Origin of the sequence: Streptococcus mitis (genome assembly GCF_000722695.1) — a bacterium.
GTDB classification, from domain to species: Bacteria; Bacillota; Bacilli; order Lactobacillales; family Streptococcaceae; genus Streptococcus; species Streptococcus mitis_O.
On record NZ_JPFU01000009.1, the window covers coordinates 57,672 to 115,342 of the forward strand.

General features: G+C 40.5%; 42 protein-coding genes, 1 tRNA gene and 5 pseudogenes (2 of these 48 cut by a window edge). 39 read left to right on the forward strand and 9 right to left on the reverse strand.

Annotated elements, in window-relative coordinates; genetic code table 11:
* On the reverse strand, positions 1-50 hold the beginning of the coding sequence (gene thrS, locus SK629_RS03440) for a threonine--tRNA ligase (RefSeq protein WP_042900582.1). 1,894 nt of this gene lie to the left of the window's left edge; the window shows 50 of its 1,944 coding nt (coding positions 1-50); it begins with the start codon at positions 48-50; the stop codon falls past the left edge of the window.
* A gap of 40 nt (positions 51-90) precedes the next feature.
* Positions 91-299: pseudogene (locus SK629_RS12925) on the reverse strand (hypothetical protein).
* Between the two features lie 314 nt (positions 300-613).
* Here SK629_RS12925 and rpsO point away from each other — a divergent pair.
* The 6 genes from rpsO to SK629_RS03470 all read left to right on the forward strand — a co-directional run bounded on the left by rpsO (position 614) and on the right by SK629_RS03470 (position 5,837).
* Positions 614-883: a 30S ribosomal protein S15 gene (rpsO, locus tag SK629_RS03445; protein WP_001018251.1), complete on the forward strand. Its 270-nt coding sequence runs from the start codon at positions 614-616 to the stop codon at positions 881-883.
* A 568-nt stretch (positions 884-1,451) separates the two neighbouring features.
* A complete protein-coding gene (locus SK629_RS03450) occupies positions 1,452-2,072 on the forward strand; it encodes a CadD family cadmium resistance transporter (RefSeq protein ID WP_042900583.1) in 621 nt (206 codons plus the stop codon).
* Positions 2,073-2,330: 258 nt separating this feature from the next.
* On the forward strand, positions 2,331-3,377 hold the full coding sequence (locus SK629_RS03455; protein WP_042900584.1) for a FecCD family ABC transporter permease: 1,047 nt from the start codon (positions 2,331-2,333) through the stop codon (positions 3,375-3,377).
* Position 3,378: 1 nt separating this feature from the next.
* Entirely contained in the window at positions 3,379-4,134 is a 756-nt protein-coding gene (locus SK629_RS03460; protein WP_042900585.1) for an ABC transporter ATP-binding protein, read from the forward strand.
* Positions 4,135-4,153: 19 nt separating this feature from the next.
* Positions 4,154-5,164: an ABC transporter substrate-binding protein gene (locus SK629_RS03465; protein WP_042900586.1), complete on the forward strand. Its 1,011-nt coding sequence runs from the start codon at positions 4,154-4,156 to the stop codon at positions 5,162-5,164.
* Positions 5,145-5,837, forward strand: coding sequence for an alpha/beta hydrolase-fold protein (locus SK629_RS03470; protein ID WP_042900587.1), 693 nt, complete (start codon positions 5,145-5,147; stop codon positions 5,835-5,837). Before SK629_RS03465 ends, SK629_RS03470 begins: the two co-directional genes overlap by 20 nt.
* Positions 5,838-5,977: 140 nt before the next feature.
* On the opposite strand, the gene SK629_RS03475 is transcribed toward SK629_RS03470, so the two are convergent.
* Complete coding sequence (locus SK629_RS03475; protein ID WP_042900588.1) at positions 5,978-6,736, reverse strand: lysophospholipid acyltransferase family protein; 759 nt, start codon at positions 6,734-6,736, stop codon at positions 5,978-5,980.
* 133 nt (positions 6,737-6,869) lie between these two features.
* On the opposite strand from SK629_RS03475, the gene SK629_RS03480 reads away from it, so the two are divergent.
* The gene (locus SK629_RS03480) at positions 6,870-9,206 is read left to right on the forward strand and encodes a cation-translocating P-type ATPase (protein WP_042900589.1); all 2,337 of its coding nucleotides are present in this window, start codon (positions 6,870-6,872) and stop codon (positions 9,204-9,206) included.
* Positions 9,207-9,745: 539 nt separating this feature from the next.
* Here SK629_RS03480 and SK629_RS03485 read toward each other — a convergent pair.
* Positions 9,746-12,892, reverse strand: a complete 3,147-nt coding sequence (locus tag SK629_RS03485) for a DEAD/DEAH box helicase (RefSeq protein WP_050492343.1) — start codon at positions 12,890-12,892, stop codon at positions 9,746-9,748.
* A gap of 238 nt (positions 12,893-13,130) precedes the next feature.
* On the opposite strand from SK629_RS03485, the gene SK629_RS03490 reads away from it, so the two are divergent.
* From SK629_RS03490 to SK629_RS03515, 5 genes are all read left to right on the forward strand, one after another.
* Positions 13,131-13,808 (forward strand): tRNA (adenine(22)-N(1))-methyltransferase, encoded by a 678-nt coding sequence (locus tag SK629_RS03490; RefSeq protein ID WP_042900591.1) that lies wholly within the window; start codon positions 13,131-13,133, stop codon positions 13,806-13,808.
* Complete coding sequence (locus SK629_RS03495) at positions 13,795-14,592, forward strand: Nif3-like dinuclear metal center hexameric protein (RefSeq protein WP_042900593.1); 798 nt, start codon at positions 13,795-13,797, stop codon at positions 14,590-14,592. The genes SK629_RS03490 and SK629_RS03495 overlap by 14 nt, the downstream gene beginning before the upstream one ends.
* Positions 14,593-14,608: 16 nt before the next feature.
* A complete protein-coding gene (locus SK629_RS03500; protein ID WP_042900595.1) occupies positions 14,609-15,712 on the forward strand; it encodes an NAD(P)/FAD-dependent oxidoreductase in 1,104 nt (367 codons plus the stop codon).
* 343 nt (positions 15,713-16,055) lie between these two features.
* The gene (galE, locus tag SK629_RS03510; protein ID WP_042900598.1) at positions 16,056-17,075 is read left to right on the forward strand and encodes a UDP-glucose 4-epimerase GalE; all 1,020 of its coding nucleotides are present in this window, start codon (positions 16,056-16,058) and stop codon (positions 17,073-17,075) included.
* Positions 17,059-18,030: a glycosyltransferase family 2 protein gene (locus SK629_RS03515; protein WP_419991774.1), complete on the forward strand. Its 972-nt coding sequence runs from the start codon at positions 17,059-17,061 to the stop codon at positions 18,028-18,030. The genes galE and SK629_RS03515 overlap by 17 nt, the downstream gene beginning before the upstream one ends.
* Before the next feature lie 74 nt (positions 18,031-18,104).
* Here the strand turns inward: SK629_RS03515 and SK629_RS11300 are convergent, their stop codons facing one another.
* Positions 18,105-18,308, reverse strand: a complete 204-nt coding sequence (locus SK629_RS11300) for a ferredoxin (protein WP_194252059.1) — start codon at positions 18,306-18,308, stop codon at positions 18,105-18,107.
* 45 nt (positions 18,309-18,353) lie between these two features.
* On the opposite strand from SK629_RS11300, the gene SK629_RS03525 reads away from it, so the two are divergent.
* The 8 genes from SK629_RS03525 (at position 18,354) to SK629_RS03565 (ending at position 24,143) form a co-directional block, all read left to right on the forward strand.
* Complete coding sequence (locus SK629_RS03525) at positions 18,354-18,842, forward strand: SAG1386/EF1546 family surface-associated protein (protein ID WP_042900602.1); 489 nt, start codon at positions 18,354-18,356, stop codon at positions 18,840-18,842.
* An 8-nt stretch (positions 18,843-18,850) separates the two neighbouring features.
* Entirely contained in the window at positions 18,851-19,522 is a 672-nt protein-coding gene (cmk, locus tag SK629_RS03530) for a (d)CMP kinase (RefSeq protein ID WP_042900603.1), read from the forward strand.
* Positions 19,523-19,651: 129 nt separating this feature from the next.
* Entirely contained in the window at positions 19,652-19,990 is a 339-nt protein-coding gene (locus SK629_RS03535) for a zinc ribbon domain-containing protein YjdM (protein WP_042900604.1), read from the forward strand.
* A gap of 2 nt (positions 19,991-19,992) precedes the next feature.
* Positions 19,993-20,622, forward strand: coding sequence for a Pr6Pr family membrane protein (locus SK629_RS03540; RefSeq protein ID WP_042900605.1), 630 nt, complete (start codon positions 19,993-19,995; stop codon positions 20,620-20,622).
* A 319-nt stretch (positions 20,623-20,941) separates the two neighbouring features.
* Entirely contained in the window at positions 20,942-22,093 is a 1,152-nt protein-coding gene (locus SK629_RS03550) for an MFS transporter (protein ID WP_042900606.1), read from the forward strand.
* Positions 22,094-22,191: 98 nt separating this feature from the next.
* Positions 22,192-22,941 carry a tRNA pseudouridine(38-40) synthase TruA gene (gene truA / locus SK629_RS03555; RefSeq protein ID WP_042900607.1) on the forward strand — a complete coding sequence of 250 codons (750 nt, stop codon included), beginning with the start codon at positions 22,192-22,194 and terminating at the stop codon, positions 22,939-22,941.
* Positions 22,931-23,695 carry a bifunctional hydroxymethylpyrimidine kinase/phosphomethylpyrimidine kinase gene (locus SK629_RS03560; protein WP_042900608.1) on the forward strand — a complete coding sequence of 255 codons (765 nt, stop codon included), beginning with the start codon at positions 22,931-22,933 and terminating at the stop codon, positions 23,693-23,695. Before truA ends, SK629_RS03560 begins: the two co-directional genes overlap by 11 nt.
* Positions 23,682-24,143 (forward strand): ECF transporter S component, encoded by a 462-nt coding sequence (locus SK629_RS03565; RefSeq protein ID WP_042900609.1) that lies wholly within the window; start codon positions 23,682-23,684, stop codon positions 24,141-24,143. Before SK629_RS03560 ends, SK629_RS03565 begins: the two co-directional genes overlap by 14 nt.
* A 101-nt stretch (positions 24,144-24,244) precedes the next feature.
* On the opposite strand, the gene SK629_RS03570 is transcribed toward SK629_RS03565, so the two are convergent.
* From SK629_RS03570 to SK629_RS03585, 4 genes are all read right to left on the reverse strand, one after another.
* Positions 24,245-25,327, reverse strand: coding sequence for a M24 family metallopeptidase (locus tag SK629_RS03570; RefSeq protein WP_042900610.1), 1,083 nt, complete (start codon positions 25,325-25,327; stop codon positions 24,245-24,247).
* 127 nt (positions 25,328-25,454) lie between these two features.
* Positions 25,455-26,237 (reverse strand): lipid II isoglutaminyl synthase subunit GatD, encoded by a 783-nt coding sequence (gene gatD / locus SK629_RS03575; RefSeq protein WP_000263194.1) that lies wholly within the window; start codon positions 26,235-26,237, stop codon positions 25,455-25,457.
* Entirely contained in the window at positions 26,237-27,580 is a 1,344-nt protein-coding gene (murT, locus tag SK629_RS03580; protein WP_042900612.1) for a lipid II isoglutaminyl synthase subunit MurT, read from the reverse strand. Before murT ends, gatD begins: the two co-directional genes overlap by 1 nt.
* A gap of 98 nt (positions 27,581-27,678) precedes the next feature.
* Positions 27,679-28,995: an FAD-containing oxidoreductase gene (locus SK629_RS03585; RefSeq protein ID WP_033682109.1), complete on the reverse strand. Its 1,317-nt coding sequence runs from the start codon at positions 28,993-28,995 to the stop codon at positions 27,679-27,681.
* 328 nt (positions 28,996-29,323) lie between these two features.
* On the opposite strand from SK629_RS03585, the gene SK629_RS03590 reads away from it, so the two are divergent.
* The 19 genes and pseudogenes from SK629_RS03590 to SK629_RS03680 all read left to right on the forward strand — a co-directional run.
* Positions 29,324-30,898 carry a DEAD/DEAH box helicase gene (locus SK629_RS03590; protein WP_042900614.1) on the forward strand — a complete coding sequence of 525 codons (1,575 nt, stop codon included), beginning with the start codon at positions 29,324-29,326 and terminating at the stop codon, positions 30,896-30,898.
* 255 nt (positions 30,899-31,153) lie between these two features.
* Complete coding sequence (gene codY, locus SK629_RS03595; protein ID WP_042900615.1) at positions 31,154-31,942, forward strand: GTP-sensing pleiotropic transcriptional regulator CodY; 789 nt, start codon at positions 31,154-31,156, stop codon at positions 31,940-31,942.
* Positions 31,942-32,517: a cysteine hydrolase family protein gene (locus SK629_RS03600; protein WP_042900617.1), complete on the forward strand. Its 576-nt coding sequence runs from the start codon at positions 31,942-31,944 to the stop codon at positions 32,515-32,517. The genes codY and SK629_RS03600 overlap by 1 nt, the downstream gene beginning before the upstream one ends.
* Positions 32,518-32,598: 81 nt before the next feature.
* Positions 32,599-32,684 (forward strand) — tRNA-Leu (locus SK629_RS03605).
* Between the two features lie 207 nt (positions 32,685-32,891).
* Positions 32,892-33,806, forward strand: coding sequence for an Rpn family recombination-promoting nuclease/putative transposase (locus tag SK629_RS03610; RefSeq protein WP_042900618.1), 915 nt, complete (start codon positions 32,892-32,894; stop codon positions 33,804-33,806).
* A pseudogene (locus tag SK629_RS03615) lies at positions 33,807-34,196 on the forward strand (hypothetical protein); the annotation flags it as partial.
* A 10-nt stretch (positions 34,197-34,206) separates the two neighbouring features.
* Positions 34,207-34,614: pseudogene (locus SK629_RS12595) on the forward strand (hypothetical protein); the annotation flags it as partial.
* Positions 34,615-35,019 (forward strand): annotated as a pseudogene (locus tag SK629_RS12455) (hypothetical protein); the annotation flags it as partial. It abuts the pseudogene before it with no gap.
* Positions 35,020-35,085 (forward strand): annotated as a pseudogene (locus tag SK629_RS12600) (flagellar assembly protein H domain protein); the annotation flags it as partial.
* A gap of 367 nt (positions 35,086-35,452) precedes the next feature.
* The gene (locus SK629_RS03635) at positions 35,453-45,829 is read left to right on the forward strand and encodes a YSIRK signal domain/LPXTG anchor domain surface protein (RefSeq protein ID WP_042900624.1); all 10,377 of its coding nucleotides are present in this window, start codon (positions 35,453-35,455) and stop codon (positions 45,827-45,829) included.
* A 167-nt stretch (positions 45,830-45,996) separates the two neighbouring features.
* Positions 45,997-47,274, forward strand: a complete 1,278-nt coding sequence (locus SK629_RS03640) for an ABC transporter permease (RefSeq protein WP_042900625.1) — start codon at positions 45,997-45,999, stop codon at positions 47,272-47,274.
* Between the two features lie 12 nt (positions 47,275-47,286).
* Entirely contained in the window at positions 47,287-47,919 is a 633-nt protein-coding gene (vex2, locus tag SK629_RS03645) for an ABC transporter ATP-binding subunit Vex2 (RefSeq protein ID WP_042900626.1), read from the forward strand.
* Positions 47,920-48,253: 334 nt separating this feature from the next.
* Complete coding sequence (vex3, locus tag SK629_RS03650; protein ID WP_042900627.1) at positions 48,254-49,633, forward strand: ABC transporter permease subunit Vex3; 1,380 nt, start codon at positions 48,254-48,256, stop codon at positions 49,631-49,633.
* 348 nt (positions 49,634-49,981) lie between these two features.
* Positions 49,982-53,794, forward strand: a complete 3,813-nt coding sequence (locus tag SK629_RS03655) for a LysM peptidoglycan-binding domain-containing protein (RefSeq protein WP_050492344.1) — start codon at positions 49,982-49,984, stop codon at positions 53,792-53,794.
* A 163-nt stretch (positions 53,795-53,957) separates the two neighbouring features.
* Positions 53,958-54,614: a response regulator transcription factor VncR gene (gene vncR / locus SK629_RS03660; RefSeq protein ID WP_042900628.1), complete on the forward strand. Its 657-nt coding sequence runs from the start codon at positions 53,958-53,960 to the stop codon at positions 54,612-54,614.
* Positions 54,611-55,939, forward strand: coding sequence for a sensor histidine kinase VncS (vncS, locus tag SK629_RS03665; RefSeq protein WP_042900629.1), 1,329 nt, complete (start codon positions 54,611-54,613; stop codon positions 55,937-55,939). Before vncR ends, vncS begins: the two co-directional genes overlap by 4 nt.
* A gap of 140 nt (positions 55,940-56,079) precedes the next feature.
* The gene (locus tag SK629_RS03670; protein WP_001018999.1) at positions 56,080-56,961 is read left to right on the forward strand and encodes a class II fructose-bisphosphate aldolase; all 882 of its coding nucleotides are present in this window, start codon (positions 56,080-56,082) and stop codon (positions 56,959-56,961) included.
* A 240-nt stretch (positions 56,962-57,201) separates the two neighbouring features.
* Positions 57,202-57,507, forward strand: coding sequence for a type II toxin-antitoxin system RelB/DinJ family antitoxin (locus tag SK629_RS03675; RefSeq protein ID WP_042900630.1), 306 nt, complete (start codon positions 57,202-57,204; stop codon positions 57,505-57,507).
* Positions 57,504-57,671, forward strand: partial view of a type II toxin-antitoxin system RelE/ParE family toxin gene (locus SK629_RS03680; protein ID WP_042900631.1) — the 5' portion only. The gene runs 165 nt beyond the window's last position; the window shows 168 of its 333 coding nt (coding positions 1-168); its start codon is at positions 57,504-57,506; the stop codon falls past the right edge of the window. Before SK629_RS03675 ends, SK629_RS03680 begins: the two co-directional genes overlap by 4 nt.

Consider the following 57,671-nt stretch of genomic DNA (forward strand, 5'->3'; position numbering starts at 1 on the left):
CCAGATTCGAATTCACGAACAGCGCCATCTGGGAAAGTAATGTTAATCATGATGTTCTCCTTACTTATATTATTGACGAATGTGTTAACCCTATTCTGAAAACAGGGATAGAGGATTGTGAAAGCTAGAAAAACAAAAAGCGACATCCTCGAAAGGACGTCGCAACGTGGTTCCACCTTCATTTATGTTCCTCAAAAGAGAGGGACACCTCTGATTGGCTCTAACGTGGCCACCGTTTTATGTTTTCATAAAAAACTTAAGAGTAGTATCAGTTTAGGCTCTCTATGCGTTTCCAGCAACCACGCACTCTCTAGTAGAAAGGGACTAAGTGACTTGTCTCTATGGATTATTATAGCATGATTGTGAAAATTTTCAAGATATTTGTAGATTTTTTTGAATTTCCTTGTTTAGGGGGAGAATTAGGAATGGTAATCTTTAGAAGAAGTTGAGTATCTCCATTATGTTGGTGAAGTAAAGAGAAAGAAGTAAATCTGTTGACAAAGAAGGTAGTTATTGGTAGAATAGGGATTGTCGTAAAGACAAATAACTTCTTCTTGGTTACAGGCATGCCAACCTGTCACTCGGATGAAGCCAAATAAAAAGGAGAAACATCATGGCAATCTCAAAAGAGAAAAAAAATGAAATTATCGCACAATATGCACGTCACGAAGGTGATACAGGTTCAGTAGAGGTTCAAGTTGCTGTCCTTACTTGGGAAATCAACCACCTTAACGAACACATCAAACAACACAAAAAAGACCACGCTACTTACCGTGGATTGATGAAGAAAATCGGTCGCCGTCGTAACTTGCTTGCATACTTGCGTAAAAACGACGTTAACCGTTACCGTGAGTTAATTAACTCTCTAGGACTTCGTCGCTAATCTGCTTTATTTTCCACTTACATTGCGTTGTCACCTTACCTCGATATACTCAAGTATAATCTTCGGTTACGGTTCCTAACACTGTAAGGTAAAATAAACCAGATCTTCTCTCTTCGGGGAGATTTTTTTGTTCACTAAAATTTTTGTACAATCGTCGGCTTGTCGCCTAGTCTATAAACGTTTTAGCCCAAGCTCAAATCAGCTCTCTGACTTCAGAGGGCTTTTTTATTGAGGTTTTATCGGGCACAATTTTGGAGACTACAAAAACCTCAAATGGTATCAGCTAATTACACCATAAGGGTGCGTAGCTACTCGGCTTGAAAAGCCGAGTAGCTGTCTGCAAGCCCCTTCGGAGAGCCCACACTTTACGAAGTAAAGTATAGTATGTTATACTTTACATGGAAGTAGTCACCGAATGCCAGTTAGAAATTACTTTGTAACTACGTTTTGAGGAGGAGTAAAATGCTTTCCTATGTTCGAAATTACCCACTAGCGATAGCTAAATTAATGTGTCTGTGCTCTCCTAAAATCTGCTGATTTATTACTGACTAATACAGGAGGGTTTTTTATGGGACAGACAATCATATCTGCTATTGGTGTTTATATTTCCACCAGTATCGATTATTTAATTATTTTAATTATTTTATTTGCACAGCTATCACAGAATAAACAAAAATGGCATATTTATGCGGGGCAATATCTAGGCACAGGCTTACTTGTAGGGGCGAGTTTAGTTGCTGCTTATGTCGTTAATTTCGTGCCTGAAGAATGGATGGTTGGATTGCTTGGTTTAATCCCTATCTATTTAGGGATTCGCTTTGCAATTGTTGGAGAAGGTGAGGAAGAAGACGAAGAAGAGGAAGAAATTATTGAAAGATTAGAACAAAGCAAGGCAAATCAACTGTTTTGGACAGTTACATTGCTGACAATTGCGTCTGGCGGAGATAATTTAGGTATCTATATACCTTATTTTGCTTCGTTAGAATGGTCACAGACCCTCGTGGCCTTGCTTGTGTTTGTAATCGGCATAATTATCTTATGCGAGATTAGTCGGGTGTTATCCTCTATTCCCTTAATATTCGAGACAATTGAAAAATACGAGCGGATCATTGTGCCCTTAGTATTCATTCTACTTGGACTATACATCATGTATGAAAATGGCACGATAGAGACTTTTCTGACCGTGTAGATTTTTTTGTTTCACTAGGATTTTAGCCCGGGATCAAATCAGCTCTCTGATTTTCAGAGGGCTTTTTATGTTGTCACTTTACCTCGATATACTCAAGTATAATCTTTGCTTATGCTTCCTAACACTGTATGGAAAAACCAACCATAATTTTTCTGATTTTAATTGTATTTTTTCCATAGCTTGTTACACAGTTGAAAATATGGTATACTTTTCATGAGAATTTTCTAAATTTTTAATATTCTATCAAAGGAGGTTTGCATGCTTTCCAAATTTTCTGGAAGCCGACAAGACCAGCAATTTGTGTTACTTTTAGTTATTTTGCTAGGTATTTTAGGGATTTCTCTCTTTCTAGCAGTTTCAATGGGATCTGTTGCGATTAATCTAGGAGATACCTATCGGATTATTTTGAGCAGGTTGGGATTTCCTCTTGAGATAGGAGAGGTTTCCAAGTCTACTCTTGCCATTGTATGGAACATGAGATTCCCCCGAGTATTGTTAGGTCTGATAGTAGGAGCAGGCCTTTCTATGTGTGGTAGTGTGATGCAGTCCACGGTAAACAATCCCATCGCAGAGCCTTATGTCTTAGGAATATCTGCGGGTGCAACTCTAGGAGCAACTCTAAGCATCATTCTTGGTTTAAAAGTGATGATTAGCCTTGGAGCTTTTCTTGGAGCTATTTTGGCAACAATTGTTGTCCTCATCATTGCCTCTATGCAGGGAAGGATGACAACATCTAGTCTGATCTTATCAGGAACGGTGGTCAATGCTCTCTTTCTAGCTTTTTCCAACTTTATTATCTCAGTTGGCGCTAATGCGGACAGTGTGATGACCATTAAGTTTTGGACCATGGGCTCGCTCGCTGGGACTTCCTGGGCAGACTTGGTCCTGCCAACTATAGTAGTAGGAATAGCCTTTCTATTTTTCTCTACTCAGTATCGTGTTTTCAATGCGATGATGATGGGAGATGAGGCTGCTTTAACTTTGGGGATTCCCTTACGCTTTTATTGGTATCTTTATGTGACCATGGTGGCTGTGCTGACAGCAGTCTTAGTAGCAACCTGTGGGATTATTGGATTTGTTGGTCTGATTACTCCACATTTAGCTCGAGGGTTAGTAGGAACGAATTACAAGAGGCTTTTTCCTGTTGCAACCTTGCTAGGTGCCCTCTTTGTCATTTGGGCAGATGTACTCTCTCGAATCATCATTCCAAACGCAGAGCTTCCTATTGGTATTTTCACAGCCTTAGTAGGTGCTCCCTTCTTTATCTACATTGTTGGAGGTAGGCGAAGGGAGGCGAGGGTCTGATATGGACTTGATTTGTCAGGATGTCCACTTTGGACTGGGAGAGAAAAAAATCCTCAAGGGAGTTTCTCTTAAAGTTGAAGGGAATCAATTTCACACGATATTAGGACCAAATGGAAGCGGGAAAACCAGTCTACTTAAACTCCTCTATCGTCAGGAAAAGGCGGACAAAGGCTTGATAAGCCTAGATGGAAAGCCGCTGGAACAATGGACGCTCAAAGAAACAGCCAAGCAAATGGCAGTTGTCACCCAGTTTAACCAGCTGCAGTTTGATTGTACAGTTGAAGAAATCGTCTTGCTGGGAAGAACTCCTCACCTCTCTTTTTTACAGAAGGAAAGGGAAAGAGATTTTACGCTCGTTCAAGATGCCCTCGTTAAGGTGGATATGCTTGAGAAGAAAACTCGTCTCTATTCGTCCCTGTCAGGAGGAGAGAAACAGCGAGTCTTACTAGCCCGCGCCTTGGCGCAAGAACCGACTCTCTTGCTCCTTGACGAACCAACCAATCACTTGGATATCAAGTATCAGCTAGACTTGTTGGCCATAGTGAAGGAGCTCAAGGTCAATGTTCTAGCTGTCCTGCATGATATTCAACTTGCTTGTCGCTATTCGGATTATCTCTATCTGATGAAAGAGGGGGAAATCCTTTATCAAGGGCCTCCAAAGGAGACCATCACCTCAGAATCATTGCAAACTGTATACGGAGTTCAAAGTCAGGTTACTTGGACCGAGGACCAACAAGCCATGATTCACTATTTATAAGAATGAAAAGGAAAACAAGATGAAAAAAACACTAAGCATTTTACTCGTAACAGTAGCCACCCTAACCATGGCAGCTTGTGGCAATACTACTACAGAAAAAGCTACCACACAATCTAGCACAGAGACAAGTCAAAAGGCAAACGCAGAGATGACTTATCCGTTAACGGTTAAGACCTATGATGCTAAAGGAAATGAAGTCGAACAAGTCTTTGACAAGGCACCTGAAAAAGTTATTACAAACAATCTTTCAACCACTGAAATCTTATTGGAGTTAGGCTTGAAGGATAAAATTGTTGGCATGCTCAATCCAGACAATGCTGTGACGGACAAATACAAGGATGCTATTGCAGCTATTCCTCAAATTGGAGATAAAAAAACAGTCTCACAAGAGACAGTCCTTTCTTATGAGCCAGACGCTGTGATGGGTCGAAACATGATGTTTTCTGAAAAATCCTTGGGGACAGTTAGCACTTGGAATGAAAATAAAATCCCAGTTTATACACAAAAAGCTTCTCTCTCAACGATTCAGCAAGATTTGGGGAATATCGTAGAAGATGTCAAAAATCTTGGAATGATTTTTAATGTTCAGAACAAGGCTAATGAATACGCAGCCCAATTACAAACTAAAATTGACGCTGTTAAGAAAGCAAACCCAGCAAGCCAAGGTGAAAAGAAAAAGGCTTTGATTATGGTTGCTTATAATGATGAAACCTTCGGTGCCTATAAGTCTGCTTTGCAAGAAAGTTTACTGAACCAACTTGGTTATACAAACGTTGCTACGGGGACATCAGGCTTGACCTTGGAAAATCTCGTGTCAATGGATCCTGAGTTGATTATCTATGTAACCAGCGACCGCAATAAAAAATTGGATGAAAAAGCAGTAGAGTTGATGAAGGCAAATGCTGTTTTGGAAAGCGTTCCTGCTATTAAGAATCAAAAAATCATGACTATCTCTTACGATGAATTGATGGACTATGGTCCAGCAGTGATTGATTCCCTTGAGAAAATCAATGACTTTATCAATAAATAATGAGTTTGATTGGGAAGGAATTCAAGTCAAGGTCAGCCTGCCTTCAACCTATGATTTCAATCAAACCTATCCAGCGATTCTCTTGAATGATGGAAACTTGGATTTTCTATCTTCCCTTTCCGAATCTGTGATTTTAGTGGGCTTGACCTCTAAAAATCGCCTAGACGACTACACGCCCTGGAAGGCAGCTGCTCTGAGAGATGAATTTCCAGATTTTGGCGGTCAGGCAACAGCCTATCATGATCATTTATTTGGAGGTCTTTTAGACAAGTTGCAGTCGCTTTATCGCCTGGACAAAAATCGCCTTGCCTATGGAGGTTACTCACTAGGTGGTTTGGCGGCAGTCTACAGTCTTTTCAGCTTTGACAAGGTCTCCTGTGTCTTTTCAATCTGCGGTTCCTTTTGGTATCCTGATTTTGTGACTTACTGCAAGGCAGAGACAGTGAAAAATCTAGACTGTTTGCTGTATTTACAGAATGGTCAAACAGAAGGAGCCCATCATACCAATCGCTTGGCTCAAGCACCAGCCTATGCTGAGCAGATCCATACCAGTCTTCAGAAATGCTATCCGAACGGCCAGTTTGTCTTTGATCCTTATGGACACCATGAACAAGTAGCTGAGCGATTTCTAGCTTTTTCCAGCTGGTTGGCCCAAAAATGGAAAATCGAATAAAAGATTTATCCCTTGGCACATGCCAAGGGATTGTTGTATTTATTTAATACTCTTCGAAAATCAAATTCAAACCACGTCAGCGTAGCCTTACCGTACTCAAGTACAGCTTGCGGCTAGCTTCCTAGTTTGCTTTTTGATTTTCATTGAGTATAACAAAGAGCCTCTCTCTTCTTATCTGGATTCCATACGAAGCTTGCGATAAAGCTAAAGATGATAGTTAGGATAGCGAGGATAATCGCAAGGATGAGGGCAGGTATGCGAATAAACCACCAGAGTGGGTTTGGTTTTTTATCATTATGCCATTGTTTCGTTTCTTGGTCCAAACGTTGAAATTCTGCATGGATACGATTGGCGACTGTTTCAATGCCTTCATCATTCATTTTCTTGATATCGGAGATATCGATTGGATTTCCAAAGTTCATATCAACACGCTCACGGCTAACCAAGCCTTTCAAGGTCATGGGACCTGTGTAGGTAACCGGCATGATACGGACCTTGGCCATTTTGGCAATCAGGGCAACTCCACCCTTGACATCGTTTGAGTGACGGCTCCCACTTGGAAACATGATGAGAGAGCGATCACTTTTTTTGAGAACATTGATAGGGTATTTGATGGCTGAGGAGCTTGGATTTTCACGGTCGATAGGAAAGGCACCACACATACGAATCCACCAGCCAAAGATACGGTTGGTAAAGAGTTCTTTTTTGGCCATAAAGATAAATTGTTTTGGCTTGGTCGCAAAGGCCATATAAACAGGATCCCACCAGGTGCGATGAGGCGCCACTAGGATATAATTTTCATCTTGATTAGGAATTTTATCAGTATTATGATAGTGGGCATTGCCATTGATGGACCATAGGAGCAAGACAACTAATCCACGTAAATAAGTATAAAACATGCGATCTCCTTCGATTGTTTTCTTGTTATTATTATACCTTATCAAAGGAGGGCTGGCAAACTTTTTTCCGTGACTAGGTGCATATTTGAGATGAGATTAGAATTCTTTTAGAAAAAATGATATGATAGGATTCATGGATAAAAATAATATTGTGGGATTAACCCAAAGAGAAGTCAAGGAAAGACAGGCTAAGGGCTTGGTTAATGATTTTACTGCTTCTGCCAGTACCAGCACTTGGCAAATCATCAAACGAAATGTCTTTACCCTTTTTAACGCTTTGAACTTTGCCATTGCTTTGGCACTTTCCTTCGTGCAGGCTTGGAGCAATCTGGTCTTCTTTGCTGTTATCTGCTTTAACGCTTTTTCTGGTATTGTGACCGAGCTACGGGCCAAACACATGGTCGATAAGCTCAATCTCATGACTAAGGAAAAGGTCAAAACCATCCGTGATGGTCAAGAAGTAGCTCTGAATCCTGAAGAATTGGTGCTAGGAGATGTCATTCGTTTGTCTGCTGGAGAACAGATTCCTAGTGATGCCTTGGTTCTAGAAGGCTTTGCAGAAGTCAATGAAGCCATGTTGACGGGGGAGAGTGATTTGGTGCAAAAGGAAGTTGATGCCTTGCTTTTGTCAGGAAGTTTCTTGGCTAGTGGGTCAGTTTTGGCTCAAGTTCACCATGTTGGATCTGATAACTATGCTGCCAAACTCATGCTTGAGGCTAAGACTGTGAAACCTATCAACTCCCGTATCATGAAATCGCTGGACAAGTTAGCTGGTTTTACTGGGAAGATTATCATTCCCTTTGGTCTAGCTCTCTTGCTAGAAGCCTTGATCTTAAAAGGCCTGCCTCTCAAGTCATCCGTTGTAAATTCGTCTACAGCCCTTTTGGGGATGTTGCCCAAGGGAATCGCCCTTTTGACCATTACTTCGCTCTTGACTGCGGTGATTAAGCTGGGCTTGAAAAAGGTCTTGGTGCAGGAGATGTACTCTGTTGAGACCTTGGCGCGCGTGGATATGCTCTGTCTGGACAAGACGGGCACCATCACCCAAGGAAAGATGCAGGTGGAGGCTGTTCTTCCACTGACGGAAACTTATGGTGATGAGGTTATTGCCAGTATTCTAACCAGCTATATGGCCCATAGTGAGGATAAAAATCCAACAGCCCAAGCTATTCGCAAGCGTTTTGTAGGAGAAGTTGCCTATCCTATGCTTTCCAATCTTCCCTTCTCCAGCGACCGCAAGTGGGGAGCCATGGAGTTAGAATGTTTAGGAACAGTTTTCTTAGGGGCGCCTGAGATGTTGCTGGATTCTGAAGTCCCAGAAGCCAGAGAGGCCTTGGAGAGAGGGTCACGTGTCTTGGTCTTGGCAGTCAGTCAGGAAAAACTAGACCATCACAAACCACAAAAACCTTCTGATATTCAGGCTCTGGCTTTGCTGGAGATTTTGGACCCCATTCGAGAAGGAGCAGCTGAGACGCTGGACTATCTCCGTTCTCAGGAAGTGGGACTCAAGATTATCTCTGGTGACAATCCAGTCACTGTGTCCAGCATTGCCCAAAAGGCTGGTTTTGCAGACTATCACAGCTATGTAGATTGCTCAAAAATCACTGATGAGGAATTGATTGATATGGCTGAGGAGACAGCTATTTTTGGACGTGTTTCCCCTCATCAAAAGAAACTCATCATCCAAACGCTGAAAAAAGCAGGGCATACAACAGCTATGACTGGGGATGGAGTTAATGATATCCTGGCTCTTCGTGAGGCGGATTGTTCTATCGTGATGGCTGAAGGAGACCCTGCGACTCGTCAGATTGCCAATCTGGTTCTCTTGAACTCTGACTTTAATGATGTTCCTGAGATTCTCTTTGAAGGTCGTCGTGTGGTCAATAACATTGCCCATATCGCCCCGATTTTCTTGATAAAGACCATCTATTCTTTCTTGCTCGCAGTTATCTGTATTGCCAGTGCTTTACTAGGTCGGTCTGAGTGGATCTTGATTTTCCCATTCATTCCAATCCAGATTACCATGATTGACCAGTTCGTGGAAGGTTTCCCGCCATTCGTTCTGACTTTTGAGCGAAATATCAAGCCTGTCGAGCCAAACTTCCTCAGAAGATCCATGCTTCGTGCTCTACCAAGTGCACTCATGGTCGTCTTCAGCGTCCTGTTTGTGAAAATATTTGGAAGTAGCCAAGGTTGGTCTGAGTTAGAAATCTCAACTCTACTCTATTATCTCTTGGGGTCAATTGGTTTCTTATCCGTATTTAGAGCCTGCATGCCATTTACCCTATGGCGTGTCCTCTTGATTGTTTGGTCAGTAGGAGGCTTCCTAGCCACAGCTCTCTTCCCAAGAATTCAAAAACTGCTTGAAATTTCGACATTAACAGGACAAACATTATCTGTTTATGGTGTCATGATGTTGGTCTTTACCGTGATTTTCATTATAACCAGTCGCTATCAAGGCAGAAAATAAAGAAAGACTGCAATCTGTGGATTGCGGTTTTCTTATACGACGAGTCTATCGTAGATCTGATGTGCAAGGCCTATGTGTCTATTATAGTAGATTGAAATAAGATATGATCAAATCAATTAGGAAAGTTAATACTCTTCGAAAATCAAATTTAAACCACGTCAGCGTCGCCTTACTGTGGGTATGGTTACTGACTTCGTCAGTTCTATCCACAACCTCAAAGCAGTTCTTTGATCAACCTGCGGCTAGTTTCTTAGTTTGCTTTTTGATTTTTATTGAGTATAAAAACTGTCAGATGAAGGGATGGTGAAATCGTATAGTGCATTGAAATAAGATATGAACAAATTGATTAGGAAAGTCAAATTAATTTCTAGAAATGTTTTAGTAGTCGCTATGTACTATTCTAGTTTCAATATACTATATCTATACGAATAGAAACGTGACGGTAAGGCATATAGAGCTCGTAAGAGGGCGAGAAAGTCTGCAACCTTAAAAAGAACTAGATAAATCCACTAAGTATGGTTACTCTAGTTCTTTTTCGTTTATTCAATACCCAAGATTTCCTTAATATCATCAACGCTCAGATTGCTTCTACTTTCTTGTCCTTCAAGGACGGTGTTGAAGAGTTCTTTTTTACTTTCTTGGAGTTCTTGGATTTTTTCCTCTATGGTTCCAAGTGTGATAAGGCGATATACATCGACTTGTTTGGTCTGGCCAAGGCGGTGGCTTCGTCCGATGGCTTGCATCTCGACTGCTGGATTCCACCAGAGGTCACAGAGGATGATGGTATCAGCTCCTGTTAGATTCAGTCCTGTTCCACCTGCTTTTAGGGAAATGAGGAAGCAGTCTTTTTCACCTTGATTGAAGAGATTGACCATTTCTTGACGTTTATCTGAAGGTGTTTGTCCTGTTATTTTAAAGTGAGACATTTCTTTTTTCTCTAGTTCTTGCTCAATGAGATCAAGCATAGAGGTGAATTGTGAAAAGATAAGTGGTCGTGCTCCTTTTTTACGAATGGTGTCCAGGAGCTCGAATAAGCTGTCTATTTTTCCACTATCCCCTGTGTAGTCTTCTAAAAAGAGAGCTGGGGTATTACAGATTTGTCTAAGTCGGGTCAGTCCTGCTAATATTTCAATTTTATGACGTTTAATCTCATCAGCGCTGGCTCCTGCAACCATTTCTTGCATACGTCGAAGTTGAGCTAGATAGAGCGTTTTTTGTGAACTGCTGAGTTCATTGCTGTAGAGGTGCTCGCTCAGTTCAGGCAATTCTGTCAGAACTTCGTCTTTTTTCCTACGCAGAACAAAAGGTTGAATCAGTTTAGCAACGAGTTGAGGTGACAATTTTGAAAATTCCTTTTTACTTGGTAAGAGTCCTGGTAATACTATCTGGAAAATAGACCAAATCTCTTCGAGACGGTTTTCGATAGGAGTTCCAGATAGGGCATAGCAGGTCTTGACATCAAATTCTCTCAAAGCTTGTGCTGTTTTGGTCTGACTATTTTTTATCATCTGTGCTTCATCTAAGATGAGGTAGTCGTAAGACTGCTTTTGATAGTGTTCAAGGTCAGATCGAAAAGATGGATAGCTTGTAATAGTGATAGTGGCAGATTTTTCGATTTGCTTGATACGCTCAGTTTTTGTGCCATAGGCTACTTCAACCTGTTTGTGAGGTACAAATTTTCGGAATTCTTCCTTCCAATTGTAAAGAAGGCTGGCTGGAGCTAGGATAAGAGCTTTCTGTTCTGGTTTAAGGTTGGCTTCCAGAAGAGTGATGGTTTGCAAGGTTTTCCCTAGCCCCATATCGTCCGCCAGAATTCCTCCAAAATGATAATAATCCAGCATACTCAGCCACTTGACTCCTTCTTTCTGATAGGAGCGAAGTTTGGCCTTGACTTCATAAGGTTTGATATCAAATTCTTCAGGGTGGGTCAGATCATAAGCCATCTTTTTGAAATCACGAGAAAAATTGACATGTTCATTGTCTTTGAAGGTTTCAGAAAGGCTAAAGGCACGAGATTTGTGCATCTTGATTTTTCCGTCTGAAAATTTAGCGCGAAGCTCTTGGAGACTTTGGGCAACCTTGAGACTTTCATCGTCAAAGACTAGAACCTTTCCTTGCTTGGTTTGGTAGTGGCTTTCTTGATTCCATAAAGCTTGGATAGCTTTTTCAACCTCATCTTCTGAAATCATAGAAAAATCAAACTGAACTGAAAGGAAGCCGTCGTCGTCAAAAATGTCAATGACAGCAGGATCTTCTACTAAGAGTTTTTCAAGCGATTCATCTAGTTGAACTTGACCCAGAGTACGAAAACGGGGTAGTTCTTTTAGGAAGAAATCAACGACTTTTATTTTAGAAAGACTATGAAATTCCTCTTTGAAACCAGCAGAAAGCAGTTGATGATAGATTTTTCTGGCTTTGCTAGCTTGGTAAGTATAGGGGAGGGTTAGGAGATCTTGTTTAGAATGGACTTGTTTTTCTCCAAAGGACCACACCATGTTGAGGGCAATTTCATTTCTAGTCTTGGAGAAGGCAAAGATGGGGATGAAGTCATGGATTTGTAATTCATCTGGGATACTGATAGGAACATAGTTTGAGATGATATTACAGACTTGCATGAGTTCAGCCTTATTTTCCTTTGAAAAGATAAGAGGAGAACTTTCTTGATAATGGTAGATCCAAGTAGCTAATTTATCTAAAAAGTAACGGTGCTCTTTTTTGATGATGTGGAAGTGATTGTGTCGAATCCAAAGTTTTTCTTGAATAATGAAACCAAAATAAGCTGTATTGATGATTTCATAATGGTTATTAGATTTGACAACTTTAAAAATTTTTTCTTCCGGGATAAAGGGACTATCATCTAAGAATATAAGAGGGTATTCGGCTTTTGAGGTTACATATTGGAAGACATCCAAAGCTTGAAAAAGTGGCACGAGGTCGTTTAAATAGCTAACAGGAGCCTCTAAATAGCGTCCGCAATCTCTAGGGCTAATATCGTAACCGAAGTTGAAATAAGAATGTTCATTTCTATCGATGAAATATTTTTTGATATAGAGGAGTAAGTTTTGGGACGCCTGATTAAACTGGTCTAATGATAAGTTGATTGTCCCGATTTTCTGTGAAACAAAGTAATCTTCCTGTTGGAAAATGAGAAAAATGAAGTGGGCTATGTCCTTGATAACATAGGAACGAGAAGCCTGTTCAACCTGTAGTTTTAAGGTCCAAGCTAGGCTATGATTTCGGATTTCGACTTGTCCATGAAGGGAAAGTGAAGGCGCCGTCGCTTTTTCTTCTACCAGTTCGTCATGGAGTTCTTCAGATGGCAAGGTAGGGATCAGTTGGCTGGCAAAACTTGGTTTATGACTAGATTTACGAATGCGTTCTTGAATAACTTGGGGTAGACTACGAAAGTAGAGATCCATGGCAACCCAGTGTTTACAGACTTCCTGATTTTGGAAATCATTACATTCGCAATGAAAACCAGTCAAATCGAAGTGCTCCATACTGGTCAGGATGTTGGGTTCCAGATACATGGAGATGCCATTATAGGTATTGGGATGCTTAAAATATTCTTTGTTTTCAGTATCAAAATAGTTTTTTATCTGTTGGAAAATAGTTCGTCCATCCATTCTCATACGAGCAGGTAGTCTATCGGGAACCGTCATTGAAGTAACCTCTGTTCTAATCATTCTTTTCTCTATATTATCAGATTTTATAGGAAAAGAATAGACTTATCTTACATAAATTGCATCTTGATAGGGAGTGGAAAAATAAAGAGTTTCTCTTGATTGTAAATCTTTCAATTGGATCCATCTATTGCCTTAGGCCATTGAAACTTATTTCGCTGGAGCTACTTATATTACTGGAAAGTTGGGGATTGAAATGTGGTATAATAAGAGGTAACAGAGTTTTGGAAAGTGAGAGAAGATGATTTCAAAGAGATTAGAATTGGTGGCATCCTTTGTGCCACAGGGAGCTATTTTACTAGATGTGGGGAGTGATCATGCTTATCTGCCTATCGAGTTAGTCGAGAGAGGTCAAATCAAAAGCGCCATTGCAGGTGAGGTTGTGGAGGGTCCCTACCAGTCTGCGGTTAAAAATGTTGAGGCTCACGACCTAAAGGAGAAAATCCAAGTTCGTTTAGCCAATGGTCTGGCAGCATTTGAAGAGACTGACCAAGTGTCGGTCATCACTATTGCTGGTATGGGGGGGCGTTTGATTGCTAGGATTTTAGAAGAAGGCTTGGACAAGCTAGCTAATGTAGAGCGTTTAATCCTCCAGCCAAATAATCGTGAAGATGATTTGCGTATCTGGCTACAAGAGAACGGATTTCAGATTGTAGCTGAAAGCATCTTAGAAGAAGCTGGCAAGTTTTACGAGATTTTGGTGGTGGAAGCGGGACAAATGAAGCTATCAGCCAGTGATGTTCGCTTTGGTCCCTTCTTGTCCAAAGAAGTCAGCCCAGTCTTTGTCCAAAAATGGCAAAAAGAGGCTGCTAAGTTAGAGTTTGCCCTCGGACAAATCCCAGAAAAAAATCTGGAGGAACGTCAAGTTCTAGTAGATAAAATTCAAGCCATCAAGGAGGTTCTCCATGCTAGCAAGTGAAGTTATTAAGGCGTATGAAGCCTTTTGCCCCCAGGAATTTTCCATGGAGGGGGATAGTCGTGGCCTGCAAATTGGAACTTTGGACAAGGATATCCAAAGTGTCATGGTTGCTCTGGATATTCGTGAAGAAACGGTGGCTGAAGCCATTGAAAAGGGTGTGGATTTAATTATCGTCAAGCACGCGCCGATTTTTCGTCCCATCAAGGACTTGGTTGCCAACCGTCCGCAAAATCAGATTTACATCGACCTGATCAAGCATGACATTGCAGTTTATGTCAGCCATACCAATATTGACATCGTTGATAATGGGCTCAATGACTGGTTTTGCCAGATGCTAGGCATTGATGAGACGACTTATCTTCAGGAAACAGGTCCAGAACGTGGAATTGGTCGTATTGGGAATATTCAGCCTCAGACATTTTGGGACTTGGCCCAGTGTGTCAAGCAAGTCTTTGGCCTAGATAGCCTTCGAATGGTGCATTACCAAGAGAGTGATTTGCAGAAGCCTATTTCAAGAGTGGCAATCTGTGGTGGTAGCGGGCAGTCATTCTATAAGGATGCCTTAGCTAAGGGGGCAGATGTCTACATCACTGGGGATATCTACTACCACACAGCTCAGGATATGCTGTCTGATGGCCTGTTGGCTCTGGACCCAGGTCACTATATCGAAGTGCTTTTTGTGGAAAAAATCGCAGCACTCCTTACTCAATGGAAGGAAGAAAAGGGCTGGGATATTGATATCTTGCCTAGTCAGGCATCGACCAATCCTTTCCACCATATATAGTTAGAAGGTGAAGACAATGAAAAAAGTTGCCATTATTGGAGCAGGGATTGTGGGGGCAACAGCTGCCTACTATCTCTCGAAAGAAAGTGACCTAGAGGTGACCGTTTTTGACCATGGACAAGGTCAGGCTACCAAGGCCGCGGCAGGAATTATCAGTCCTTGGTTTTCCAAACGCCGCAATAAGGCCTGGTACAAGATGGCGCGCTTGGGGGCTGACTTTTATGTGGATTTATTAGCTGATTTAGAGAAGTCAGGGCAAGAAATCGACTTTTACCAGCGTTCGGGAGTCTTTCTCTTGAAAAAGAATGAATCCAAGTTGGAAGAACTCTATGAACTAGGCCTCCAGCGCAGAGAAGAATCTCCCTTGATAGGGCAATTAGCCATTCTAGACCAAGCATCAGCTAATGAATTATTCTCTGGCTTACAGGGATTTGACCGCTTGCTATATGCTTCTGGTGGAGCGAGAGTAGATGGTCAACTTTTGGTCACTCGTTTGCTGGAAGCCAGTCAGGTCAAGCTGGTCAAAGAAAAAGTGAGTCTGACACCTTTATCGTCAGGCTACCAGATTGGCGAAGAGGTGTTTGAGCAGGTTATTTTGGCGACTGGAGCTTGGTTGGATGACTTGTTAGAACCCTTGGGTTATGCTGTGGATGTCCGTCCTCAGAAAGGACAGCTCCGAGATTATCAGCTTGCCCAAGACCTGGAATCCTACCCTGTTGTCATGCCCGAGGGGGAGTGGGATTTGATTCCTTTTGCAGGTGGGAAATTGTCCCTAGGCGCTACCCATGAAAATGACATGGGGTTTGATTTGACGGTAGATGAAACCTTACTCCAACAAATGGAGGAGGCAGCCCTGCCTTGCTATCCTAGTTTAGTAGAAGCTACCAGAGCTGGTGAGCGTGTGGGAATCCGTGCCTATACTAGTGATTTCTCACCTTTCTTTGGGCAGGTGCCAGAATTGGCAGGTGTCTATGCAGCCAGTGGATTAGGTTCATCGGGCCTCACAACTGGTCCCATCATTGGCTACCATCTAGCTCAACTGATCCAAGGCAGGGAATTGACCTTGGACCCAGTAAACTACCCAATTGAGAACTATGTCAAACGAGTAAAAAGTGAATAATACTCAATGAAAATCAAAGAACAAACTAGGAAACTATCCGCGGGCTGCTTAAAGCACTGCTTTGAGGTTGTAGATAGAGCTGATGAAGTCAGCTCAAAACACTGCTTTGAGGTTGTGGATAGAACTGACGAAGTCAGCTCAAAACACTGTTTTGAGGTTGTGGATAGAACTGACGAAGTCAGTAACATATATATGGCAAGGTGACGTTGACGTGGTTTGAAGAGATTTTCGAAGAGTATAAGTATTTTACTGAAATTTTATCCTACCCTCTAGGATGGCAAATGACATTCCCTATCAAAAATGGTAAAATAAGAAAAAATAATCCGAGAATCGAGGAAAGAAGATGCAAGAAAAGATTTTGGTAACGGGTGGAGCTGGTTTTATCGGAACCCACACAGTTATTGAGTTAATCCAAGCAGGTCATCAGGTTGTTGTGGTGGATAACCTTGTCAACAGCAATCGTAAAAGTTTAGAAGTTGTTGAGAGAATTACAGGGGTTGAAGTGCCTTTCTATGAGGCAGATATTCGTGACACAGATACCCTCAGAGATATTTTCAAGCAAGAAGAACCAACAGGTGTCATTCACTTTGCTGGTTTGAAGGCTGTTGGAGAATCTACCCGTATCCCTCTTGTCTACTATGACAATAATATTGCTGGAACTGTTAGTCTTTTGAAGGTCATGGAAGAAGTCAACTGTAAAAACATCATTTTCAGTTCTTCTGCGACAGTTTACGGAGATCCGCACACAGTGCCCATCTTGGAAGATTTCCCAGTTTCTGTAACCAATCCATATGGTCGCACCAAGCTTATGCTTGAGGAAATTTTGACGGATATTTACAAGGCAGACTCAGAATGGAATGTGGTCTTGCTTCGTTACTTTAACCCAATCGGAGCCCATGAGAGTGGAGATTTGGGAGAAAATCCAAACGGTATTCCAAACAATCTCTTGCCATATGTGACTCAAGTAGCCGTTGGGAAACTAGAGCAAGTGCAAGTATTTGGAGACGATTACGATACGGAAGACGGAACTGGTGTTCGTGACTATATCCACGTTGTCGATTTGGCTAAGGGTCACGTTGCAGCTCTGAAAAAAATCCAAAAGGGTTCAGGTTTAAACGTTTATAACCTTGGAACTGGTAAAGGCTATTCTGTTCTTGAAATTATCCAAAACATGGAAAAAGCAGTGGGACGCCCAATTCCTTATCGCATTGTAGACCGTCGCCCAGGTGATATTGCAGCCTGCTATTCAGATCCTGCAAAAGCCAAAGCAGAACTAGGCTGGGAAGCAGAATTAGGCATCACCCAAATGTGTGAAGACGCATGGCGTTGGCAAAGCAAGCATCCAAATGGATTTGAAGACTAAGATGGTGATTTCAATCATTGTCCCCTGTTTAAACGAAGAGGAAGTACTTCCTCTTTTTTATCAGGCTTTGGAAGCTTTGATTCCTGACTTGGGAGCAGAAATCGAGTATATCTTTGTCGATGATGGATCAAGTGATGGAACCTTGGAACTCTTAAAGGCCTATCGGGAGCAAAATCTGGCAGTGCATTATCTTTCTTTCTCTCGAAATTTTGGCAAAGAAGCAGCCCTCTATGCAGGCTTGCAATATGCGACAGGAGATTTGGTGGTGGTAATGGATGCAGACCTCCAAGATCCCCCTAGTATGTTACTTGAGATGAAAGATTTACTAGACCAAAATGCAGATTTGGACTACGTAGGAACACGGAGAACTAGTCGGGCGGGAGAACCCTTCTTTCGCAGTTTTTGTGCTAATCTTTTTTATCGCCTCATGCAAAAAATCAGTCCAGTAGCCCTGCCGTCAGGTGTCCGTGATTTTCGCATGATGAGAAGGTCTGTGGTCGATGCCATTTTAGCTTTGACCGAGTCCAATCGTTTTTCTAAGGGACTCTTTGCCTGGGTCGGTTTTAAAACCCACTATCTGGACTATCCCAATGTCGAAAGGCAGGCTGGCAATACCAGTTGGAGTTTTAGGCAACTCTTTTTTTACTCCATTGAAGGGATTGTTAATTTTTCAGATTTTCCCTTGATTATAGCCTTTATGGCTGGTCTCCTATCTTGTTTCATTTCTCTACTGATGACCTTTTTTGTTGTGGTTCGGACCCTCATTTTGGGCAATCCTACATCTGGCTGGACCTCTCTGATGGCTGTCATTCTCTTTCTGGGAGGCATTCAACTCTTGACCATTGGGATTCTTGGCAAGTACATCAGTAAGATTTATCTAGAGACCAAAAAAAGACCACTTTATCTTATCAAAGAAAAAAGTGACCTTCTTGATTTTACAGAAAAAATAAAGTGAAAAGACTATAATTTTACATGGAAATATGCTAAACTAGAAAGAGTGAAACGTTCTTGTCAATTTACTATGAGAGATTAGTGTTGATCTTTAATCAAGGCACGTGTCGGACAGTTTCTAACAGCTTCTACGACGTCCTGGCTAGGAGAAATTTCTTTTTCTAGTTGGTCAGGGTCATCGTAAAAACGCACGATTCCATTATCGTGGTAGTCAAATAAGTCAGAATAAGTTTGGCAAAGCCCACAGGCAATGCAGCGTTCAGGTATAAGTGTGATTTTCATATTTATATTGTAATAAGAAAAGTCAAAAAAAACAAGGAGTAAGGTATGGCAAAAGAACCGTGGCAAGAAGATATTTATGAGAATCAGGAAGAACAGACGAGAACGAAACGACGCCAACGTAATCAAAAAGGTACAGGCGTTGTTGCAAATCGTGTTTTGACGATTCTAGCTAGTCTCTTTTTCGTGATTGTTGTAGCAATGATAATAGTATTGATTTACCTTTCAAGCGGAGGGAGTAATCGCACAGCAGCCTTAAAAGATTTTCACGATTCTGATGCAAATGTAGTACAGATTTCATCTTCTAGTAGTTCAGAGCAGGCATCTTCTAGTTCAGAGGGTAAGGAAGAATCATCTACTAGCTCAGAACATTCAACAGATCCAGAAGGGACGACAAAAGTCTTGGCTGGAGAAGGAGAAGCAGCTATTGCAGCTCGCGCGGGGATTTCGATTGCTCAGTTAGAGGCCTTGAATCCTGGGCACATGGTTACAGGATCTTGGTTTGCTAATCCAGGTGACGTTGTTAAAATCAAATAGGAGTTGATATGAAAACAATTCAAATTGCTATTGATGGTCCTGCTTCCAGTGGTAAGAGTACAGTCGCAAAGATTATTGCTAAGGATTTTGGATACACCTACCTAGATACAGGTGCTATGTATCGCGCAGCGACCTATATGGCTCTCAAGAACCAGTTAGGAGTAGAAGAAGTTAAAGAACTCTTAGCCTTGTTGGACCAGCATCCAATTAGTTTTGGGCGTTCAGAAACTGGGGACCAGCTTGTCTTTGTAGGAGATGTGGATATTACCCATCCTATCCGTGAAAATCAAGTGACCAATCATGTTTCAGCTATTGCAGCAATTCCTCAAGTGCGTGAGAAACTAGTTTCTCTCCAACAAGAGATTGCCCAGCAAGGTGGGATTGTCATGGATGGTCGTGATATTGGGACTGTTGTATTGCCACAAGCAGAATTGAAAATTTTCCTAGTAGCTTCTGTCGATGAGAGAGCAGAGCGTCGTTATAAGGAAAATATTGCCAAGGGAATTGAAACAGACCTTGAAACACTAAAAGAGGAAATTGCAGCGCGTGACTACAAGGATAGCCATCGTGAGACTTCGCCTCTCAAGCAAGCAGAGGATGCAGTTTACCTTGATACAACTGGCTTGAACATTCAAGAAGTAGTTGAAAAAATTAAAGCAGAAGCTGAAAAAAGAATGTAAATGTAGAAAAGCCGATAGATGGATATCGGTTTTTTCTAAATTTGTCAAAATGCTGATTTTAAGGTATAATAGTTGCTGTTCGAGAAATTTTGATTTTCAAAGAATAGTGAATAATGATAAGGAGAAACCATGAACAACTTACCAAATTGCCAAAAATGTAACTCAGAGTATGTCTACGAAGACGGTGCCCTACTGGTTTGCCCAGAGTGTGCTTATGAGTGGAATCCTGCTGAAGTTGCAGATGTAGAAGAGGGCCTTGTTGCTATCGATGCCAACGGAAATAAATTGGCTGACGGTGATACAGTAACTCTCATCAAGGATTTGAAAGTAAAAGGTGCGCCAAAAGATTTGAAACAAGGGACGCGCGTGAAAAATATCCGTATCGTAGAAGGCGATCACAATATCGACTGTAAGATTGATGGTTTTGGTGCCATGAAACTTAAATCAGAATTTGTGAAGAAAATTTAATCATGTCAAAGAACTATAAATTTGTATTTTATAGCCGTATCTTCTTGTTTCTAGCGGCTTTTACGGGAGTTTATCTTGAAATCGCCAAGCATGGTGGATTTGGGATGCTGCTCTATTATACGGTTCTGTCAAATCTTTTAGTCGCGATTTTTACGCTCTATCTCCTAAAGGTTATGAGCCGTTTAGGTGAAAACTGGCAAAGGCCAAGTCTCTTGCGCTTAAAAGGTGGGGTCACTATGAGTATCATGATTACCTGTGTGATTTACCATTTCCTTTTAGCACCCATTGCGACTAATTTCTATACTCTGGAAAATTTCCTTTGCCACTATATCGTTCCCCTTTGGTTTTTAGCGGATACCCTCTTTTTTGACAAACAGGGTCAATACAAGATTTGGGATCCAATTGTGTGGACGATTTTACCCTTGCTGTATATGATGTTTGCTCTCTTTAATGGCTTGGTACTGAAATTAGACATTCCTAATTCTAAAGTCAGTCCTTTCCCTTACTTCTTTTTGAATGTGAACAAGGGTTGGGATGTCGTGTTCAAGTGGTGTCTGATTATCTTTGTTGCCTATATGGTGGCAGGATTTATCTTCTACTTTATCAAGCAAATCAAGAGAAAGTCATCCTAATACTCTTCGAAAATCTCTTCAAACCACGTCAGTTTCGCCTTAGGGTATATATGTGACTGACTTCGTCAGTTCTATCCACAACCTCAAAACAGTGTTTTGAGCTGACTTCGTCAGTTTCATCTACAACCTTAAAGCAGTGCTTTGAGCAACCTGCGGCTAGCTTCCTAGTTTGCTCTTTGATTTTCATTGAGTATAAGACACAAGGGATTCATTTTCGAGTTTAAGAAGGAGTCTACAAACCAATGAGACTTCTTCTTTTCTTGCTTGTTTGATAACTATCAAAAAATAGAAGATTAAGAGAAAGATAGAAAGAGATTTCATGAAACAATTTTTAGAACGGGCCAGTATTTTGGCTCTCTCCCTCGTTTTGATTACCTCCTTTTCGATTTCAAGTGCCCTACCAGCCATGTTTGACTATTATCAAGGCTATCCTAAGGAACAAATTGAGCTCTTAGCGAGCTTGCCATCCTTTGGAATCATGATTATGTTATTACTAAATGGTTTCTTAGAAAAAATCTTTCCTGAGCGCTTACAGATTAGTTTGGGCTTGCTGATTTTATCACTGAGCGGGACGGCTCCCTTCTGGTATCAGGCCTATCCCTTTGTCTTTGGAACACGGATTCTGTTTGGTTTGGGTGTTGGGATGATCAATGCCAAGGCCATTTCCATTATCAGTGAACGTTACCAAGGGAAAACGAGAATACAGATGCTAGGGTTACGCGGTTCTGCAGAAGTCGTAGGAGCTTCCCTCATTACCTTGGCAGTCGGCCAGTTGTTGGCATTTGGTTGGACAGCTACCTTCTTAGCTTATAGTGCTGGATTTTTGGTGCTGACCCTCTATCTGCTCTTTGTCCCTTATGGAAAAGAAAAGAAAGAAGTCAAGAAAAAAGCGAAGGAAGCCAGTCGTTTAACTCGAGAAATGAAAGGCTTGATTTTTATCCTAGCTATTGAAGCGGCAGTTGTAGTTTGTACCAATACAGCTATTACCATCCGTATTCCAAGTTTGATGGTGGAAAGAGGGCTTGGAGATGCCCAGTTATCTAGTTTTGTTCTTAGTGTCATGCAGTTGATCGGGATTGTGGCTGGGGTGAGCTTTTCTTTCTTGATTTCGATTTTTAAGGAAAAATTGCTCCTCTGGTCGGGCATTACCTTTGGCTTAGGTCAAATTGTGATTGCCTTGTCTCCGTCCTTGTGGGTGGTGGTGGCAGGAAGCGTTCTGGCTGGTTTTGCTTACAGTATAGCCCTGACGACGGTCTTTCAACTTGTATCTGAAAGAATTCCAGCTAAACTCCTCAATCAAGCAACCTCATTTGCGGTTTTAGGATGTAGTTTCGGAGCCTTTACGACCCCATTCGTTCTAGGTGCGATTGGTTTACTAACACAAAATGGGATGTTGGTCTTTGCCATTTTAGGATCATGGTTGATTGTAACCTCTATCTTTGTCATGTACCTACTTCAAAAGAGAGCTTAGGATTGTTTTCCTAAGTTTTCTTTTCAGGATTTTTGTACCCATACAATATTTGTTTTAGAACCTTGTCTATAGACTAATTTCTTGATAAAATAGAAGTTATGACAAGATACAAAGCAACTATTTCCTATGATGGTTATGCCTTTGCTGGTTTTCAGCGCCAGCCACATGCGCGTAGCGTTCAGGAAGAAATTGAAAAAACCTTGACTAGATTGAATAAGGGGCAAGCTATTACCGTTCACGGTGCTGGTAGGACTGATAGTGGTGTTCATGCTTTGGGACAGGTGCTTCATTTTGACCTCCCCTATCAAATGGATGAGGAGAAACTTCGCTTTGCTCTGGACACCCAGTCCCCTGAAGATATTGATGTGATTTCGATTGAGCTTGTGGCGGATGATTTTCATTGTCGTTATGCCAAGCACAGCAAGACCTATGAGTTTATCGTGGATAGAGGCCGTCCTAAAAATCCGATGCGCCGTCACTATGCTACTCACTTTCCCTATCCACTTGATGTGGAGCGGATGCAGGAGGCTGTCAAAAAGCTAGAAGGAACCCATGATTTCACAGGTTTTACAGCCTCTGGAACTAGTGTGGAGGATAAGGTTCGCACCATTACAGAAGCTAGTCTCAGGGTTGATGAGACAGGGCAGTTTTTGACCTTTACCTTTTCAGGAAATGGCTTCTTGTATAAACAGATTCGCAATATGGTGGGGACACTTCTCAAAATCGGAAATAATCGTATGCCAGTAGAGCAGATTGACTTGATTTTGGAGAAGAAGGACAGGCAGCTAGCTGGTCCAACGGCAGCACCGAATGGCTTGTATTTAAAGGAGATTCGTTATGAAGAATAATCGTATTTTAGCACTTTCTGGAAATGATATTTTTAGTGGTGGTGGTTTGTCCGCTGATTTGGCTACCTATACCTTGAACGGCTTGCATGGTTTTGTAGCTGTGACTTGTTTGACAGCCTTGACCGAAAAGGGGTTTGAAGTCTTTCCAACTGACGATGTCATTTTTCAACATGAATTAGATAGCTTGCGTGATGTGGAATTTGCAGGGATTAAGATTGGTCTTTTACCAACTGTCAGTGTGGCTGAGAAAGCCTTGGACTTTATCAAACAACGCCCAGAAGTACCTGTAGTATTGGACCCTGTCTTGGTCTGCAAGGAAACGCACGACGTGGCTGTCAGTGAACTCTGCCAAGAGTTGATTCGCTTTTTCCCTCATGTCAGTGTGATTACGCCTAATCTTCCTGAAGCAGAATTATTAGCTGGTCAAGAAATTAAAAGCTTGGAAGACATGAAAACTGCAGCGCAGAAATTACATGACTTAGGAGCGCCAGCAGTCATTATCAAGGGAGGCAATCGCCTTAGTCAGGACAAGGCTATGGATGTCTTTTATGACGGACAGACCTTTACTATCCTAGAAAATCCAGTTATCCAAGGCCAAAATGCTGGTGCAGGTTGTACCTTTGCCTCTAGCATTGCCAGTCACCTAGTCAAAGGTGATGAACTTTTACCAGCAGTAGAAAGCTCTAAGGCTTTCGTTTATCGTTCTATTGCACAAGCAGATCAGTATGGAGTAAGACAATATGAAGCAAACTAAAACAACTAAAATTGCCCTTGTATCCCTATTAACCGCCCTCTCTGTGGTTCTAGGTTATTTCTTAAAAATCCCAACACCGACAGGAATTCTAACTCTTTTAGATGCAGGTGTCTTCTTTACGGCCTTTTACTTTGGTAGTCGTGAAGGGGCTGTAGTAGGAGGACTAGCAGGTTTCTTGATTGACCTCTTATCAGGCTATCCTCAGTGGATGTTCTTTAGCTTGATTAACCATGGCTTGCAGGGATTTTTCGCAGGATTTAAAGGAAAAACTCAGTGGTTAGGCCTTATCTTAGCAACGATTGCCATGGTAGGGGGTTACGCCTTGGGTTCTACTTTGATGAATGGCTGGGCAGCAGCCCTACCAGAAATTCTACCAAATTTCATGCAAAATATGGTAGGGATGATTGTAGGGTTTGTGCTTAGTCAGAGTAGCAAGAAGATTAAGTAAAGAGGCTGAGTCAAAAGTCTTTCAAATAAGAAAAACGCATAGTATCAGGTGTTGAAAATTTGATACTATGCGTTTTATTGTGGGAAGATTTTCAAAGAATATTAATCAAAATAAAGCAAATCTTTGCTGGTGCTTGTAAAGAGGTCAAAGCCATCCTTGGTAACAACACCGCAGTCTTCGATACGGACACCGACTTTACCAGGGATATAGATACCTGGTTCGACTGAGAAGCACATGCCTTCTTCGATGACCATGTCGTTTCCTTCCATGATAGATGGGAATTCGTGAACATCCATACCGATACCGTGACCGAGACGGTGGTTGAAGTACTCACCGTAACCAGCTTTTTCGATGACCTCACGGGCAGCGCGATCCACTTCATGGGCAGTCACACCTGGCTTGATAAAGTCAAGAGCAGCTTGTTGGGCTTCAAGAGTCAAGTTGTAAATGTCTTTCTTGAATTGGTCAGGTTTACCGACAGCGACTGTACGGGTCATATCTGAAGCATAGCCGTTGACGAGGACACCCAGGTCAAAGAGGAGAAGGGCGTTATTTTCAACCTTGTTTGCTGCTGGGATACCGTGTGGATTTGCAGCATTATCGCCAGTCAGGACCATGGTATCAAAGCTCATTTCATATCCTTCACGTTTTATGGCAAAGTCGATTTGAGCGATAATATCTGTCTCTGTCTTATCAAGAGAAATATTGTCAAAACCAACATTGACAGCCTTGTCCGCATAGAGACCTGCCACCATCATTTTTTGCACTTCGTCAGCTGATTTGATGAGGCGCATGCGTTGGATACGAGGAGTGAGGTTGTCAAACTCAGCTGTTTCAAAAACTGATTTCAAGCCATGGTATTTAGTCAAAATGAGGTTGTCAAACTCCACAGCTACACGTTTGAAGTCGTGCTGTGGAAGAGCATCTTTCATTTTTTGCCATGGATTTTCAGAATCCACATAGCCTACAACTGGGAAGGATACGGTGCTGCTTGCACGCTCAACCTCAAGGGCTGGAACGAACAGAAGTGGTTCCTGATCAGCTAGGATAAAGAGGAACATTTGACGTTCATGAGGATCACTGTAAAAGCCAGTGAGGTAATTGATAGTGACGGGGTCAGATACGACAGCGACGTCTAGTTTTTCAGTTTCAAGATATGTTACGATTTGTTGTAATTTAGACATATGCTACCTTCTTTCTACCCCTCTATTTTGGCAAAAAAAGAGAGAAAATGCAAGGGAGAAGGGTAAAAGAAAAGACAAAAAGAACTCCGACAAGATAACGGAGTTCTTTGATATCATTTTCCTTTGTTTATGAAAAGTCAGCCTTGCTTTTGACGTCGCTATATTCTTCAGCGATTTCTTGGCTGAGAATATCCTCATAGGCAGGGAGTTGGATGTCCTGACCATATTTCTTCTTGAGGGCAGTTGTGACTAGGCGATAAGCTAGATTGGCATTGCGAGAAAGGATAGGCCCGTGGAAGTAAGAACCAAAGACATTCTTATAATGAACCCCTTCGCCGACTTTTTCTTCGTTGTTTCCATTTCCATAGACAACCTGTCCCAGTGGTTTTTGGTCGTCTGAGAGGAAGGTACGACCCTGGTGATTTTCAAAACCATAATAGGTTTCATCGAAATCTTCATTGTGAATCTTGATATCACCGATAAAGCGGTTATTGGTCTGGTTGAGGGTGTAGTGACCCATAACCCCTAGCCCTTCGATGCGTTTCCCTGAAGCTTCAACATAATATTGGCCCAATAGTTGGAAACCACCGCAGATAGCGAGAACTACACCGTCATTTTGGATGTAGTTGTCAATACTCTCTTTTTTAGCAGGAAGGTCGTCTGCAATAATACTTTGTTCAAAGTCTTGACCGCCACCGAAAAAGGCGATGTCGTAGTGATTTTCGTCAAAGTCATCATGGAGAGAAACGATGTCAACCGTCACATGGGCTCCCAGTTTTTCAGCCACATACTTGAGCATGAGGATGTTTCCATTGTCCCCATAGGTATTCATGAGATTTCCGTAGAGGTGAGCAATGTTGAGCTGATAAGGGTAATTGCCATCTTTTGAGGAAAGTGAAGTATAAACCATTAGCTCATCTCCTTTCTAACAATCTGACGACTAGCCAGCAGTTCGCGGAATTCCAGCATAGCAGTATAGGTAGCTAGGATATAGGCATGCTTGCAGTCTTGGTTCTCAATGGTCTTGAGAACTTGCTCCAGATTGCTTGTTTCAGTGATTTTCTCAGCTGGATAGCCTGTCACTCGGAGACGACGTGCAATTTCAGAATGGCGAACACCGCCAGCGTTGATTTCAGGAATGTCCATCTCAGTGATTTGTTCAAAATCAGCATCCCAAATCCAGCTAGTATCAATTCCGTCCGCATAGTTGGCATTAAGGAGAACAGATAGGCTAAATGGATAAGGCGCTAGTTTAATCATTTCGATAGCTTGAGTTGCACCGACTGGATTTTTAATCAAGACGAGGGTACATTCCTTGTCACCGATATGGAAGGTTTCCTGACGACCAAAGACAGCACGGCTCTTATCAAATCCCTGCTTGATGAGTTGTGAATCGGCACCGAGGAAACGGGCGATAGCCACAGCAGCTAGAGCGTTATAGATATTGTAGAGTCCACCGATTTGGATACCGTATTCTTGGCCGTCTATGACAAAGCGAGAGTGATTGTTGGTCAACTCAACCAGTTCTGTCAAGCGATAGTCCAGATCAGGACGTTTACATCCACAGCCTTCACAGATATAGGCACCCAAGTTTGCATAGGTATTGTGCTCGTATTTGAGGATGCTTTGACAGTCAGGGCAGAGAATCCCTTCGGTATTGTAGTGAGCTAGTTGGGCTGATCCTTTCTCCAAGTCAAAACCAAAATACTGTACAGGATTTGGAATAGCTGGCTTGTAGAAAAGTGGACTGTCTCCATTAAGAAGAACAGTGGCAGTAGGCACTTTACGAATAGCATCCAAAATCATCTTGTAAGTTGTGTAAATCTCACCATAGCGGTCCATCTGGTCACGGAAAATATTAGTAATAACAAATAAGCTTGGCTGGATATAGTCACAGATACGAGATAGACTGGCCTCGTCGATTTCTAGGACGGCAATATTTTTCCCAGTTTTAGACGATTTGGCTGTTAAGAAGGTTGTCGCAATTCCTGTGATCATGTTGGCACCGCTTGGGTTGGTCAGAACTTGACCATAAACCTCTTTTAAAATACCGACAGTGAGGGCAGTTGTCAAGGTTTTTCCGTTGGTTCCAGTGATCACAACAATCTCGTAGTTTTTAGCTAGGTTTTGTAAAATATCTTTATCAAATTGAAGGGCAAGTTTTCCTGGGAGCGTACTTCCACGGCCAAGACGGCTTAAAATGAAGTGGGAAGAACGCCCAGCTAGGAGGCCCAAAGTAGTTTTTAATTTCATGCTTCTATTATATCATAAAAGAGGGAAAAGACAGATTTGAGATTTCGAAGAAGCAAAAACAGCCCAAAGAGGGCTGTCAGTTAAGATAAGACTTCAACTTAAATCGCAAACAAGTCATTCAAGTTCTCAGCCAAGGTTGGGTGAGTGAAGATTTGTTTTGTGAAGTAAGTGTAAGGAATCTTGTTGTCCATAGCAACAGTGATGATGTTGATGATTTCTTGAGAACCTTCTGAGAAGATGCTTGCTCCAAGAATTTCTTTGGTTTCAGTATTGACAACTGCTTTGAAGGCGCCACGAAGGTCTCCATTTACGTGACCACGAGGCATTGCTGCAACAGGGATTTCCTTAACAGCGTATGGAAGTTTCAAATCAGCTGCTTGGCTTTCAGTCAAACCAACTTGTGAAAGTGCAGGTGTGATGAACATAGTGTTTGGTACATTGAGACGGTCTTCAAGAGTGTAGCTACCATCTCCAGCAAGGTAGCTGTAAACAACACGGAAGTCATCAAGTGAAATGTAAGTAAATTGAAGTCCACCGTTGACATCTCCAACTGCAAAGACACCAGGAACGTTTGTTTGACAATGTTTATCTACTTTAATAGCACCACGTTCAGTTAGTTCAATATCTGTATTTTCAAGTTGAAGTGGTTCTACGTTTGGTTTGCGTCCAGTTGCGTAGAGAAGGGCATCGAAACGGTAAGTTTCGTTTTCAGTTACGACAAGGACTTGGTCACCGTCGTTTTTGATTTCAGTAGTGCGAATGTTTTGAAGCAATTCAATACCGTCTTCTTCCATGTATTGTTTAGCAAGAGCTGCGATGGAAGGTTCTGCACGAGGTAGGAAAGTATCCAAGGCATCTAGAACTGTAACCTTGCTGCCAAGTTTGTTGTAAAGACCAGCAAATTCAAGACCGATATTTCCGCCACCAAGGACACCAAGTTTTTCAGGCAATTTGTCCAAGTTTTGAATACCTGTTGAGTCAAAGACGTTTTTGCTTGTAGCAAGTCCAGGGATTGGCAAGACGTTTGAAACAGCACCAGTGTTGATGACGATTGTTTCAGCGGTCAGTTCTTTCTTTTCATCACCAGCTTGGATTTCGATGACTTTATTTGAAAGGAAGTGAGCTTCCGCATCAAAGATGTCCACGCCTGTACCAGCAACAGTAGCATAGTTTTTACCGTTGAGGCGACCAGTGATCGTGTTTTTGGTAGCAATCACTTCTTCAAAAGACAAGTCTTTCTCAGCAGCAACTAGCAAAGTTTTAGTTGGGATACAACCAATGTTGATACAAGTTCCACCATACATAGCTTTACTACGTTCAACAAGGGCAACTTTTTTGCCAGCTGAAGCCAATTTACCAGCTAGTGTTTTACCAGCTTTACCAAATCCGATAACGATTAAATCATAAGTTAACATTTATCTTCCTCCTATTCGCATTTCATTCTAGCACAAGAAAAAAACTTTTGCACAATTCTGCTACGCTTTAAAAAATTTTATGAAAAAGTGGAAATTTTGGCCTCATTTTCTCAGAAAAACCGCTTACATGACATTATCTACGGATTAGGCTATCTTTTGCTTCTCTCTTGTGTTATACTAGATAGGTTGCAAAGAAAACAGTACTTTTCTTTTGTGGAAAAGAAGCAACACGATTTTGTATCCAGTATATGAAAATACGTCATAAAAAGAAAAGTATAAACTAAGCCCTATAGGGTGGCTTCGCACCACCTTTAGAAAGAAGAAGAACGTGAAATTTAATGAATTAAACTTGTCTGCTGATTTGCTAGCAGAGATTGAAAAAGCTGGTTTTGTAGAAGCCAGTCCTATCCAAGAACAAACTATTCCCTTGGCTATAGAAGGCAAGGACGTTATCGGTCAAGCTCAGACTGGTACAGGAAAAACCGCAGCCTTTGGCTTGCCAACCCTTGAAAAAATCCGTACAGAAGAAGCGACCATCCAAGCCTTGGTCATCGCTCCAACTCGTGAACTAGCTGTCCAAAGTCAAGAGGAACTCTTCCGCTTTGGTCGTAGTAAGGGAGTCAAAGTCCGCTCAGTATATGGTGGATCAAGCGTCGAAAAACAAATCAAGGCCCTTAAATCAGGTGCCCATATCGTGGTGGGAACTCCAGGTCGCCTCTTGGACTTGATTAAACGCAAGGCCTTGAAATTACAAGATATTGAAACTTTGATTCTTGACGAAGCAGATGAAATGCTCAACATGGGCTTCCTTGAAGATATCGAAGCCATCATTTCTCGTGTCCCTGAAAATCGACAAACCTTGCTCTTCTCAGCAACTATGCCAGATGCTATCAAACGTATCGGTGTTCAGTTTATGAAAGAACCTGAGCATGTGAAGATTGCTGCCAAGGAATTGACAACAGAATTGGTTGACCAATACTATATCCGTGTTAAGGAACAAGAAAAATTTGACACCATGACCCGTCTCATGGATGTGGAACAGCCTGAGCTTGCTATCGTATTTGGTCGTACAAAACGTCGTGTAGATGAATTGACTCGTGGACTTAAAATCCGTGGCTTCCGTGCAGAAGGAATTCATGGCGACCTAGACCAAAACAAACGTCTTCGTGTCCTTCGTGACTTCAAAAACGGTAACCTTGATGTTTTGGTTGCAACAGACGTGGCAGCGCGTGGTTTGGATATTTCAGGTGTGACTCATGTCTATAACTACGATATTCCACAAGATCCTGAAAGTTATGTTCACCGTATCGGTCGTACAGGTCGTGCTGGTAAGTCAGGCCAGTCGATTACCTTTGTTGCTCCAAATGAAATGGGTTACCTTCAAATTATTGAAAACTTGACCAAGAAACGCATGAAAGGTCTCAAACCTGCAAGTGCAGAAGAAGCCTTCCAAGCTAAAAAACAAGTAGCTCTCAAGAAAATTGAACGTGATTTTGCAGATGAAACCATTCGTGCTAACTTTGAGAAATTTGGCAAGGATGCTCGTAAGCTAGCTGCTGAATTTACTCCAGAAGAATTGGCAATGTATATCTTGAGTCTGACTGTTCAAGATCCAGATAGCCTTCCTGAAGTGGAAATTGCGCGTGAAAAACCACTACCTTTCAAACCATCAGGTAATGGCTTCGGTGGTAAAGCTAAGGGAGGTCGTCGTGGAGATGACCGTCGTGATAATCGCCGAGGAGATAACCGTCGTGGTGGTCGTCGTGATGATTTCAAGAAAGTCAGTCGTGGAGATAATCGTTTTGATAAGGAAAAACGTTACCGTAAGGATAATAAAAAACCACGCACTACTTCAAGCGAAAAGAAAACAGGCTTTGTGATTCGTAACAAGGGCGATAAATAAGAAAAAGCGGTTCAAAATGAATCGCTTTTTTATATAAGGAGACCGAATGGAAAAGAAAGATAAATAAAATAGATATATTATCTTCTTGTAATATTATAATACACAAAAATAGGGAGCTTGTCAATAGAAAAGAAGCAATTTAATTAAAAATATTCTTGTTTTTTCAAATTGCAATTAAATAAGCAATTTTCAGATAATAATTGAAAATTCAAGCTGTTTATGTTATAATGATAGCGATTAAATTCGAGGTGAAAAATGGCACATTTATTAGAAAAAACTAGAAAAATTACTTCTATTCTGAAGCGTTCGGAGGAGCAGTTACAGGAAGAACTTCCCTACAATGCGATTACCCGTCAATTGGCAGACATTATTGACTGTAACGCTTGTATCGTCAATAGCAAGGGACGTCTCCTTGGTTATTTTATGCGTTACAAAACCAATACGGATCGTGTAGAGCAGTTCTTCCAAACTAAGATTTTCCCTGATATATATATTCAGGGAGCCAACATGATTTATGATACAGAAGCCAATCTGACAGTTGATCATGATTTGAGTATTTTCCCTGTGGAAAGTCGTTCTGATTTTCCAGATGGTTTGACGACTATTGCACCGATTCATGTATCAGGGATTCGCCTTGGTTCTTTGATTATTTGGCGCAATGATAAAGAATTTGATGACGAGGACTTGATTCTTGTTGAGATTGCCATTACCGTTGTTGGGATTCAGCTTCTTAACTTCCAACGTGAAGAGGATGAGAAAAATATTCGCCGTCGTACTGCTGTTACCATGGCGGTTAATACCCTTTCTTATTCCGAACTCCGTGCTGTTTCAGCAATTTTAGGGGAGTTAAATGGCAATGAAGGGCAGTTGACTGCGTCTGTGATTGCAGACCGTATCGGAATTACCCGTTCTGTGATTGTCAATGCCCTTCGTAAACTTGAGTCTGCGGGGATTATTGAAAGTCGCTCGCTTGGAATGAAGGGAACCTACCTTAAGGTCTTGATTTCAGATATTTTTGAAGAAGTGAAGAAAAGAGATTACTAATGGCTAAAGCTTTAATTTCGATTGATTATACAGAAGATTTTGTTGCTGACAGTGGTAAATTGACAGCAGGTGTTCCAGCTCAAGCTATTTCGGAAGCCATTAGTAAGGTGACACGGTTAGCTTTTGAACGCGGAGATTATATCTTCTTTACCATTGATGCTCACGAGGAAAACGATTGTTTCCATCCAGAAAGTAAATTATTTCCTCCTCACAATTTGATTGGCACTAGTGGACGGAATTTATACGGAGATTTGGGAACCTTTTATCAAGAGCATGGTTCAGACAGTCGTGTCTTTTGGATGGATAAACGCCATTACTCAGCTTTTTCGGGAACTGACCTGGATATCCGTTTGAGAGAGCGTCGAGTGTCTACCGTTATCTTAACAGGAGTTTTGACCGATATCTGTGTCCTACATACAGCTATAGATGCCTATAATCTAGGATATGATATCGAGATTGTTAAACCAGCTGTTGCTTCCATCTGGCCTGAAAATCACCAATTTGCCCTTGGACATTTCAAAAATACACTTGGAGCTAAGTTAGTAGATGAAAATCTAAATGAAATTTCAGACTAACTTGCTTAGTAAAAATGAAAAAAATCTGAAAAAAGTGTTGACAAGCATCCTAAAAGTTGATATACTAGTAAAGTAATCGACGCGGGGATGGCGGAATTGGCAGACGCGCAGGACTAAGGATCCTGTGACCGCTTTAGGTCGTGAGGGTTCAAGTCCCTCTCTCCGCATAGGACAAGAGTTAGCTTAGGCTAGCTCTTTTGTTTTATAAGGTTTATATATCTATGGTGGGCGTCCTTCGCTTTCAGATAAATAATATAGTTTGAAATTTCTCCTAATTTTCTTTACTCTTTCTACTTTTTCCGAATAAATAGATAGAAGAATCAAATCTAGTAAATCTAGATTTAAAAATGTGCTATAATGAAAGGAGAGAAAGTATGACTGTACGTCATCCGGGCATTAGCCCAACTAATGATTTGGTTGCTAAGAAGATTTTTAGCAATCCAGAAATCACTTGTCAATTTATTCGTGATATGCTGGACTTGCCAGCAAAAAATGTGACTATTTTAGAGGGAAGTAATATTCACGTCTTACCTTCCCTGCCGTACTCGGCGCAGGATTTCTATACCAGTATAGATGTTTTAGCTGAACTAGATAATGGAACGCAAGTAATTATTGAAATCCAAGTTCATCATCAGAATTTTTTTATCAATCGTTTGTGGGCTTACTTATGCAGTCAGGTCAATCAAAATCTAGAAAAAATTCGTCAACGTGAAGGTGATACTCATCAGAGTTACAAACACATCGCACCAGTATACGCAATCGCTATTGTGGATAGTAATTATTTCTCAGATGACCTGGCTTTTCATAGCTTTAGTATGCGAGAGGACACGACAGGTGAGGTCTTAACCATCACAAATAATGGTCAAGAAAACCATCTAGTCAAGATGGCGTTCTTAGAACTAAAAAAATATAGAGAGACCAGCAAAGACGAGGTTCGCAAACCCTGGTTGGAGTTTTTCGGGAATAAACCCTTTACCCAAGAACCCGAGCGAGCCATCAGTCAGGCAGACCAACTGCTGGACTATAAGAGCTGGTCCGAGGAGGACAGGAAAATGTTTAGTCAACTACGTATGCGAGAAGAACAAGCGCTATTGGCTCATGACTATGCTTTGGAGCAAGCTGAAGAAAAAGGATTAGAACGTGGGAAAGTTGAAGGAAGAGAAGAAGGGAAACTTTTTGCCTTCCTAGATATGGTTCGTCAAGGTATCCTGACACCTGAGATTGCCAGCCAACAGTTAGGTATAACTGTCTCTGAGTTTGAAGAACTATTGAAAGAGCATCGCAAATAAGAACTTAAAAAATATAGAGAGACCAGCAAAGACGAGGTTCGCAAACCCTGGTTGGAGTTTTTCGGGAATAAACCCTTTACTCAAGAACCCGAGCGAGCCATCAGTCAGGCAGACCAACTGCTGGACTACAAGAGCTGGTCCGAGGAGGATAGGAAGATGTTTAGTCAACTACGTATGCGCGAAGAACAAGCCTTGTTAGCACAGGACTATGCCTTGGAACAAGCTGAAGAAAGAGGATTAGAACGTGGTATTGAACAGGGACTGGAGCGTGGAAAATTCTTTGCCTTCTTAGATATGGTCCACCAAGGTCTTTTGACCGCTGAGGTTGCGAGTGAACAATTGGGAATGACCGTCGCTGAATTTGAGTCACTATTGAAAGACTATCATTAATAAAACCTAAAAATACAGAGAAACCAGCAAAGATAGCATTCGCAAGCCGTGGTTAGAGTTTTTTGGGAATAAACCCTTTACTCAGCAACCAGAGCGAGCCATTAGCCAAGCAGACCAACTGCTGGACTACAAGAGCTGGTCCGAGGAGGACAGGAAAATGTTTAGTGAACAACGCAGACGTGAAGAACAAGCCTTACTCGCTCATGACTATGCCTTGGAAACAGCTAGAGCCGAAGGTATCGAACAAGGTTTAGAGCGTGGTCTTGAACAGGGACTAGAGCGTGGAAAAGTTGAAGGAAGAGTCTTTGCTTTCTTAGATATGGTTCGCCAAGGTCTTTTGACTTCTGAAGTTGCCAGCCAACAGTTAGGTATGACTGTCTCTGAGTTTGAAGAACTATTGAAAGAGCATCACAAATAAGAACTAAAAAAATACAGAGAAACCAGCAAAGACGAGGTTCGTAAGCCATGGTTGGAGTTTTTTGGGAACAAGCCCTTTACCCAGCAACCAGAACGAGCCATCAGCCAGGCAGACCAACTGCTAGACTACAAGAGCTGGTCCGAGGAGGACAGGAAAATGTTTAGTGAACAACGCAGACGTGAAGAACAAGCCTTGTTAGCACAGGACTATGCCTTGGAACAAGCTGAAGAAAGAGGATTAGAACGAGGCCTTGAACGTGGGCGAGCAGAGGGTATCGAAGAGGGATTAAAAGTAGGTTTAGTAAATCTAGTACGTCAAGGTCTTCTAACACCTGAGGTTGCTAGTCAGCAATTAGGTATGACTGTCTCAGAGTTTGAAGAACTATTGAAAGAGCATCACAAATAAGAACTTAACAAATACAGAGAAACCAGCAAAGACGAGGTTCGCAAGCTATGGTTGGAGTTTTTTGGGAGAAGCTCTTTACCCAATAATAAGCTTTCATCAATCCGCTGTCTATAAAATGTAAGGATAGGCAGTCTACCATTTAAAATAAAATAATGACAGATTTTTCCGAAGCAAAAGGTAAGATCTGTTTTTTATTTATATTAAATTTTTATAATATATGCTCTAAAACAGCTGTATAATAAGTTTTGCATATATATATATATATATATATATCAGAAATGCCTTGAAATATAATGATTACAGCGTTTACATTTTTAGATGTTGTTTATGTAAATACTTGATTTTTTATTTTAAAAGAGTTAACATATCATTGAGTCCTTGTGTCTCGAAGATTTTAAACTTATTCTACTGAAACAATAGAAAGGACATATTTATGTTTGGTAAAAAGTCTAATGATAATGGTGAAAAATTATACCGTTATTCTATTCGGAAATACCATTTTGGTGCTGCAAGTGTTGCCGTAGCAGCATTAATGTTTTTCGCTAATGGTGCGGTTAAGGCAGATACTTTACCTGTATCACCTGTTACGGCCAATACTGAAAAGGTAAATGCTGGTGTTACGGGACTGACAGAGGGAGTTCCTCCTAAAGAGAATCTTATAGAGAAATCAAAAGAAGTAGAGAGTGACAAAACACCTGCTGCTCAGAAGCAAGTGGATAAGTCTCCTCTTGTTCAGGCTATTAGTGAACTTCAAGCTGCAATTGCAAAAGTAGATGAGGAAAGTTTATTAAGTCTATCTAATCAACTTTCTCAATTAACCGACGAAAATAAGCGTTTACTTGATGGAGAAGATATTTCTAAGGAAACGCTTACAAATCAAGTGAATCGAGTTCAATCTCTTACAGAGCAAGTACGTCAGCTTAAGTCTAAGACTGAGGATAAAACCTCTAACAAGGAAGATAGAGCTGATTCTAAAGCTCAAAATACAAAAGAGCTTAAAGTATCTGATAAAGCTGTGACTCCTACTAATCAGGCTGAAGAAATCAAAGCTGTTCAAAAAGATGAAAATAAAGGGGAAGACACTGCTAATAAAGATAAACTAGAAGCGCTTTCTAAAAATTTAATCACTTACTTAGATACTGCTAAAAAAATTGAACGCCCTGAGACCAAGAAACTCTTGGAGGGGGTAGAAGAAATTGTCCGCTCTGTCAAAAATGGGTTAGCAAATCCGAAATTAACTGCTTCAGAAATAGAAGAGTTAATGAAGCAAGGTAAGCAAGCAGAGAAAAAACTTGCCTTAGCAGTAACTCGTGAACATTCAGGGAAGCGTGATTCTCTAAATGGAAATAAAATGCTCCCAGAATCTTATTTTAGAGCACCTAATACTAGAGAAGGAGCTAATACGGAGTTCGGGAATGCATACACAGCATGGATGATTACAAACGATGACGTTAGAAGATTCCAATCAGCAGGTATTAATGATCCAAACTATCATGGATATAATTATCCAGTAGGGACATTCTTGTATAACTCGAATAATGCTGAAAATAGCCCGATTAACAATAATAATATGCAAGGACCTCAAAGGATTGCATGGACTAGAAATAGGGTTTATGTACAGGTAAATCGTGTATCAGGGAACGAACAATCAGGTTATGAGTTTAACTGGAAAATTCAATTTAATAATGGTCATGAACCTCACCAAAAACCATTCTACTACTTTACATTGCCTGACGGACATAATTTTAGTAGTTCAGTTGTGTTAAAAGAAAATGAATCACAAATTGCAACAGGAACTATTGAAGATGTATTGGAAAAATCTAAAGGTCTTCTGAATGGTAAAATGGGTACAACTGAAGGCGTTAATGGTGGAGAATATTACAAAGGTACAGGTCTTATTAATGGTCGTCCATATATTCAAGCACCTATTAGAACATTAGAAGATTTTGTTAAGAATTCTACCAACTACTACTTTAATAGAAGTGGTGTAAATGGAGATATTATTCAAAAATCGGATTTCCTATTTGAAAATATTAGAAACTCAACTAAAAACATTATCGCAATTCAGCCTCAAGGAAGAAATCCAGGAGGATTTAACCATTCTTATTCATTCGAATTTACAACACATTCTAATAGTGGAGATGCTCCTTATTATGTTGCAGGTGTGAAGACATATGAAACTACTTTGGGATTAACTCAACACAGAAGTTACTCTCAATGGGGAACATTGAAAGATGCCTATACTATTAAAACAGATTCATTTACGAACGGGGACTTTAAAAAGAAAACTTTCTTAAAAGGAACTCAATTAGGAGCTTTTGAAAATTCTTCATACAGTTTTAATAGTGATGCTGTAAGTACTGTAATGGGAGATAGATTTATTGACGCAGGATTAGTATTAAGAAATAATACTACTGGTCAAGATGAAAGACCTCGAAAAGGAGGATTATTACTAAAAATAACTCCTACAGCAACCATTGATGGTTCTAAGTATTCTCATATTCATAACTTCTATAATTATAATAATCCTAATGACGCTTTAACGAACTCTAAAGATAGAACAAAAGGTGGACATTTAGCTTACTTAGAAGGAACATATAATGGTTCAACGATTAAAATTCCATTCTCATTTAATATTGTAACTCAGTCAGATATTTTTGAGCCTATAAAAAATGAAGCAAAAGAGAATCAAGCTCGAAAAACAACTGATAACTTAGGAAATGCCACAGACTTTATTTCTGGATATAATAATGTTTCAAGTAGAATTCCTGATTTGTTTACAAATTGGAATGAAGGGAATGCAGATACATTTAGAAATATATTTAAAGGGAATTCAGATAGATTCCCTGGTTCTTCAAATGATATTAAAAGCCGTGCCATTAAAAATGTAGAGTGGGCAGATGGAAATAGCAATTTAACAGGTGAAAAAATTGTCCCTGTAAAAGTACGTTATACTCCACAAGGAGCAGCTGCTTATGAGGAAACAAAATATGTAACTCTACCTCGTGAGTTAAACAACTTATCAATTGGACAAGTTTTAACTGAAGCTCAAAAACAAAAAATTATCGAATTAGCGAAAACTACATTTGATGCTGATTCAGCAAGTTTCGATACTAATGCTGCTAAAGTAGGGGTTAAGAAACAAGTTAAAATTACCTACATGGATAATGAAAAAAATGCATCAACAGGAAATAAAGATGATTCTGTGCGTTATGTAGATTTTCATTTTACAAACTTAACAGTTCCAGACTCTAATAAGCCAGTTGTTACAATGAATGGTAGAACATTGACTACAAATGCAGAAGAAAATCAATTTATTATTTATCGTGGAGCTGCATTTAACCCAACATTCAATGTAACAGATGAGAGTAGAATTGGTAGCTTGATGGTAAGAAACTTACCAAAAGGGGTTTATTTTAATAAAGTTGATAATGTTGATAAAGAGCGTGTAGGAACTACTACTGTTTTAAATCATACAATTTCTGGTGATGATAGTAATAAAGTTGCAGATGATGCTACATTAGGGGAACAAATTGCATCAGTTGAAGCATCTGACCAATATGGTAATAGAGAAACATATAAATTTAAATATCGTATTGTAGATATTCAAGCAAAAAATAGTACGACAGAAAATCGTGCTGTTGGAAGTACATTAGGAGACCCTCATGATCACTTCAAAGTGGCAGAAAGTGATACTATAGCAAATGATAAGTACTATCCAGATAGAATGCAGTTTAAATGGAAAGAGATCGATCTTAGAAATATTAGAATTACTGATGTTGATAATAATACGAAGTTAAATGAGTTAGGAAGAATTACTAAGTATACCGCAACGGCAATATTCCCTAGTACTGTAAATACAAAAACAATAGACAGAGTAAATTATACAATTTACACACCTGCTCAAAAAGCAGTAGCAATGACGTTTAATGTGACGGATACTGTCGCTCCTACTGTTAAAATGACAAATCCAACCAATAATACAGAGTCTGTGTTAGGAAGTAATGAAAATAATCTTCCAGTAGTTGAAGTCTTCAGAGGGGCAACTTTAAATATTCCATTAAAAATGTTTGATAATAATACAAATGGAAAAATTAATATTAAGCACATTAGTGGATTGCCTACTGGAGTTAACTTGAATAATGGAAATACTCTTTCACAAAATAGTGGTTCAGAAACAAATCCTGCAACTGCTACTATTACGGGTAGAGTGGATCCAAATGCTGCATTAGGGACAAATACTGTTACCTTAAAAGTTTCAGACGATGCAACAGGAAGTGAAAACAAAGGAAATCAAGCTATACTAAAATTCAAAGTTAAAACGTATGATTTAGCTTTTGAAGATAGAGGTATACGAGTTGATGATAACACTCGTTCAGATGTTTTAAGACTTAACGAAACCAGTGTGGATCCAAATCACTATTTAACAACAACAGATGGAACGAATAGAGGAGATGGAAACTTTGGTTCAGATATGAAATTCCGCTATCTAAAAGGAAATACTGAAATTAGAGAGTATGTTTCTTTTGATAAGATTGGAAAACATTCTGTTAAGGCAAGAGCATATTTCCCAAATAGTAAAACTTCTACAAAAGGATTACCAACAAATCCTACAACCGGATTAACTGGAGATACTGCTTCTGTAGCTGGCAGAGGGTACTTGGAAAAAACAGTTGAGTTCAATGTGAAGCCAAACACACCAACAATATCTCAACCTCAATTCTATGGTACAGCAAGTTCAAAACCAACTGTAACGGTAGAAAACCTTCCAACAAATGCTCAATTACAAAATGGAGCAACTGTAACGGTTGAACTATATCAAGGAACTACTAAAGTCGCTAGTAAGACTGTAACAGATAGAAATGGTACGACAACTTTATCAGCAGAGAACTTTACAGCTAACTTAACAGAAGGACAACAAGTTCATGCAGTCGTAAAAGTTAGTGGAGGACAAGGTGCTACAGCTTATTCTGTAAATTCTGATAATAGTGAAAATAGAAATGTTACAGGAAGAAGTAGACTTTCAAACTTAGCAACTGATAAATTAGTCGTACAAGTCCAAGATTTGACGAATAATCGTAGAGGAACTCTTTCTGAGGCTGAAAAAAATACGATTAAGCAAGCAATTTTTGAAGCAAATAAAAATGGAGTATTAAGAGGAAAACAAGCTTCTGATATTACTATTTCGGATACTGGATTAATTACCGCATTAGACAAAGATAATAAGATTGCAGAATTACAAATTGATCCGAGAAATAATGTCGTTACTCGATTTGCGCATATTCGTGATGATTATAATATTACGTTTACGAATAATGGAAAACCTGCAAACCGTTCAACAGATCCAGGGTTTGAATGGAGTCAGGATAGAAAATCGTTAATTTATAAATTTGATGCAACGAGTGGTGTTGCTCTACAAACAAATGAAGTTTTAAAAACTATTACCGCTACTCCAAAAAATAGTCAAGGACAACCATCCCTAACGACTGTTACAGGGAATGATAAAGCATTAGGAGAAGCAAATTCTAATGGTTTCAGTAGAAATACATCTACTGGATACTTTAGTAAAAATGGAGTAGGAGTTAACGTATTAGATTTAGTAAATCCAACATCATATGGTGGTGGAGGAAACGTTGATAATACTACGAATAAGCTTGTTGAGAATAATCGTACAGATATCAACAATAGAAATATTGTTGGTACTACTCTAGGAAACGATAATATTTCAGCTGCAAATAGTGCAAATGCAATTCCTTTAACTAATGTTGTTAAAGGGCAAAATGGTAATTCATTAGTTGTAAGAAAACAATTATATCTAATGCCGAAATATACAAATAACGAATTACTAGCAGATCGTGGAACTACAAATGCTAATAATACAAATGTGATTAATGTTTACTTTGTACCTGTTGATCCAACAGCTCCTCGAGTTGAACGTTCAACTTCAAATACTTTAGCGACTACAAGTGCCCAAGCAAACCGTCTAGCAGATAATACTTCTTTTGCTAGCTTAGCCAAATTGACAGATAACTACGATAAGGATGATGTAACAAATCCTTCAAGTAATACTGTTCGTAATAAATTAAATATGTGGGTTAAGAAAGGTAACACTAAAGTACAGATTGTCGAAAATGGTGTTGAAAAAACAGCTGTTATTAATAGCTTGAAAAAAGAAATCGATCCAGCCACATATGAAGTAATTGCTAAAACATCAGATGCTTCTGGTAATCAGAGTCATGCAGATTCAGCAGAGGGAGCAAGTCTAGGTTATTTCAAAGTTGGTTATAATCTAGTAGCTCGTGATATTATCAATGTTAAACGTGGAGAAACGATAACAGCAGACGAGTTGAAGAGATTTATTCAAGTCCAAGAAGGAAATGAAAAAGTTGATTTACCTCAGGGAGCAACTGTAACAGCAGTACTTGAAACAAATACGATTACTCGTGGAAGTGAAGAAACAAAAACTGTAGAAGCAACTGTTAATTTCGGAGAAAACAGAACGAAAAAAGTTCGTTTAACGTATAAAGTTCTTAATACATTCCCAATTGCTAATACTATTTATGACTTTAAAGATGTAACTCGAAGTAATGGACATTCAGATTATTATAGTAATACAGGAAATAATATTCCTGGTGGAATGAATTGGCTTTATAAACGTAGTGGAGGAGCAGAGCAAAGCGGAACAAGCTTTACTAGAACTCTTGCATCAGATCCAGTAGGGAAAACGGTTTATACATTTATTGGTAGATATGACTATGGTCGTCATACAAATCGTCCAACTTCTACAGGTAATTTAGAACATTCAGCTACATTAGAGCATAAAGTATTTGATATTGCAGATAGTAAAAATGTTTCTGTTAGCCAAGGTACTACATTAAGTGCTGAACAGGCAAAAGCTGCTGTGAAGAATGCTACTGGTTCTGATACTTTACCTAATGGAACAAGATATGAATGGGTAGGAAATAAGGTAGCTAGTACATCAGGTAAACAAACATTCCAAGTGAAGGTTACATTACCAGTATCACAAACAGGGGATAATTTACCAGCTGCAACTCAAGCGACACCAAGTAAGACAATCAATGTAACGGTGAGCGTAACGCCACCAAAACCAACATTTAATAGTAATAAAGTGACTTCGACTTCACGTACTATTACAGGTACATTAGGTGGATTAAATGCGAATAGCAGTAATACGGTAGTGTCTGTTGCATTGAATGATGGAACTAACCGAGTGTTGACAAGTGAAAATAATGGTGGAGTAAGAATCAACGGTAATACATGGACAGCTACACTTCCTGATGATGTCAAACTTCGTACATCGGTTGCTAAAAATGGTGAAACAACTCAACCAAGAGGTTTAACAGTTACAACGAAAATTAAAGGTTCTACTACTGCAGATGATATTAGTGTAGTTAGTGATGTTAAAGCTGTTGAAATGGGTGATTACTCAGTAAATGCAACCATTGCAGGTAGCAAACATATTGATGTTAAAGTACCACATGATGCTAAACGTATGGAATTACGATTCCACAACAGCACAGAAACAAGCAATACACCAAAAAGTATTGTTCTTGTGCGTGGAGCAGATGGTACATGGCATACAGATGCAACAAGAGCAAATAATACAGCAGTTGCTAATGCGAATGGATATGTTGGAAGAATTAGTTCAACAGTAAGTACTACTAACCCAGCAGAAAATAATATTCGTATTGAACTAAATGAACAAAGTGGATCTACTAAACTTCACATTAAAGAAGAATCTGCTAATGGAGATAACACTGAATCATATGGTAGTGGATTAGGACTTCGTGTATATAATCAACCAGAAGCAGGTCAAGAGCCAAGTGCGACAGGCAAGTGGAAAGTTGCTAATGTTACGAATAATAAGCCTATACTATCTTATAAAGGATCAGAAGCAAGTAGCGAAACAGCACGTAAAGTCTTCCCATCAGGAACTACTATCACCAAGGCTATGCTAGAAAATCTAGTAACTGTTGGAGATGCAGAAGATAAAGCTACAAATGAGACTGACCAACCGTACGGCACACCAACTGTAAAAATTGTTTCAGGATTAACAGAAACACCAGGAAAAGCAACTCCAGCTGGACGTTATACAGTAGTTCTTAAGGCGGTTGACAGTCAAGGTAAAGAAAGCGATCCGTTGACTGTGTATGTGGGAGTTGTGTCAACAGAAGTGAAATACCAACCAAAAGTAGGACAAGATACTAAGGGAGAGCCAATTGAGATTCGCGTTCCAGCTGGTGATCATCACCAAGGTGAGCCAATCACGTATACACCAACCGAAATTAAAGTAGGTGATAAAGTTTACGTTCCAGTGGATAAAGGCGACAAGACGGTAACATTAACGGATCAACCACAAATCGTAGATGTAGCCTATAAAGAAAAAGATGCCTCAACAGTCTTGAAATACCAACCAAAAGTAGGACAAGATACTAAGGGAGAGCCAATTGAGATTCGCGTTCCAGCTGGTGATCATCACCAAGGTGAGCCAATCACGTATACACCAACCGAAATTAAAGTAGGTGATAAAGTTTACGTTCCAGTGGATAAAGGCGACAAGACGGTAACATTAACGGATCAACCACAAATCGTAGATGTAGCCTATAAAGAAAAAGATGCCTCAACAGTCTTGAAATACCAACCAAAAGTAGGACAAGATACTAAGGGAGAGCCAATTGAGATTCGCGTTCCAGCTGGTGATCATCACCAAGGTGAGCCAATCACGTATACACCAACCGAAATTAAAGTAGGTGATAAAGTTTACGTTCCAGTGGATAAAGGCGACAAGACGGTAACATTAACGGATCAACCACAAATCGTAGATGTAGCCTATAAAGAAAAAGATGCCTCAACAGTCTTGAAATACCAACCAAAAGTAGGACAAGATACTAAGGGAGAGCCAATTGAGATTCGCGTTCCAGCTGGTGATCATCACCAAGGTGAGCCAATCACGTATACACCAACCGAAATTAAAGTAGGTGATAAAGTTTACGTTCCAGTGGATAAAGGCGACAAGACGGTAACATTAACGGATCAACCACAAATCGTAGATGTAGCCTATAAAGAAAAACCAGCTACATCAACCCCAACATTTACGGTAGGAACACAAAATCCACAAACAGGAAATGTTGAAGTAACAGTTGATGGAGTTCCTGAAGGTACTAAAATTAAATTGCCAGGTATTGCTAGTGAAAAAGTTGTGACTGGAGGAAAAGTAGAGTTAACTCATAACGAATTACCTAAAAATCCAACAACAGGAAAAGGAATTGCCCAAGAAGATGGTAAACTTCCAAAAGAAGGAACTAGCGATATTACAATTCCTGGTAAATTAACTAGGGCTAAAGGTGAACCTGCAAGAGAATTTGAAGTAACCATTCCACTACCAATTGTAGTTCCAGATCCAGAACATTTAACACCGAAAGAAGTCGAAAAATTGGTGGATAAAGTTAAAGAATCTAATCCAAATACAATTGTTACAGCGGATGATAAGGGTAATGTTACTGTAACTGATAAGACAACTGGAGAATCAGTACTAATCCCAGCAAAAGATCTAACTGTTAAAGACTTCGAACCAGTGAAACCAAGCGAAAAAGTTCCAGTCAAAGACAAAGCCCACTTAACTCCAGAAGAGAAGAAACAAGTGGCAGACAAAGTCAAAGACAAGAACCCAGGTAAGGAAGTAACAGTAGGAGACGATGGCACAGCAACAGTGACAGATCCAACAACAGGAATCAGTCATACAATTCCAGGAACAGAGCTAGTAAACCAAGACTTCGAACTAGTGAAACCAACCGACAAAGTTCCAGTCAAAGACACAGCCCACTTAACTCCAGAAGAGAAGAAACAAGTGGCAGACAAAGTCAAAGACAAGAACCCAGGTAAGGAAGTAACAGTAGGAGACGACGGAACAGCAACAGTGACAGATCCGACAACAGGAATCAGTCATACAATTCCAGGAACAGACTTAGTGAACCAAGACTTTGAACCAGTAATACCAGCTGATAAGATTCCAGTAAAAGATCCTGATAACTTAACACAAGAAGAACAGGATAAAGTAAAAGAATCAGTTGAAAAAGCTAATCCAGGTAAAAAAGTAACAGTAGATAAAACTGGAAAAGTTACAATAACTGATCCAAATACTGATATAAGTCATGAGATACCAGGAGAAAAATTAATAACTCTTGTTCCACCAGTTGTTGATATTCCTGAATATACATCTCCAATAGGAACAACAGGTGTTGATGAAAATGGAAATCTTATTGAACCTCCAATTAAGCATCAAACTAAACTTCTCATCACTAAATGGGTTGATGAAAAAGGTAACGAGCTAAAACCAGCAGATGCAAAAGCACCAAAAGTTTTAGGTGAAGCGAACGAAGCATTTGAACATGGTGAAATTGAAGGGTATGTATTTGTAAGAACAGAAACTAAAGGTGATGTTGTAACTCACGTCTTCAGAAAAGTGAGCCAAGTTAGACCAACAGGTGACGGTCAACAAAGACCAGCTACTCCATCTGACGTTACAAATTCTAGACAGAATACTGCTAACCCTGCTGAGGTGCCAGCTACTCAACCTACTGAACAACCAAGTCAAACAGTTGAAGTACCTGCTCAATTGCCGCATGAAGTGTCTGAAACTGATTCATCAGTTTCTCAACCGCAAGCAGTATTGCCAAATACTGGTACACAAGAAGACCGTGCTACAGGTGCATTAGGAGTTCTCTCTCTTCTTGGCGCATTTGGTTTGCTATTTGCCAAAAAGAAAAAAGACGATGAAGAGGAAGCATAAATAGATGATCTCATCTGATCCTTAGTAGCTTTCCCTACATAAAGTCTTTGGAAATCAAAAAGAACTAGAAAACTCACTCATTTGTGAGAACTCTAGTTCTTTTTTTGTATTTCATAAACATTTCATATTTGAATTTTATAATAGTCTTACAAATATGGAGGTGACAAATGAATCCATTTCAAAGAGCTTGGGCTTATGTCAGCAGAAAACGACTGAGAAGTTTTATTTTATTTCTGATTTTATTGGTCTTATTAGCAGGAATTTCAGCCTGTTTGACTCTGATGAAGTCCAATAAAACAGTGGAAACCAATCTTTACAAATCACTCAACACATCTTTTTCTATTAAGAAGATAGAAAATGGTCAGACTTTTAAGTTGTCAGATCTAGCGTCCGTGAGCAAGATTAAAGGACTGGAAAATGTCTCTCCTGAATTCGAGACGGTTGCAAAGTTGAAAGACAAGGAAGCGGTGAGTGGTGAGCAGAGTGTAGAACGTGATGACTTGTCCGCTGAAGATAAGAACTTGGTTAGTTTAACGGCTCTTGAGGATTCATCCAAGGATGTCACCTTTACCAGTTCAGCTTTCAATCTAAAAGAAGGGCGATACCTTCAAAAAGGGGATTCAAAGAAAATCATCATCCACGAAGAGCTAGCTAAGAAGAATAGTCTTTCGCTTCATGACAAGATTACCTTAGATGCTAGTCAGTCAGAAGCTGGGAAAGGACAAACTGTCGAGTTTGAAATCGTCGGAATTTTCTCTGGTAAAAAACAAGAGAAATTTACAGGCTTGTCTTCAGACTTCAGTGAAAACCAGGTCTTTACAGACTATGAAAGTAGCCAGACCCTTTTGGGGAATAGTGAAGCTCAAGTCAGTGCAGCTCGCTTCTATGTAGAAAGTCCTAAGGAAATGGACGGACTCATGAAGCAGGTAGAAAACTTGGCATTGGAAAGTCAAGGTTACCAAGTTGAGAAGGAGAACAAGGCATTTGAACAAATCAAAGACTCAGTAGCAACCTTCCAAACCTTCCTGACCATCTTCCTTTATGGGATGTTGATAGCAGGAGCAGGAGCCTTAATTTTGGTTTTGTCTCTCTGGTTGAGGGAAAGGGTCTACGAAGTGGGAATTTTACTTGCACTTGGAAAAGGTAAGAGCTCGATTTTTCTACAATTCTGTTTAGAGGTAGTTTTGGTATCTCTTGGTGCTCTGCTTCCAGCATTTGCTACAGGAAACGCAATCATAACTTACCTACTCCAAACCCTACTAGCAAGTGTAGACCAGGCAGCCCTACAAGACACGCTAGCTAAAGCAAGTGGTCTATCAAGTAGTTTATTATCTTTTGCAGAATCCTATGTTTTTCTAGTTCTGCTTAGTTGCTTATCACTAGCCTTTTGTTTCCTATTTTTATTTAGAAAATCGCCTAAGGAAATTTTATCATCTATTAGTTAAGAAGGAGAAATCATGACTTTATTACAATTACAAGATGTTACCTACCGTTATAAGAACACTGCTGAGGCAGTTTTATATCAGATCAATTATAATTTTGAACCCGGGAAATTTTATAGTATTATTGGGGAGTCAGGAGCAGGAAAATCTACTCTCTTGTCCCTCCTGGCTGGTCTAGATAGTCCTGTTGAAGGTTCTATTCTTTTCCAAGGAGAGGACATTCGTAAGAAGGGGTATTCTTACCATCGTATGCACCATATTTCCTTGGTCTTTCAAAATTATAACTTGATAGATTATCTTTCTCCACTGGAAAATATCCGCTTGGTCAACAAAAAGGCAAGTAAGGATACACTTCTTGAACTTGGTTTGGATGAAAGTCAGATCAAGCGGAATGTTCTCCAGTTATCAGGTGGTCAACAACAACGTGTGGCTATTGCTCGCAGTTTGGTATCGGAAGCTCCAGTTATTCTAGCTGATGAGCCAACAGGAAATCTGGACCCTAAAACTGCTGGAGATATTGTCGAACTGCTCAAATCACTTGCCCAGAAAACAGGTAAATGTGTCATCGTCGTCACCCACAGTAAAGAAGTGGCACAAGCGTCAGATATTACACTTGAATTGAAGGATAAGAAACTGATTGAAATATAGAATCTAGTTATTAAACTTTAAAATAGTATTAGTTGGTAACCAGATACGTGTAAAGTAATAATAAACGAAGTGAGTCTTTAACAACTATTTCCCGCAGTAGTGATAGCCTAGATAATAACAAAGTTATTATCTAGGCCGGAATTTTTGAGAGTAAAATAGTTTGGGGAACTATTTTAGCCTGAGCATAGAAATTAAAGGGCGAAGGGCTCAAAAATTAGGGATGAAATTCCTACAGGAAGTTGCTCCCGTCCGCACAATCTAAGGGAAATAGTAAAAAAATAATTTATATAAGTTATAAGACATTGAAATAAAACAAAACCTAGAAAGGAAACCTATGTTACACAACGCATTTGCCTATGTTACAAGGAAGTTTTTCAAATCGATTGTCATCTTCCTGATTATTCTCCTCATGGCGAGCTTGAGTTTGGTTGGCTTGTCAATCAAGGGAGCTACTGCCAAGGCTTCTCAGGAGACCTTTAAAAATATCACCAATAGCTTCTCCATGCAAATCAATCGTCGCGTCAATCAAGGAACGCCACGTGGAGCTGGGAATATTAAGGGTGAAGATATCAAAAAAATCACCGAAAACAAGGCCATCGAGTCTTATGTTAAGCGCATCAACGCTATCGGAGATTTGACTGGATATGAACTTATCGAAACTCCAGAAACCAAGAAAAATCTGACACCTGACCGTGCCAAACATTTTGGAAGTAGCTTGATGATTACAGGTGTCAATGACTCCTCTAAAGAAGACAAATTTGTCTCTGGTTCCTATAAACTGGTCGAAGGTGAGCACCTAACCAACGATGACAAGGACAAGATCCTCCTGCACAAGGACTTGGCAACCAAACACGGCTGGAAAGTAGGGGATAAGGTCAAACTAGACTCTAATATCTACGATGCCGATAATGAAAAAGGTGCCAAGGAAACAGTTGAAGTGACAATCAAGGGACTCTTTGATGGTCACAATAAGTCAGCAGTAACCTATTCACAAGAACTATACGAAAATACAGCTATTACAGACATTCACACTGCTGCAAAACTTTATGGCTACACAGAAGACACAGCCATTTATGGGGACGCAACCTTCTTTGTAACAGCGGACAAGAACTTAGATGACGTCATGAAAGAGTTGAATGGCATCAGTGGTATCAACTGGAAGAGCTACACACTCGTTAAGAGCTCCTCTAACTACCCAGCTCTTGAGCAATCCATCTCTGGTATGTACAAGATGGCCAACCTCCTCTTCTGGGGCAGCTTGAGTTTCTCAGTTCTTCTCCTTGCCCTCTTGCTTAGTCTTTGGATTAATGCTCGTCGTAAGGAGGTGGGGATCCTCCTCTCTATCGGTCTTAAGCAGGCAAGTATCTTGGGTCAATTCATCACTGAATCCATCTTGATTGCCATCCCTGCTCTTGTTTCTGCTTACTTCTTAGCTACTCACACAGCGCGTGCAATCGGAAATACTGTTCTTGCCAATGTCACTTCAGGTGTTGCCAAGCAAGCCAGCAAGGCTGCTCAAGCCTCTAACCTTGGTGGTGGTGCAGAAGTAGATGGCTTTAGCAAGACCTTGTCGAGCTTAGACATTTCCATTCAGACATCAGACTTTATCATCGTCTTTGTCCTTGCCTTGGTTCTGGTGGTGGCCGTCATGGCGCTTGCTTCAAGCAATCTCCTTAGAAAACAACCAAAAGAGCTTCTGCTGGATAGCGAATAAGTTTGAAAAAATTAGTCTGGAATAAAGATTGCATCTTGTTTTTCTATTCCAGAATGGTGCATAGAGAATGCATATTTAACAATACAAAATAGAGTCGAAAGCAGTGGTGAAAATCATTGCTTTCAATCGCTTTCTTTGTACTTTTGCTGGTGGGTGTGATATACTAAAATCGTGGAATTCAGTGGAAGGACAATTTACAATTTCTATATTCAAATATGCATAAAAATTTATTCATAATTTGCTTTTAAATAAATAGAAAACCTGTAGATATCTATCCAGACTGCAAAGGTAGACGAGCCTGCTGTAGCTGAGTTTGCCTTTTAAAAATATAAAATAGTGAGGAAAATAATGAGACAAACAACTGTTAGAGGGACCTTATCCCTACGTGGCTTTAGAAAATTAAGAACTGGTGCAATTGTTGCAACAGGTGTGATTTTATTGGGGCTGGGCTTTTTAGCTCCAACTGTTTCCGCTAACGAACAAGATGGTGTTTGGGTAGCTAGAACAGTTGCAGAAGTAAAAGCTGATATTCAAAATATAGACAATTTATCACACTACACTATTAAGTGGGGAGATACACTGAGTGCTATTAGTGGAGCAACGGGACTATCTGTGGATAGTTTGGTTGAGATAAATCGTATTGCAAATAGAGATTTGATTTTTGCTAATAATAAATTGTATTTTAGCGAAGAGGCTTTTCTAAAAGATGGAAATACAGAAGTCAAAAGACAGCGAGTGTCGATTGATAATTCTGGTAGCTGTCAAAGTTATGAAGTTGAAACAAAGACAGATACTGTAACTGGAGAGCAAACTACTACAGTTAAACAAACGACACCAGTAGTTGTGGAAACCCCAGCGGTGTCAGCAGCGAAATCAGAAACCCCAGTCACAGTTGCGCCAAGAGTAGAAACAAGGTCAGAAACTTTAAATGCTCTATCTACTGAATCCAATCCAGTAACAGATAAGGTATCTTCAAATATAGGAACTACAAATCAACCTGTTTCTTCAAATCCAAGTTCAGAAGCAACAGCGCCCAAAGCAGAAGATTCATCGGCGTCAGCACCAAAAGTGGAAGAACCTGCAACACCAGCACCGAGAGCAGAAGAGCCAGCAGCTCCAGCACCGAAAGTAGAAGATACAGTAGCGTCGAAAGAAGATACATCAGCGCCAAATGCGGATAAACTAACAACTAATCAAAACGGAGATGCATCGAATCCAGTAGATTCAAAGGATGAATCATCAACACCGACTCCAGAAACTTCAACTTCAGAGCCAGAATCAGCAGAACCAACAACTTCAGCACCAAAAAACGATGAATCAGCTTCTTCGGTTGAATCTTCATCAACAGGTAATCATTCAGAAGAGTCAGGGACACCATCTGAAACTCCTACAGGTGGCCCAACAGCTACCCAACCAAGTGATACAAGTACGGAATTGGTAACCCCAGGTGAGGCTAGTACCCCTGCAAAGCCAGCTGGAGAAGCAGACAAATCCGAAACAAAATCCGAAGTTTCAAATCCATCACCAAATGCAACAAATGAGGGTGATTCAGGAACCTCAACTTCAGTAACAGACACCACTACTTCAAATACAGGAACTACAAACCAAGCCGTAGCCTCAAATCCAAGTTCAGAATCGCCATCAGTATCAGCGCCCAAAGCAGAGGAACCAACGGGCTCAGCACCGAAAGTGGAAGAACCAGTGGCTCCAGCACCAAAAGTAGAGGAACCATCGTCTTCAGTGCCAAAAGCGGAAGAACCAGCGGCTACCACGCCAAAATCGGAAGAACCAACGACACCGGCGCCAAAAGTGGAAGAACCAGTGGCTCCAGCACCAAAAGTAGAGGAACCATCGTCTTCAGTGCCAAAATCGGAAGAACCAGCAGCGCCAGCACCGAAAGACGATGAATCAGCTTCTTCGGTTGAATCTCCATCAACAGGCAATCATTCAGACGAGTCAGGAACACCATCTACAATTCCTACAGGTGATTCAACAGCTACCCAACCAAGTGATTCAACATCGTCACCGGTAACCCCAAGTGAAGAAGCACCGGTCACATCAGGTAAAACTAATCCCACTGAACAGCCATCTGGAGAATCAGGTAAATCTGAAACAACAACAGAATCTTCCAATACTCCATCTGCTGAAGCTACAAATGAATCAGGGAATGCAGCAGAATCAAGTCCAGTAACAGACAACGCCCCTTCAAACACAGGGGCTGCAGATCAACCTGTAGCTTCAAATTCAAGTTCTGAATCACCGGCGACCTCAGTACCAAAAGCAGAAGAACCAGCGTCTTCAGCACCGAAAGTGGAAGAACCAGCGACCCCAGCACCGAAAGCAGAGGAGTCAGCGTCTCCAGCACCGAAAGTGGAAGAACCAGCGACCCCAGCGCCAAAAGCAGAAGAACCAGCGTCTACCACGCCAAAAGTGGAGGAGCCAGCTACACCCGCACCAAAAGTGGAGGAGCCAGCGACTCCAGCACCAAAAGTAGAGGAACCAGCGACTCCAACACCAAAAGTAGAGGAACTAGCGACCCCAGCGCCAAAAGTGGAAGAACCAGCGACTCCAGCACCAAAAGTAGAGGAGCCAGCAACTCCAGCACCAAAATCAGAAGAACCGGCTACACCGGCATCAGAAGTGGAAGAACCAGCGGCGACAACACCGAAGGCAGAAGAACCAGTATCTCCAGCGCCAAAAGCAGAGGAGCCAGCGGCTCCAGCACCAAAAGTAGAGGAACCAGCGGCACCAGCACCGAAAGACGATGAATCAGGTTCTTCAGTTGAATCTCCATCAACAGGTAATCATTCAGACGAGTCAGGAGCGCCATCTACAACTCCTACAGGTGACTCAACAGCTACCCAACCAAGTGATTCAACATCGTCACCGGTAACCCCAAGTGAAGAAGCACCGGTCACATCAGGCGAAACTAATTCCACTGAACAGCCATCTGGAGAATCAGGTAAATCTGAAACGACATCAGAATCTTCCAATACTCCATCTGCGGAAGCTACAAATGATTCAGGGAATGCAGCAACATCAACTCCGACTCCAGAAGCATCAACTTCAGAGCCAAAATCAGAAGAAGAACTTAAGAAGGAAGAAGCCTTGAAGTCAGCTAAAAAGGAGAGCATAGATGATAATATCGGTGAAGTTGTTAAAATAAAAGCAGATGCGATTGAAAAAGTTACTGATGCAGATGAAAAGGCAAGATTAAAAGAAGCATTAAAGGCGTTACAAGATAAAGCGATAGAAGAAATTAACAAAGCAAAAGATGATGAAGAAGTAGCTACTGTTACAGAAAAATATCAAAATGAAATCAATGCATTGGATGTTCCAGGTGAAGAATTACCTGCACCAAATTATAACAAAGATAATTTAACAAATGGTCGTAATGAAGGTACTACTATTGACAATGGAAGCACAGCGATAGGACATGGATCAGGTGAAGCTCCAACACAACCTTCTTCAACTTCAGAAGGGGCTTCAAGTTTTAGAAATGCCCCATCGGTTCAAGCAAGAGCAAGAAGAGTGGCACGTTCAACATCAGAAGCAGATGGAACTGTAAATATTAGCTATAACTTCGCTGGAATGCCAGATATTCATGGCTTCCTATCTGATCCGGGAGAAAATAACACTGTCACAATTCCTGCAGGAACGAGTGAAGCACAGGCAAAAGAGCTAGTAAAAGAAAAAATTCAAGCCAAGATAAAAGACTTAGCTGCTAGAGGGTATCATGTGAAAAATGACATTATTTTTGAACAAGATACTACTGTGAAAAATTATAACTACGTCGTTACATTCACTAAGGAGACTACAGGAACTTCAGGTTTCAGAATGGCTCCAGCAGTTCAACCACGGGCTAGCAGAAATCGTAGAAGTCTAGAACAGCCAGCTTCTCAAAAGGTCAAAGTCAATGTTTTTTATAACTTTGATCAAATGAAAGATATTGCAGGTTTCCTAGGAGATACCAATGAAACTTCTCTTGAAATTGCGGAAGGTTTATCAAATGAACAGGTTAAAGCAGCTGTCAAGAGCCAAGTTGAAGCTAAGAAAGAAGAGTTGCGCAAACGCGGCTATACTTTCAAAGAGGACTATGTATATCAAGCTAATGGGAAAGATTATAACTACGTTGTAACATTTTCAAAAGCAGCTAAATAATTTTCATTCTATAGAGAGTGAAATGCAAGCAGAGAGAGCGATAGGCTCTCTTTGTTTTATCTAGTGGTCAGTTGCTTACAGACAAAAGGCCAGTAAGAGGCTATAATATAAATAGAGTAGGTATTTATTCTAAGAAAAATAAAAAATAGAGAGCAGTTAAAGTATGAAAATTTTAATTGTAGAAGATGAAGAGATGATCCGTGAGGGGGTCAGTGATTATTTGACGGATTGTGGTTATGAAACTATTGAGGCGGCGGACGGTCAGGAAGCTCTGGATCAATTTTCTAGCTATGAGGTAGCCTTGGTTTTACTGGATATCCAGATGCCAAAGCTCAATGGCTTAGAAGTCCTAGCGGAAATTCGTAAAACCAGTCAGGTTCCTGTTTTGATGTTGACTGCCTTTCAGGATGAAGAATACAAGATGAGTGCCTTTGCTTCTCTGGCAGATGGCTATCTGGAAAAGCCTTTTTCTCTATCCCTCTTAAAAGTGAGGGTAGACGCGATTTTCAAGCGTTACTACGATACAGGACGAATCTTCTCCTATAAGGATACCAAGGTGGACTTTGAAAGCTACAGTGCCAGCCTAGCAGGTCAAGAAGTGGCTATCAATGCTAAAGAGTTGGAAATTCTTGATTATTTGGTTAAAAATGAAGGAAGGGCCTTGACTCGATCTCAGATTATTGATGCCGTCTGGAAAGCGACAGATGAGGTTCCCTTTGACCGTGTCATTGATGTTTATATCAAGGAACTGCGGAAAAAGCTAGACTTGGACTGCATCCTCACTGTGCGCAATGTTGGTTATAAATTGGAGCGAAAATGAAACGAACAGGTTTATTTACAAAGATATTTATCTATACCTTCTCGATTTTTAGTGTTCTGGTTATCTGCCTTCATTTAGCAATTTATTTTCTTTTTCCTTCGACTTATCTGAGCCACCGTCAGGAAACCATTGATCAGAAAGCGACAGCCATTGCCCAGTCCCTAGAAGGTAAGGATAGGCAGAGCATCGAGCAAGTGTTAGACTTGTATTCCCAGACTAGTGATATCAAGGGAGCCGTTAAGGGCGAGATGACCGAGGACAAGTTAGAAGTCAGGGACAGTATTCCTCTGGATACGGACCGTCAGACAACCTCTCTTTTTATCGAGGAGCGCGAGGTGAAAACGCAAGATGGTAGCCCTATAACTCTCCAGTTTCTAGCTTCCATGGACTTGCAAAAGGAAGCGGAGCAGATTAGTCTCCAATTTCTTCCCTATACCTTGCTGGCATCCTTTCTGATTTCCCTTTTGGTAGCCTATATCTATGCTCGGACCATTGTTGCTCCAATCTTGGAAATCAAGCGCGTGACCAGTCAGATGATGGAACTGGATGCTCAAGTGCGATTGCGCGTGGATTCTAAGGATGAGATTGGGGATCTCAAGGAACAAATCAATAGCCTCTACCAGCATCTTTTGACTGTCATTGCGGACTTGCATGACAAGAATGAAGCTATTCTCCAGCTGGAAAAGATGAAGGTCGAATTCCTACGAGGGGCTTCTCATGAATTGAAAACACCGCTGGCTAGTTTGAAAATCCTGATCGAAAATATGAAAGAAAATATCGGTCGCTATAAGGATAGAGACCACTATCTGGGAGTTGCCTTGGGGATTGTGGATGAGCTCAATCACCACGTTCTCCAGATACTTTCCCTCTCTTCTGTGCAGGAATTACGAGATGATAGGGAACAAATTGACCTACACCAGATGACGCAAAGTCTCGTTAAGGATTATGCCTTGCTAGCCAAGGAGAGAAAACTTCAGATTGACAATAGTTTGAACCATCAGCAGGTTTATCTAAATCCATCAGTTATGAAGTTAATCCTGTCTAATCTTATCAGCAATGCCATCAAGCACTCTGGTCCAGGTGGCTTGGTTCGCATTGGCGAAAGAGAAGGGGAGTTCTTTATCGAAAATAGCTGTAGTCCTGAAGAACAAGAAAAACTGGCCCAGTCTTTTTCTGACAATGCTAGTCGAAAGGCCAAGGGTTCGGGGATGGGGCTCTTTGTTGTCAAAAGTTTATTAGAACATGAAAAATTACCCTATCATTTCGAGATGGAGGAGAATCGTCTAACCTTCTTCATAACTTTTCCAAAAGTCGCCCAAGACTAGGCAGAGAAAGGGTTTACATAGATGGAGATAGAAGAAATTCAATCGAAACTGCGGGAAAAACTAGATTTTTTTGTCAAAAAGTGATAAAATGAACAATGTAAATGGGATGACCCATAAAAATATACAGGAGGCCTGATAAAATGGCAATCGTTTCAGCAGAAAAATTTGTCCAAGCAGCTCGTGACAACGGTTATGCAGTTGGTGGATTTAACACAAACAACCTTGAGTGGACTCAAGCTATCTTGCGCGCAGCAGAAGCTAAAAAAGCTCCAGTTTTGATCCAAACTTCAATGGGTGCTGCTAAATACATGGGTGGTTACAAAGTTGCTCGCAACTTGATCGCTAACCTTGTTGAATCAATGGGTATCACTGTACCAGTAGCTATCCACCTTGACCACGGTCACTACGAAGATGCACTTGAGTGTATCGAAGTTGGTTATACTTCAATCATGTTTGACGGTTCACACCTTCCAGTTGAAGAAAACCTTAAATTGGCTAAAGAAGTTGTTGAAAAAGCACACGCTAAAGGTATCTCAGTAGAAGCTGAAGTTGGTACTATCGGTGGTGAAGAAGACGGAATCATCGGTAAAGGTGAATTGGCTCCAATCGAAGACGCTAAAGCAATGGTTGCAACTGGTATCGACTTCTTGGCAGCTGGTATCGGTAACATCCACGGTCCTTACCCAGCAAACTGGGAAGGTCTTGACCTTGACCACTTGCAAAAATTGACAGAAGCTCTTCCAGGATTCCCAATCGTATTGCACGGTGGTTCAGGTATTCCTGATGAGCAAATCCAAGCAGCTATCAAACTTGGTGTTGCCAAAGTTAACGTTAACACAGAATGCCAAATCGCATTCGCTAACGCAACTCGTAAATTTGCTCGTGACTACGAAGCAAACGAAGCAGAATACGATAAGAAAAAACTCTTCGACCCACGTAAATTCTTGGCTGATGGTGTAAAAGCTATCCAAGCATCAGTTGAAGAACGTATCGACGTATTCGGTTCAGAAGGTAAAGCTTAATCTAGCTGAACAGTACAGATGAAACCTGCCCATTGGGTGGGTTTTTGTTTACACATAGGGGTTAAGATTACGAGAGCGTTTCATGGTCAATAGTTTTCTGTGTTACTGCTTTTTATCGGATAGGCTAATCTAATCTTTCAACAGTGTAATAGTGGTATTTCGTTTTCAAAAAACATTTAATTGACAAGTAATGTAAATTGCTGTACAATTACAGTACAAATCGTAAGTGAGGTGATAAGAATGGGAAAAACAGCTACAATTAGTGTTCGAGTTGATGAATTAGATAAACAATCAGCTGAACAGGTTTTGAAGCAGCTTGGTATGCCGATATCAACATTAGTTACACTATTATTGAAACAAGTATCATTAACGAAGAAGATCCCTTTTGATATTGCATTGCCAGATGTACCTTCATCAATGAATGTAGAGGAAATGACAGCTGAACGATTTGGACAAATGATGGTTGAAGCTTATCATGAAGCAGAAAATGGTCATGTTCGATCTGTCAATGAGTTCTTTAAAGAATTTAAGGAACGGAACGTATGACTAAAATAACTATTAATATTTTAAAAAGAGCTGAAGGAGATATGGAAGCCATTTATCATTATATCGCAGATGAGCTTCAATCTCCGAAAACTGCTATGAGTCACTTTGAAGCTATTGCAGAAGGGATTAAAACCTTAGAAATATTTCCTGAAAGATGTGCTATT

What these genes read in the sequence shown, in the direction of transcription:
- rpsO (WP_001018251.1), top strand. Translation starts at nt 614, where the DNA reads ATGGCAATCTCAAAAGAGAAAAAAAATGAAATTATCGCACAATATGCA.
- SK629_RS03450 (WP_042900583.1), top strand. Translation starts at nt 1,452, where the DNA reads ATGGGACAGACAATCATATCTGCTATTGGTGTTTATATTTCCACCAGT.
- SK629_RS03455 (WP_042900584.1), top strand. Translation starts at nt 2,331, where the DNA reads ATGCTTTCCAAATTTTCTGGAAGCCGACAAGACCAGCAATTTGTGTTA.
- SK629_RS03460 (WP_042900585.1), top strand. Translation starts at nt 3,379, where the DNA reads ATGGACTTGATTTGTCAGGATGTCCACTTTGGACTGGGAGAGAAAAAA.
- SK629_RS03465 (WP_042900586.1), top strand. Translation starts at nt 4,154, where the DNA reads ATGAAAAAAACACTAAGCATTTTACTCGTAACAGTAGCCACCCTAACC.
- SK629_RS03470 (WP_042900587.1), top strand. Translation starts at nt 5,145, where the DNA reads ATGACTTTATCAATAAATAATGAGTTTGATTGGGAAGGAATTCAAGTC.
- SK629_RS03475 (WP_042900588.1), bottom strand. Translation starts at nt 6,736, where the DNA reads ATGTTTTATACTTATTTACGTGGATTAGTTGTCTTGCTCCTATGGTCC.
- SK629_RS03480 (WP_042900589.1), top strand. Translation starts at nt 6,870, where the DNA reads ATGGATAAAAATAATATTGTGGGATTAACCCAAAGAGAAGTCAAGGAA.
- SK629_RS03485 (WP_050492343.1), bottom strand. Translation starts at nt 12,892, where the DNA reads ATGATTAGAACAGAGGTTACTTCAATGACGGTTCCCGATAGACTACCT.
- SK629_RS03490 (WP_042900591.1), top strand. Translation starts at nt 13,131, where the DNA reads ATGATTTCAAAGAGATTAGAATTGGTGGCATCCTTTGTGCCACAGGGA.
- SK629_RS03495 (WP_042900593.1), top strand. Translation starts at nt 13,795, where the DNA reads ATGCTAGCAAGTGAAGTTATTAAGGCGTATGAAGCCTTTTGCCCCCAG.
- SK629_RS03500 (WP_042900595.1), top strand. Translation starts at nt 14,609, where the DNA reads ATGAAAAAAGTTGCCATTATTGGAGCAGGGATTGTGGGGGCAACAGCT.
- galE (WP_042900598.1), top strand. Translation starts at nt 16,056, where the DNA reads ATGCAAGAAAAGATTTTGGTAACGGGTGGAGCTGGTTTTATCGGAACC.
- SK629_RS03515 (WP_419991774.1), top strand. Translation starts at nt 17,059, where the DNA reads ATGGATTTGAAGACTAAGATGGTGATTTCAATCATTGTCCCCTGTTTA.
- SK629_RS11300 (WP_194252059.1), bottom strand. Translation starts at nt 18,308, where the DNA reads ATGAAAATCACACTTATACCTGAACGCTGCATTGCCTGTGGGCTTTGC.
- SK629_RS03525 (WP_042900602.1), top strand. Translation starts at nt 18,354, where the DNA reads ATGGCAAAAGAACCGTGGCAAGAAGATATTTATGAGAATCAGGAAGAA.
- cmk (WP_042900603.1), top strand. Translation starts at nt 18,851, where the DNA reads ATGAAAACAATTCAAATTGCTATTGATGGTCCTGCTTCCAGTGGTAAG.
- SK629_RS03535 (WP_042900604.1), top strand. Translation starts at nt 19,652, where the DNA reads ATGAACAACTTACCAAATTGCCAAAAATGTAACTCAGAGTATGTCTAC.
- SK629_RS03540 (WP_042900605.1), top strand. Translation starts at nt 19,993, where the DNA reads ATGTCAAAGAACTATAAATTTGTATTTTATAGCCGTATCTTCTTGTTT.
- SK629_RS03550 (WP_042900606.1), top strand. Translation starts at nt 20,942, where the DNA reads ATGAAACAATTTTTAGAACGGGCCAGTATTTTGGCTCTCTCCCTCGTT.
- truA (WP_042900607.1), top strand. Translation starts at nt 22,192, where the DNA reads ATGACAAGATACAAAGCAACTATTTCCTATGATGGTTATGCCTTTGCT.
- SK629_RS03560 (WP_042900608.1), top strand. Translation starts at nt 22,931, where the DNA reads ATGAAGAATAATCGTATTTTAGCACTTTCTGGAAATGATATTTTTAGT.
- SK629_RS03565 (WP_042900609.1), top strand. Translation starts at nt 23,682, where the DNA reads ATGAAGCAAACTAAAACAACTAAAATTGCCCTTGTATCCCTATTAACC.
- SK629_RS03570 (WP_042900610.1), bottom strand. Translation starts at nt 25,327, where the DNA reads ATGTCTAAATTACAACAAATCGTAACATATCTTGAAACTGAAAAACTA.
- gatD (WP_000263194.1), bottom strand. Translation starts at nt 26,237, where the DNA reads ATGGTTTATACTTCACTTTCCTCAAAAGATGGCAATTACCCTTATCAG.
- murT (WP_042900612.1), bottom strand. Translation starts at nt 27,580, where the DNA reads ATGAAATTAAAAACTACTTTGGGCCTCCTAGCTGGGCGTTCTTCCCAC.
- SK629_RS03585 (WP_033682109.1), bottom strand. Translation starts at nt 28,995, where the DNA reads ATGTTAACTTATGATTTAATCGTTATCGGATTTGGTAAAGCTGGTAAA.
- codY (WP_042900615.1), top strand. Translation starts at nt 31,154, where the DNA reads ATGGCACATTTATTAGAAAAAACTAGAAAAATTACTTCTATTCTGAAG.
- SK629_RS03600 (WP_042900617.1), top strand. Translation starts at nt 31,942, where the DNA reads ATGGCTAAAGCTTTAATTTCGATTGATTATACAGAAGATTTTGTTGCT.
- SK629_RS03610 (WP_042900618.1), top strand. Translation starts at nt 32,892, where the DNA reads ATGACTGTACGTCATCCGGGCATTAGCCCAACTAATGATTTGGTTGCT.
- SK629_RS03635 (WP_042900624.1), top strand. Translation starts at nt 35,453, where the DNA reads ATGTTTGGTAAAAAGTCTAATGATAATGGTGAAAAATTATACCGTTAT.
- SK629_RS03640 (WP_042900625.1), top strand. Translation starts at nt 45,997, where the DNA reads ATGAATCCATTTCAAAGAGCTTGGGCTTATGTCAGCAGAAAACGACTG.
- vex2 (WP_042900626.1), top strand. Translation starts at nt 47,287, where the DNA reads ATGACTTTATTACAATTACAAGATGTTACCTACCGTTATAAGAACACT.
- vex3 (WP_042900627.1), top strand. Translation starts at nt 48,254, where the DNA reads ATGTTACACAACGCATTTGCCTATGTTACAAGGAAGTTTTTCAAATCG.
- SK629_RS03655 (WP_050492344.1), top strand. Translation starts at nt 49,982, where the DNA reads ATGAGACAAACAACTGTTAGAGGGACCTTATCCCTACGTGGCTTTAGA.
- vncR (WP_042900628.1), top strand. Translation starts at nt 53,958, where the DNA reads ATGAAAATTTTAATTGTAGAAGATGAAGAGATGATCCGTGAGGGGGTC.
- vncS (WP_042900629.1), top strand. Translation starts at nt 54,611, where the DNA reads ATGAAACGAACAGGTTTATTTACAAAGATATTTATCTATACCTTCTCG.
- SK629_RS03670 (WP_001018999.1), top strand. Translation starts at nt 56,080, where the DNA reads ATGGCAATCGTTTCAGCAGAAAAATTTGTCCAAGCAGCTCGTGACAAC.
- SK629_RS03675 (WP_042900630.1), top strand. Translation starts at nt 57,202, where the DNA reads ATGGGAAAAACAGCTACAATTAGTGTTCGAGTTGATGAATTAGATAAA.